We start from the raw sequence: 57,671 nt of genomic DNA on the forward strand, positions 1-57,671 counted from the left end.
TCTACGGTGTAATTTGTATAGACCTCGTGTAAACCTTCTTCTCCATGGAGTTCGTATAAGCGCAACCAGTATTGAAATTGTGCCTTTGTAATATGCATCTGTTTTGCATATTCTGTTTGAGAAATTGTTTTTGGATTAAATCTTTGGACGAACTTTAACTTTGAATCCTTCGTAAATTTTGTCATACAAAAAACTGCACCTCCAATTGTTAGACTGTGTCTAACAATTGGGGTGCAGTTCATTTTCGATAGCTTTTTTCTGTTTCGTCTTTGTAGTTGTTTTTATTATGTTCAACTCGGAACGGAGAAATACGCTGTGAGTAAAAGATTAGCGGTTCATGGTAATGATGATTACTTTTTCCGGATTTGACGTGGATGAAGAGAACGAATGCCCAGACCATTACGGCAGGTAAGAAGAGAATGAGCCATATCATATGTCCACACCTCGATACGATATATTTTCTACACTTTGAACATACTATTCTTATATGAAGGAATGATGAACGGTGTGTAAACAAAAAAATAATATTTGGTAAAAATATGTTGTTGACTATAGATGAGGTGAAGAGTGGAGCGGTAATGATTTGTTTATTGTGTAGCATTGTGAAAAAAGTAAGGAATGTTTTTTTAGAAGTGGTCTTGCCAATTTTGTGTGAAACTTGGTATTATTACTAGGTAATAAATTTTTATTGGAATAATATTTTTACAGGAGTTTCGATTTATTATAAAGAAATATAAATTGGAATGTTTAAAAAATTTATCGTAAGATGGAAATAGCAATTATTTCTATTAGTAAATGAAATGCATTTTCTAATAGAGTACATCTTATTTTTACAGTCAATCTAGTTTTAGTGACGATAATCTGTAAAAACGGGACAAACAAGAGTATGGGAGTGGATTTTACATGTTTAAAATTCAAGAAGTTCGTGAATTAATTAAATTAATTGATAGCTCTAATATTGATGAATTTGAATACAAAAAAGATGGTACGACAATCAAAATGAAAAAGCGTGGTAATGAAGTTGTTGCGGTGCAAGCACCTGTAGCAAAACAAGTCGTGCAACCAGTAGCACCTGTTGAAGTTGAAACAACAGTAGCGGCAGCACAAGTGGAAGTACCAAAACAAGAAGAGCAAAAAGTGGTTCAAAATGAAAACCTACATAAAATCACATCACCGATGGTAGGTACATTCTATTCTTCATCTTCGCCTGATACACCTGCATATGTAAGTGTAGGAGACAGAGTATCAAAAGATTCTATCGTATGCATTGTTGAGGCTATGAAGTTATTTAATGAAATCGATGCAGATGTAGATGGGGAAATTGTTGAGATTCTTGTTAATAATGGACAGCTTGTTGAGTATGGACAACCGCTATTTCTTGTAAAAGCGTAATAAGGGAGTCTTTGTGATGATAAAAAAAGTATTAATAGCCAATCGTGGGGAAATTGCTGTACGAATTATTCGTGCTTGTAAAGAAATGGATATTGAAACAGTCGCAATTTATTCAGAAGCAGATAAAGAGTCACTTCACGTACAAATTGCTGATGAGGCGTATTGTGTAGGACCAACGATTTCGAAAGAAAGCTATTTAAATTTGACGAACATTATTAGTGTTGCGAAGTTAACAGGCTGCGATGCTATTCATCCAGGATACGGATTTTTAGCAGAGAATGCAGATTTTGCAGAGCTATGCCGTGAATGTAACTTGATTTTTATCGGTCCAAGTCCAGAAGCTATTTCAAAGATGGGCACAAAAGACGTTGCTCGTGATACAATGAAAGAAGCAGGGGTTCCGATTGTACCAGGTTCACAAGGGATTATTAAAAATACCGAAGAAGCGATCGAGCTTGCTAATCAAATTGGATATCCAGTTATTATTAAAGCAACTGCAGGTGGCGGCGGAAAAGGTATTCGTGTTGCACGCCATGAAGAAGAGCTTGTAAAAGGAATTCAAATTACACAGCAAGAAGCTAGTACCGCTTTTGGGAACCCTGGTGTATACTTAGAAAAGTACGTTGAAGATTTCCGCCATGTTGAGATTCAAATAATGGCAGATACACATGGAAATGCCATTCATTTAGGAGAGCGTGATTGTACAATTCAGCGCCGCTTGCAAAAACTACTAGAAGAAAGTCCATCACCTGCACTTGATGAAAATGTTCGCAAGCAGATGGGTGATGCGGCAGTTAAAGCGGCGGTAGCGGTTGATTATACAGGTGCTGGTACGGTTGAGTTTATTTATGAATATAGAACGAAAAGCTTTTATTTCATGGAGATGAATACGAGAATTCAAGTTGAGCATCCAGTTACTGAAATGGTAACAGGGATGGATTTAATTAAAGAACAAATTCGTGTTGCTTCTGGAGAAAAGTTATCGTTACAGCAAGAAGAAGTACAATTTAATGGTTGGGCAATTGAATGCCGAATTAATGCGGAAAACCCTGCCAAAAAATTTATGCCATCCCCAGGTAAAGTAGAAATGTACTTGCCACCAGGCGGATTTGGTATTCGCGTCGATTCAGCTGTATATCCGGGATATTCAATCCCACCTTTCTATGATTCGATGGTTGCTAAATTAATTGTTCACGGAAAAACACGTGAAGAGGCAATTGCAAAAATGAAGCGTGCACTCAGTGAGTTTGTCATTGAAGGCGTACATACAACAATCCCGTTCCATTTGCAATTGCTAGATCATCCTGATTTTGTAAAAGGTGAGTTTAATACGAAGTTTTTGGAAGAGCATGAACTTGTGACGCAGTGATACATTAAAGGAGGTTTTTTTTCATGGCTGAACATATGTTAGATATGGGTCAAGATACAACTCTTGGTAAAGTAGAAATTGCACCAGAAGTAATTGAAGTAATCGCAGGTATTGCAGCTGCTGAAGTAGAAGGTGTAGCGGCAATGCGTGGTAATTTTGCTACAGATGTTGTTGAGAAGTTAGGTAAGAAAAATCATGGTAAAGGTGTAAAGGTTGAATTAGCAAACGAAGATATTATCGTTGACCTTTATGTTGTAATGTATTTTGGCGTAGCAATTCCAGTTGTTGCACAAAAGATTCAAGACAACATTCGCCAGGCACTCTTTACAATGACAGGGCTTGAGCCAAAAGAAGTGAATGTTCACATCGTTGGCGTAACATTCGAAACACAAAAAACAGAAATTGAACCAGTGTAAGAATGAAAAAGGTGCCTAGTAACATAGGCATCTTTTTTATCGTTTCATTTCTTCACAAATTAAAACCCTCTAATTATTATACTATTTCAAAAAATAAGAAATCAAAAAGAAGATGTTTCGTTTTTCCAAAAAACGTACATTGTGATAAGATATGGAACTTGAAGTTAATCTTTTTATTATTTTTCAGCCTTGTAACCCGTGTATGAAACGATAAATTGTGTTATTATCATTGTATTATAAGGTTGGAAAATCAATGAAAACTGTAAGAGTAAGTGAATTGACGGCTTATAAATTATAATAATATAACAAAGCATAAGGAAAGACTTGAAGCATAAAGGAGAGTTACAATGAAACGTAGGACGGCTAGAGAAAGAGCTATGCAAGCATTATACCAAATGGATATTACAGGTGAATTAGAACCGAAAGTAGCGGTGGAAAACACGCTAGATGAAGGTGAAGAAACAAATGATTTTCTAGAATCACTTGTAGTAGGTTTTGTAGAAAATAAAGAAGTAATTGATGAAGCGATTCGTCAAAACTTAAAAAAATGGAAGCTGGAGCGTATTAGTATTGTTGATCGCAGTATTTTACGTGTAGCTGTGTATGAAATGAAATACATGGAAGAAATTCCACACAACGTAACAATTAACGAAGCGATTGAAATTGCTAAAACATTTGGGGATGAGGAATCTCGTCGTTTTATTAACGGCGTTTTATCTAATATAAAAGATACACTGTAATTTCTTTAAGGGGGAATCTTAAAATGGTAGCAGTAATCATCAAAGGAAATGAAGTTGCGGAGAAAAAACGAGCACAATTAACAGAAGAAGTTGTGAAGTTGAAAGAGCAAGGGATTGTACCAGGATTAGCAGTTATTCTAGTTGGAGAAGATCCAGCATCTCGTTCTTATGTAAAAGGAAAAGAAAAGGGCTGTGAACAAGTAGGAATCTATTCAGAGCTAATTGAACTTCCTGAAACAATTACTGAGGAGCGTTTGCTTGCTGAAATCGATCGCTTAAATGGCGATGACCGTATTAATGGCATTTTAGTGCAATTACCTTTACCAAAACATATTGAAGAAAAAGCTATCATTGAAAGAATTTCACCAGAAAAAGATGTAGATGGATTTCACCCAATCAGCGTGGGACGTATGATGACGGGACAAGATACATTCCTTCCATGTACACCGCACGGTATCGTAGAATTAGTAAAAGAAACAAATCTTGATATCTCAGGAAAACATGTTGTAGTAATTGGAAGAAGTAATATTGTCGGCAAGCCAGTGGGGCAATTGTTCTTAAATGAAAATGCAACTGTCACATATTGTCATTCTAAAACGCAAAATATGAAAGAGTTAACGAAGTTAGCTGATATTTTAATCGTAGCTGTTGGACGACCTAAAATGGTAACAGCTGATTATATTAAAGAAGGAGCGGTTGTAATCGACGTTGGTGTGAACCGTTTAGAAACAGGTAAACTTTGTGGTGATGTTGACTTTGACAACGTGTTAGATGTTGCAGGTTACATTACACCTGTGCCAAAGGGTGTTGGTCCAATGACGATCACAATGCTTCTTCATAATACTGTTGAATCTGCTAAGCGTGCAGGTGTCGTTTGTAAATAATTTGAGTCGGCTATGAGGAGAGAGAAATGGAAAAACAATATTTAACCGTTACAGCGTTAACACGCTATATAAAAACAAAAATAGAATATGATCCGCATTTGCAGTCTGTTTGGTTAAAAGGTGAAATTTCCAACTTTAAAAATCATAGTCGTGGCCACATGTACTTTACATTGAAAGATGAAAATGCAAGAATCGCAGCGGTTATGTTTGCGGGTCATAATCGTAATATTAAATTCAGACCTGAAAATGGGATGAAGGTACTTGTGAAAGGGAAAATTTCCGTTTACGAGGCGAGTGGTTCTTATCAAATTTATATTCAAGACATGCAGCCTGACGGAGTCGGAAACCTGCATTTAGCTTACGAACAATTAAAGGTTCGTTTAGAGGAAGAAGGTTTGTTTTCTCAAGTTTATAAAAAAACAATTCCTCCTTACGCTAAAACAATAGGTGTGATTACGTCGCCAACAGGGGCAGCGATTCGTGATGTTATAACAACGATTAAACGTCGTTATCCAATTGGAAATGTTATTGTGTTTCCGGTACTTGTACAGGGGGAGTCAGCAGCTCCCTCAATTGTACAAGCGATTCGTACAGCGAATGAAATGGGAGAGATAGATGTCCTAATCGTTGGGCGAGGGGGAGGCTCTATTGAAGAGTTATGGGCTTTCAATGAAGAAATGGTAGCAAGGGCAATCTTTAAGAGTGAGATCCCTATTATTTCGGCAGTAGGCCATGAAACGGACTTTACAATTGCGGATTTTGTTGCCGATTTACGTGCGCCAACACCGACTGCAGCAGCTGAGCTGGCAGTGCCTAACATTATAGAGTTACAAGAAAAGGTATTACAAAGAACTCTAAGATTGCAAAGAGCAATGAGAGAGTTAGTACATAAAAAAGAAGAAAAACTACAAGTATTGCAAAAATCTTATGCGTTCCGTTATCCAAGACAAGTATATGAGCAAAAAGAAGAGCAATTAGATAGAGCGTTAGAACAGCTTGTTTTAGCGAAAGAGCGCTATATTGATAAAAAGGTAAATCAGTTAAAACAGCTTTCATTTTATTTAGAGAAGCACCACCCAGCTCAAAAAATTATGCAAACGAAGGTAGCGGTTGAAACATTGCAAAAGCAATTGCAACGTGAAATGCAAACATTACTTCAAACGAAAGAATTTGCCTTTGTAAGAGCTGCTCAAAAACTTGAAGCGTTAAGTCCGCTTAAAGTAATGATGAGAGGGTACGGGCTTGTATATGATGAAGAGAAGCAAGTGTTAAAAAGTGTGAAAGATGTCAGCCTTGGAGATGCTGTTTCAGTTCAATTACAAGATGGAATACTAGATTGTAGCGTATCAGGCATAGAGGAGCGTGAATTGAATAATGGAAAATAAATTAAGCTTTGAAGAGGCAATTTCGCAACTTGAGCACCTCGTTTCTAAGCTAGAGCAAGGTGACGTACCTTTAGAAGAAGCAATTTCTTATTTTAAAGAGGGTATGGAATTATCTAAGCTTTGTGATGAGAAGTTGAAGAACGTACAAGAACAAATGGCAGTTATTCTTGGGGAAGATGGAGAGCTTGAACCGTTTACTGCTTTAGGAGATGAAGCATAGTGACTATTGCTTTTGATACTTTTTTGAAAGAAAGTAAAACTTTCGTAGAAGAGAAGCTTGTAAGCTATGCAAATGAATTACAATGTCCAAATGTACTTCGTGAAGCGATGGCATATTCTTTGGAAGCGGGTGGAAAGCGTCTCCGCCCGTTACTTTTATTTGCGACATTACAAGCGTTTGGTAAAGAAAGAAATCTTGGAATAGGTGCAGCTTGTGCTCTTGAAATGATACATACATACTCGTTAGTTCATGATGATTTACCTTGTATGGATGATGATGATTTAAGAAGAGGTAAGCCCACAAATCATAAAGTATTTGGTGAAGCGATGGCAGTTTTAGCAGGCGATGGTTTGTTGACGTATGCTTTTCAAGTTATTATGGCATATGAACAAAAGGAAATCTCTGCTGAAAAAAAAGTAAGACTTGTACTTGAGCTTGCAAAAGCGGCAGGACCAGAAGGAATGGTTGGCGGACAAGTGGCAGATATGGAAGCTGAAGGGAAACAGCTTACGATTGATGAGTTGGAGTATATTCATAAGCATAAGACTGGGAAACTACTTGAATTCGCTGTACTTGCAGGATCGATACTTTCTGATGCCACAGAAGAACAAGAAGAAAAGTTACTTGCGTTTGCAAAATATATCGGCCTAGCTTTCCAAATTCGAGATGATATTTTAGATGTGGAAGGAACCGAAGAAGAGATTGGAAAACCGATTGGTAGTGATGTTTCCAACGAAAAGAGCACATATACGACGTTATTTACTGTAGATAGAGCGAAGGATATTTTAGAAGAAACAATTGCAAAAGCAAAAGGTGCTATTGGTTCCTTGCAATTACAAGATGAATATTTACTATCTATTTGCGATTTGATTGCAAAACGTAATAACTAATATAACAGCGTTTCCATTTGTTGAGTCATTCATCATTTTATGATATAAATGTAGGAAAAGGTTTTTCTTTTCTTGTTATTGGCAAAAATATATGTAGATTACATTGCCGTTATCACTTCGTGTTAGCGGCTATTTTTTTCATCGCCTAAAGAAATATGGTTTATAATAGGATTAGGGCGCAATAGACTGGTTAATTGCAGGACAAGGTGAAAAATAAAAAAAGATAATTTCTTGTTTTGTGTAAATGTTTTTTATAATATTTGACATGTTGACAGATTATGAAATGAAAGTGAGTGATCCATGTGGATCTAACGCAAATTCAAAACCCTAGTTTTTTGAAAGATATGTCTATCGGTGAACTAGAGGGATTGAGTGAGGATATTCGTAAGTTTTTAATTGAAGAGCTCTCTCAAACAGGTGGACATATTGCACCTAATTTAGGTGTAGTAGAACTCACAATTGCTCTGCATAAATTATTTGATAGTCCGAAAGATAAATTTTTATGGGACGTAGGACATCAATCCTATGTACATAAAATTTTAACAGGACGTGCAAAGGAATTCGGTACATTAAGGCAATATCAAGGTCTATGTGGTTTCCCAAAACGTTGCGAGAGTGAGCATGATGTATGGGAAACTGGCCATAGCTCAACATCATTATCTGCTGCAATGGGAATGGCTCTAGCACGTGATTTAAAGAAAACGAAAGAATATGTTATACCAATCATTGGAGATGGTGCTCTAACCGGCGGAATGGCTTTAGAGGCATTGAACCATATTGGACATGAAAAAACAGACATGATTGTTATTTTGAATGATAATGAAATGTCAATTGCACCAAACGTTGGTGCGCTTCATAATGTACTTGGACGTCTACGTACCGCAGGGAAATACCATTGGGTAAAAGATGAACTAGAGTATATATTAAAGAAAATCCCAGCAGTCGGTGGGAAAGTTGCTGCGACAGCAGAGAAAATAAAAGATAGTCTTAAATATTTACTAGTATCCGGTGTCTTTTTCGAAGAATTAGGCTTTACATATTTAGGTCCAGTTGATGGGCACGATTATGAAAAGTTATTCGAAACGTTGCAATATGCAAAGAAAACAAAAGGCCCAGTGCTTGTTCATGTTATTACGAAAAAAGGAAAAGGTTATAAACCAGCTGAGAGTGATGTTATTGGAACTTGGCATGGAACAGGACCTTATAAAATTGAATCAGGTGACTTCGTTAAACCGAAAGAAGTTGCACCAGCATGGAGTGCTGTTGTTAGTGATACAGTACTTAAGCTAGCGAGAACGGATGAGCGTATCGTTGCAATTACACCTGCAATGCCTGTTGGATCGAAACTTGAGAAATTCCAAAAAGAATTCCCGGATCGTATGATTGATGTAGGTATTGCAGAACAGCATGCTACAACAATGGCGGCGGGTATGGCAACGCAAGGAATGAAGCCATTCTTAGCGATTTATTCAACATTTTTACAAAGAGCATATGATCAAGTTGTTCATGATATATGTCGCCAAAATTTAAACGTCTTCATCGGAATCGATCGCTCTGGTTTAGTAGGAGCAGATGGTGAAACGCATCAAGGTGTATTTGACATCTCATTCTTACGTCATTTGCCGAATATGGTACTTATGATGCCGAAAGATGAAAATGAAGGGCAACATTTAGTATATACGGCGATGCAATATGAAGATGGACCAATCGCATTACGTTATGCGCGCGGTAATGGACTTGGTGTTCATATGGATGAAGAACTAAAGGCGATTCCAATCGGTACTTGGGAAACGTTAAAAGAAGGTACACAAGCGGCTATTTTAACATTTGGTACGACAATACCAATGGCAATGGAAGCAGCTGAGCGTCTTGAAAAGGCTGGAGTTTCAGTGAAAGTAGTGAACGCTCGCTTTATTAAACCGATGGATGAAGCATATTTACATGATCTCTTAGGGAAAAATATACCGATTTTAACGATTGAAGAAGCTTGCTTAATTGGTGGTTTTGGAACGGGAGTAGTTGAATTTGCATCTGAGAACGGGTACCATAGTGCGTTAATTGAACGAATGGGTATTCCAGACCGTTTCATAGAGCACGGTAGTGTAACAAAATTATTAGAAGAAATTGGTTTAACGACAGATGCTGTTGTAGACCGTATTCATACAATGATTCCATCAAAACAAAAAAGGGCGTAACAAATGAGTGCAAAAAAAGAAAGAGTAGATGTACTATTAGTAGAGCGAGGACTTATAGAAACACGTGAGAAAGCAAAACGCGCCGTTATGGCCGGACTTGTATATGCGAATGAGATGAGACTTGATAAGCCAGGAGAGAAGATCCCACAAGATACAGAGATTACGGTGAAGGGACAAGTTATGCCGTATGTAAGCCGTGGTGGTTATAAACTTGAAAAGGCATTGGAGACATTTCACCTGGATTTACAAGATAAAGTTATGATAGATATTGGTTCATCAACTGGTGGCTTTACAGATTGTGCGCTTCAAAACGGAGCGAAATTATCTTATGCATTAGATGTAGGATACAATCAACTTGCGTGGAAATTGCGTCAAGATGAGCGTGTTGTCGTAATGGAACGGACAAACTTCCGTTACGTGACACCAGCAGACTTAGAACGTGGTTTACCGCAATTTGCTAGTATCGATGTTTCATTTATATCATTAAAGCTTATACTGCCGGTTTTAAAAACAATGCTTATGCCTAATGGGGATGTAGCAGCGTTAATTAAACCACAGTTTGAAGCTGGAAGAGAGCAAGTTGGGAAAAAAGGTATCGTTCGTGATCGAAAAGTACATGAGGCTGTCGTAGAAATGATTGTCGACTTTGCTATAAAAGAAGGATACGACGTAGAAGGTTTAACATTCTCACCAATTACGGGCGGGGATGGTAATATTGAATTTTTAATTCATCTGAAATGGCATGGTGAACGTGAGAATGGCGAAAATCATTCTCCAGTTTCTGTTGAGCAAGTAGTTACAGAGGCGCATGATGTCCTAAAACAAAAAGGAAAAGGGGAATAACATATGTTGTTCCTCTTTTTGTTGTAATTGTATAATGATTGTAAAAACAATTGTGTACAAGCAACGAATTATAAGTTAACATAAATAAGTGAAGTATACCAATGTTTAAACTATGGTAAGAGATAGTGTGAGGTGCAAATGTATGAATAAAGGTCAGCGCCATATTAAAATCAGGGAAATTATTGCGAACAAAGAAATTGAAACACAAGATGAATTAGTTGATATTTTACGTAATGAGGGATTTAATGTAACGCAAGCAACAGTATCGCGCGATATTAAAGAACTGCACTTAGTGAAAGTGCCATTACATGATGGGCGCTATAAATATAGCTTGCCAGCAGATCAACGATTTAACCCGTTACAAAAATTAAAACGCAATCTAGTGGATTCATTTGTAAAATTAGACACGGCAGGACATATGCTTGTGCTAAAAACATTGCCTGGTAACGCTCATTCACTTGGAGCACTTATTGATCATTTAGAGTGGGATGAGATCATCGGAACCATCTGTGGTGATGATACTTGCTTAATTATTTGCCGTACACCTGAAGATACAGGTGTTGTCTCTGATCGTTTCTTAAATATGTTGTAAAAAAAAATCTTGTTTGCTTTCCTCTGTAAAGTGGAAAGTGAACAGGATTTTTTTATTGGTTAAAAATGTGAATTCTTAATTGTAATATAATATTTTCTTTAAATAAAATTAGAAAATAGGTGCATTGACCCGTAAAACGAATGTTTGGTACAATGGAGCGGTTAGAAAAGTAATTTATACATACAAACATATAGTTTGACTATTTGAATGAAGAACTGAGAAAAGCCCTTAATAGGGGATTAGTTTATAACGAGGTGAATGGGGCATTGTTATCGGAATTATCGATTAGAAACTTTGCTATTATTGAGGCATTAAATATTTCTTTTCAAAAAGGGTTAACGGTTTTAAGTGGTGAAACAGGGGCCGGAAAATCGATTATTATTGATGCGATTAGTTTACTTGTAGGTGGCCGTGGTTCAGCGGAATTTGTTCGATACGGAACAGAAAAAGCTGAGATAGAAGGGCTATTTTATGTAGAAGATGATAAGCATCCGTGTATTGAAAAGGCAGAAGAGTTGGATATAGAAATAGAAGACGGCATGATTATTTTGAAGCGTGATATCGCTGCAAACGGAAAAAGTGTATGTCGTGTAAATGGGAAACTGGTCACCCTTAGTATATTAAAGGAAATTGGAAAAACACTTGTTGATATTCATGGGCAGCACGAAACACAAGATTTAATGAATGAAGAGCGTCATATGTTTATGCTTGATCATTTTGATGGAGATCGCATTGTTAAACAATTGGGTATATATCAAAATGTATACGCTGACTATGAGAAATTAAAAAAACAGTTAAAATCGTTAAGTGAAAATGAACAACAAATGGCGCATCGCTTAGATTTAATTCAATTCCAGCATGAAGAAATCAGTAAGGCGGATTTAAAGATGGATGAAGAAATTGAATTAACTGAAGAACGATTGCAAATTTCTAATTTCGAAAAAATTTACAAAGCATTAGGCGATGCATATCGCTCATTAAGCGCTGACGGACAAGGGTTAGATAATGTACGAAGCGCAATGGGACAAATGGAGAGTATTACACATTTAGATGAAGTTTATCAAGAAAATCATGATTCAATTGCAAATAGCTACTACTTATTAGAAGAAGTTGCATATCAACTTAGAGAAAAGCTCGATATGATGGAATATGATCCGAAGCGTTTAGACGAAATTGAAACGCGTTTAAATGAAATTCGTATGCTAAAGAGAAAATATGGAAATACTGTAGAAGAGATTTTAGCGTATGCTGATAAAATTGAACAAGAAATTTTTACGATTGAAAATAAAGACGTTCATATTGAAACGACGAAGAAGCAATTAAAGGAATTAGAAAGTGTTATTCTGCAAGAAGCAACGTCGTTAAGTAATATGCGTCATGAGCTTGCAGAGCATCTTACAAATGCCATTCATCAGGAATTAAAAGAATTATATATGGAGAAAACAAAATTTGAAGTGAGAATCATGAAGAGAGAAGGAAATGCTGAAGAGCCTCTTGTTGAGGGTGCCCCGGTAAGACTTACGGCGGATGGCTACGATCATGTGGAATTTTATATTTCAACAAATCCAGGTGAGCCGCTAAAACCACTTTCAAAGGTCGCTTCTGGCGGAGAGTTATCTCGTATTATTTTAGCTTTAAAAAGCATTTTTTCTAAGCATCAAGGTGTTGCATCTGTTATTTTTGATGAAGTGGATACTGGTGTAAGTGGTCGGGTTGCACAGGCTATTGCGGAAAAAATTTATCGAGTATCCGTAAACTCGCAAGTACTTTGTATTACGCACTTACCTCAAGTAGCTTCAATGGCGGATTCACATTTATTTATTCGAAAACAAGTAGCGAATGATCGGACAATTACATCAGTTACCGTTTTAACTATGGAGGATAAAGTAACAGAAATAGCTCGAATGATTTCTGGTGTGGAAATTACAGATTTAACGACAGAACATGCGAAAGAATTACTTACGCAAGCGCATCATTTTAAACAGACAGCAGAGGCTATCCAGTAATGGATAGCTTTTTTTCTCAAATAATGATTTCTTAATTCTTCCGGTTATAAATAAAGCACTGCAAGGAGAGATTAAAAAGTGAAGCCAAGAGGCTGAATGTGGGGTAGGAGCGAGGAGAGTGAACAAATTGAGATTAGAAAGATTTCGCAAAATAATAGGTCTTTGTCTCCTTGTTTCTTTAGTTTTTATTGGGTGTTTTAAACCGCTTCGGACGTTTATTTCATCCCCGAAGCAACTTGTTGTTTTTGAAGGGCAACAATCAGAAATAGCTTCATTACCAGTTTTTCACGCTTCATCTACAGATCGTCATGTGTTTACAGTAAGTTCCAATGAACAAAAACAAGGACTTATGGTAAATCCTCATCAAAATGGTGAAGCAGATATGGTGTTTCAGCTTGCTGGTTTTCCAGTGAAAAAAGTAAATGTGAAAGTATTGAAAGATTTTAAAGTTATTCCAGGTGGACAATCAATTGGTGTGAAGTTAAATACAAAAGGGGTACTTGTTGTAGGCCATCATTTAATTCAAACTGAAAAAGGGAAAGTATCTCCTGGTGAAACAGCTGGTGTGCAAATTGGAGATATGATTACTGGAATTAATGGTAAAACAATTGAAAGAATGAGTGATGTAGCACCATTTATTCATAATAGTGGTGAAACAGGTGAACCGCTTAATCTTGTTTTGTTAAGAGATGGAAAACATATCCGCACTAAGTTAACACCACAAAAAGACAGTGGAGAATCGTCTTATCGTATTGGTTTATATATTCGTGATTCGGCAGCTGGAATCGGAACAATGACATTTGTTCATCCTGATTCTATGAAATATGGGGCACTTGGTCATGTCATTTCTGATAACGATACGAAAAAGCCGATTCAAGTCGAAGATGGACAAATTATGCGTTCGACAGTTACATCAATTGAAAGAGGTAGTCATGGGAATCCAGGAGAGAAATTAGCGAGGTTCTCACCAGATCGTGAAGTGATTGGTAATATTACAATAAATAGTCCATTTGGTATATTTGGGAAATTGAATACAAATATACCAAATGGCGTAATGGATAAAGCGATGCCTATTGCACTATCTTATCAAGTAAAAGAGGGACCGGCAAAAATATTAACAGTTATTGATAAAGATAAAGTGGAAGCGTTTGATATTGAAGTTGTAAGTACAGTACCGCAAAAGTTTCCAGCTACAAAAGGCATGGTAATAAAAGTAACAGACAAACGTTTATTAGCGAAAACGGGTGGTATCGTACAAGGCATGAGCGGAAGTCCAATTGTACAAAACGGGAAAGTAATTGGTGCTGTTACACATGTATTTGTAAATGATCCAACGTCAGGATATGGTGTTCATATTGAATGGATGTTACATGAGGCTGGAATTAACATTTATGAACAAGAAAGAAAAGCGAGCTAATTATTAATTAGCTCGCTTTTCTTTTGAAAAATTCGTTGAAATTTTGTAAAAGCTCCGCAAGAGGTGTTTTTTGTTGTAAAATAAAAGAAAAGGGTGGAACGTTTCGTTGTATTTCTATGATGGAATGTGTTGCGAAAGGGAATAAATGAACGATAAACATATTTTTTTGTGATTTTATCGGAAAGTAACAAACTTTAAAAGGGAATTTTCACACAATTGTCGAACAATTCATGTAGCCTAGAAGGATACACATGTCGGAGAATCGATTCGGTAAGGGAGGAAAAGCTGTGGAGAAAATTAAAGTCTGTCTTGTAGATGATAATAAAGAATTAGTATCAATGCTAGAGAGTTACGTAGCTGCTCAAGATGATATGGAAGTAATCGGTACTGCTTATAATGGTCAAGAGTGTTTAAATTTATTAAATGATAAGCAGCCGGATGTACTTGTTTTAGACATTATTATGCCACATTTAGATGGTTTAGCTGTACTAGAGAAAATGCGAAATATTGAAAGGCTAAGACAGCCTAGCGTAATTATGTTGACAGCATTTGGACAAGAAGATGTGACGACAAAAGCTGTTGACTTAGGTGCTTCATATTTCATATTAAAACCATTTGATATGGAGAATTTAACGAGTCATATTCGTCAAGTGAGCGGTAAGGCGAACGCTACCATTAAACGTCCACTTCCATCTTTCCGTTCAGCAACTACAATAGATGGAAAACCGAAAAACTTAGACGCGAGCATTACGAGTATCATTCATGAAATCGGTGTGCCTGCTCATATTAAAGGGTATATGTACTTAAGGGAAGCAATCTCTATGGTGTACAATGATATCGAATTACTTGGATCTATTACGAAAGTATTGTATCCAGATATCGCGAAGAAATATAATACAACAGCAAGCCGCGTCGAGCGTGCAATCCGTCACGCAATTGAAGTAGCATGGAGTCGTGGGAATATTGATTCTATTTCGTCCTTATTCGGTTATACAGTATCCATGTCAAAAGCAAAACCTACGAATTCCGAGTTCATCGCAATGGTTGCGGATAAGCTGAGACTTGAACATAAGGCTAGCTGAGAGTAAAGATAGTAAGGGATTTAAGTTTTAGTAAAGCTTAATCATTCTTTAAATTTATACTCGATATTAAATGTAAAACCAATGAACTTTTTATTTAATGACCAATGAATTTTAGAATTCGTTGGTCTTTTTATTTTATTGAGAACAAGAGATCATTTGATATCATGGAAGATAAATCCTGTTTTTAGTAATATTACATATAAGTGAGTTTTTTTATAAGATAATTAAATAGGTATAGATAGGGAGAAGGGGAATGAAAAATAAAATATTAACTTGGCTAGGAATAGTAGCAGCTATGGGAGTTCTTGCTGTTGCAGTTACATTTGGAATGTTAGAACTTGCCGATAATCCAGTAGATAAAGAAGTGAATGCTCAAATAGATAAAAAAGAAGATCCAACGATAGTAGGTAGAGAGGTAGATGGAGTCTTTGTTGATGTGTATGTTACTGAAAATTCTACTGAAAGCGAAGTCATTACAGTGATGCATCACATGACTCATCAAAAAGTAGTAGCAGAACGAAAATCAGAATCCATTCCAATGATTCAAAATAATGCTGAAAAATTAAAAAATATCATAAATAAGAGTGGCTTTGCGAAAAAAATGAGCTTTTAGAGATTGCTGATAGATGGGCGAAAAAAGATTTTAGTCAAATTGTAGAAGATCACAATTATTTCTCGGATGCCCAAGAAGGTAGCACTTGTAAAGCCACTAGAGCGATGGATGCGGTAGAAGAGCAACATTATATTTTAACTACATTCGGGGAGGAAAAAGCGAAAGAACTATACGATTCAGGAGATGCGCCACATGTGCAATAAAATGAACCTTTAATTAGTAGGGGCTCCCATCCCGCACCTAACGCCATCGTCAAATTGTGTGCCGGGATTCTTACTGCCTGTAAATAGTGAGATAAACTATAGATTACGAAGGAGCTTCCTTTTAGGGAGTTTTTTTATTTCCTTCGATTTAAGGGTTTTGAGGGAATATATAAATTTATGTGAAAAAATGTAGTGAAAAGAAGGATATGTACAGGAAATACGTGGGTTTGACATCATAATTTCCATAACGTATCATTGATTTGGAAAGTTAGAGATATAGGAGAATGGATGAATGACTTTAAAAAAAATAGTGAATCGAGCTTACCCAATCATTGTTATGACAGTGTTTTTATCTATATTTTCAATGATAGTAAGTAAATTTTTTATCCCCAAAACAATTTTGATGAGTGGTGAATTTCCTTATCCGACTGAGGAGTACACTCCCCAAAAAGTCGGTGCTGTTCTAGCGGCGACGTTGCTTTTATTTGCGCTCTTCTTTATGTATTATAAATGGGTTATTAATAAAATGAAAAGAACGTACACAAATATTATGATTGCTTTAGGTATCGTAATCATTTTGACGACGGAAATAATGATTACTTCTATCGCATTTAACCCTGTTGTAGGAGATTATGCCATCCTTAAACAAGGAATTGTCTCTGTGTTTAATGGAGATAATCAATTTTTAGAAATGGGACAGCTTCTATTTTATCCATATAATACACATATTGTATTATTAGGAGGATATTTTGCTAAATTGGTAGGAAGCGTAGATGTGGCGATAAAAATATTACCAATAGTATGTATAACAGGTAGTATTATTTTAAATGTATTGATTGTAAGGAAAATTACAAACTTTAAAGTTGCTCACATATCGATCGTGTTATCTGTGCTAAACATTTTTATATATTGGCAGGCGCCAGTTTTCTATACGCATACATTAGTAATATTTTTTATTTCAGCAACGATGTATACATATTTATGTTTGAAAACAGCGGAAACAAAAAGGTTGAAGATTATTTTATGGATTTTATTAGGAGTTTTTGCGGCTTGTACTTATATTATAAGACCGACAGCATTGGCGTTAGCGTTAGCGATTTTAATTGAGAATATTTTTAAATTTCGTAAGAAGTATTCTGTAAAGGTGTTAAGTAGTGTTTTATTTTGTTTAATCCTTATTGTAAGTTTTAAAAGTATAACGACAAAGCTAAATCTCAGTACCGATAATGAAATTGAAAAAATTCCATTCACTCATTGGGTGAAAATGGGGTTGAACAAAGATACGTACGGTGTGTGGAATCAGGCAGATGCAGATTATATTGATGATGAAAACATAAAGAATACGAAGGATTTAAATGAACACAATAAAGAAGTTATAGTGCAGCGTTTCAGTGAATTTGGTGTAACGGGTTATGTACACCATTTAAATGACAAAATAACTAGAGAATGGGTATCAAGTCAGTTCTCCATGTACCGTATTGGACAATGGTTTGAGCAGAAGAACGACACGATAACTAATTACGTATCGAACTATAGTACAACGAAGTATAAAATCGTTACTGTATATTCGTATGTTATCAAATTATTTGTTTATGTAGCTGTTCTGGCGGCTGTTATACTTTATAAAAAGAAAGATGAAAATGAATCGGAAGTTATACGAATTGCGATGATTAGTACGTTAGGGGTGTTTACTTTCTTATTACTATGGGAAACAGCTCCTCATTATACTTATGAAGCATTTGCATTTATGAATATTCCAGCTTCTTTAGGGTTGTATAAATTGTTTATGATTTTTAATAAAGAAAAGAAACATGCATAATTTGAGTAACTGAAATGAGTAGTAAGAAACCCCTCTTTTATTAAAAGAGGGGTTTTAATTTATTGATTATAAATGTTTGAAAAAAAGATTAAATGGAATCATAGTATATCTGTTAAAGGATTTTAGTAGGGAAGTCATCCGTGATATAATAGAAAATAATAAAAAGCCCTGCAAAACAGGACTGTATTATTCCTCGTCTTTATTTTGTTTTTCTAATTCAACTAACTTTTGAATTAGAATGTGCTGCGGCATATGCATAAGTTGTTCAAGTGGAACACCTAATGCTTTTGATAGGCGGACTGCAGTGTCTGGAGAAATTTGTAATGGTCTCATAGAAGTACCTCCTTTTTCGTATAGTATAGCATAAGATTGGGGGAGTGAGGATGACTCTTATATTTGCACATCGTGGTGCAGCGGGAACGTACCCAGAAAATACAATGATTTCATTTGAAGCAGCTGAATCTTTTAGAGCAGATGGAATTGAGCTTGATGTTCAATTAACGAAAGATGGAAAAGTTGTCGTCATTCATGATGAAACAGTGGACCGGACAACAAATGGAAAAGGTGCGGTTCGTAATTATTTATATGAGGATTTATGTAAATTAGATGCGAGCTATAAATTCGGTGATAAAGTAGGCTTTTGTAAAATACCTCTTTTAGAAGAGGTGTTAGAATGGATTGATAAAACAGAGTTGCTACTTAATATTGAACTGAAAAATAATAAAATTCCATACAGAGGTTTAGAGGAAGAAGTTATAACGCTTGTACGGAAATGTAATCTAGAAGATCGTGTTATATTTTCTTCATTTAATCACTACAGTATGAAAAGGTGTCATATGATGGCTCCTGATATTCAAACAGCGATTTTATATCGTGAAGGTTTGCATAGTCCGTGGGCGTATGCGAAAAAAATGGGCGCTACAGCAGTGCACCCTAATTATCGTTATCTTCAAGATGCTGTTGCTGAATTAACGATGGAAAGTGGTGTAGAGGTTCGGCCCTATACAATAAATGAAGAAACGCTTATGCGTAAATATTTTGATATGAATATTTCGGCGATTATTACTGATTACCCCGAAACAGCAAGAATGTTATTGCCGATAAAAAAATGAGACCGCGTGTAACGGTCTCATTTTTTATTTATAAATAGTGGGGCCTTCCTACCTTCTAAAGCGAGCTTGTACTTTATTTCGTTTACGGTCTCGGTGTAAGACGAAGCCTCCGAAGATATAAAACCCGAGCCCGAAGCAGAGAGCGCCGATTAAAAATTGTAACCATAGTATAGAGAGTGGAGGAAATAGAATCCCGAATACAGTATCTCTCATTAACTTAATGCCAAACACAGCTAATGAAATAGGGATGAGTGCTAATGATAGAGCAAGGTAACGCTGCATATAAACGCTCCTTTTCAGATTATTTTGTTTATTTCAATGATGTTATATGAAAAGGGGGTTTGTCAAGAGGGGGCTGAACGAGTAAGATAAGGGTGTGAAAAATTTTGCAGAGATACTTCGAGAGGAAGTGTAATATATGAAACAAAAAGTTTTAATTGTTGGTGCAGGTGAAGGTGGTAGTACACTGCTGAATCTGTTACAAAGTTCAAATATATTTCAAATTATAGGGATTATTGATATAAATCCGATAGCAAAGGGATTACAAATGGCTAAGGAATATGGGGTTACAATTGGAGAGAGTGTAACGCCGTTTCTTTCTATGCATATTGATGTAATGTTTGATATGACGGGTGACGATGATTTACATAAAGATTTAATAAAGAAAAAGCATAAAGATACTCTTCTTATACCAGGTGATATTGCGAAAATTGTTACGAGATTAGCACATGAGAAGGAAAGTTTAATTGGAAAATTAGAAGAACAGACGCAGCAAGGGGATTTAATTTTAAATTCTACGCATGACGGTATGATTGTGATTGATCGAGAGGGACAAGTACGCCTATTTAATAAAAGTGCAGAGCGTATTATCGGATATAAAAAAGAAGATGCGGTAGGGAAATATATTTTAGAAGTTATTCCGACTAGTAAGTTGCTTCGTATTATACGTACGAAACAAATAGAAGTAAATTATGAACTGACATTAGAGAATGAAAAGAAAATTATTACAACCCGTATTCCAATATTAAAAGAGGGAGGAGAGGTACAAGGGGCATTTGCGATTTTTAAAGATATAACAGAGGTTGTAGATCTTGCGGAAGAAGTTACAGATTTAAAGGAGATTCAAACGTTACTTGAGGCGATTATCAACTCGTCTGAGGAAGCAATTTCGGTCGTGGATGAAAAGGGAAGAGGATTAGTAATTAACCCTGCGTATACGAAATTAACAGGTTTAACAGAAGAGGACATTATTGGGAAACCGGCTACAACTGATATTGTAGAAGGTGAAAGTATGCATATGAAAGTACTTCGAACGCGTAGGGCGGTACGCGGAATACATATGAAGATTGGACAAAAGAAGCGTGATGTAATTGTAAACGTAGCGCCAGTTATAGTGGATGGGATATTGAAAGGAAGCGTTGGTGTAATTCGTGACGTATCAGAAATTCAAAAGTTAACAAATGAATTGAATAGAGCAAGGCAAATTATTCGAACGTTAGAAGCGAAATATTCATTTGATGACATTGTCGGAAATTCAGATGAAACAACGGCCGCTATTGAACAGGCGAAACTTGGAGCGAATACACCGGCAACAGTATTACTACGCGGAGAATCTGGAACGGGTAAAGAATTGTTTGCACATGCAATTCATAATGGAAGTAATCGAAAATATAATAAATTCGTCCGGGTAAACTGTGCTGCTATTTCCGAGACTTTATTAGAAAGTGAATTATTCGGTTATGAGGAAGGTGCATTTTCAGGAGCAAAAAGAGGCGGAAAACGAGGTTTTTTTGAGGAAGCGAATAACGGTAGTATCTTTTTAGATGAAATAGGAGAATTGTCTGCAAATACGCAAGCGAAACTCCTTCGCGTGTTGCAAGAAAAAGAAATTGTAAAAGTTGGTGGAACGAAAGCGATACCTATAAATGTCCGGGTAATTGCAGCGACACATGTGAATTTAGAAAAGGGCATTCTAGAAGGAGAGTTTAGAGAGGATTTATATTATCGATTAAATAAAATTCCAATTCAAATTCCGTCTCTTCGTCAGCGAAAAGGAGATATACCGGCAATTGCAGACAGATTGATTCAAAAAATTAACCAAGATTATGGTCGGAATGTAGAGGGGCTCACTGATTCGGCTATTTCATATTTACAATCATATGAATGGCCAGGAAATGTGAGGGAGCTTGAAAACATTTTAGGACGAGCTATTATCTTTATGAATTATAACGAAATATATATTGATGTCCATCATTTACCACCTTTACATACAGAGGAGCAGACTGAGGTAAAACAAAATAACTTATTACCTGAATTAGAAGAAAAGCCACTTGAACAATTAGTGACAGAGTTTGAAGGGCATATCATTCATGAATGTTTAGAGAGGTTTGATGGAAATAAAACAAAAACTGCAAGAGCATTAGGAATTTCGGTTCGAAATTTATATTACAAGCTAGAAAAGTATGAGTGTGCAAAAAATAGCATGCAATAAATTGCGTACCGTGCAATTTATTGCATGGTATACAAAAAGCGACAAAACGAGACAGAATGTTTCGTTATTTTCCAAAGTATTGATTTCACTGCATTTTGAATGCGTTTTCATTATTGGTAAGACCACTTTTGAAAGTTGGCACGGTATTTGCTTTATAAATAGACGAGGGACGACGGAAAGGGTTGATTACAAAATATGAAGTTAGAACACTTAATTGATCAAGCAGCAGGACAGCCTAAAAAAACTGTGGCTGTAGCAGTAGCTGAAGATCATGAAGTAATTGAAGCTGTAGCGAAAGCAATTAAATTACAGCTAGCTCAATTTCGTCTATATGGAAATCAAGAAAAAATAATGGGGATGCTACAAGAACATGGTTTACAAACTTCAGAACACATTGAAGTGATTGCAGCAGCGTCAAGTGCTGAGGCTGCAGAACTTTCTGTTAAAGCTGTAAGAAATGGCGAAGCAGATGTGCTTATGAAGGGAAACATCCCAACAGCAAATATTTTGAAAGCTGTATTAAATAAAGAGTGGGGACTTCGTAAAGGTAGCGCACTTTCACACGTTGCAGCATTTGAAGTTCCAAATTACGATCGTCTTATCTTTGTTACAGATGCAGCGATGAACATTGCACCTGATGTAACACAAAAAGCTGCTATTATACAGAATACTGTAGAAGTTGCCCAGGCAATAGGAATAGATTTGCCAAAGGTAGCACCAATTGCAGCAGTAGAGGTTGTGAATCCTGCGATGCAAGCGACAATTGATGCCGCGATGTTAACTCAAATGAATCGCCGCGGACAAATTAAAAATTGTGTCGTTGATGGACCACTTGCTTTAGATAATGCAGTATCACAAATTGCAGCAGAACATAAAGGCATAGTAAGTGATGTAGCAGGTAAAGCAGACATTTTACTCGTCCCAACGATTGAAGCTGGAAATGTGCTATACAAATCACTCGTATACTTTGCGGATGCAAAAGTAGGAGCTATGATTGCTGGCGCAAAAGCACCGATTGTTTTAACATCTCGTGCTGATTCAGCAGAAACAAAGGTATATTCATTAGCATTGGCAGTTACGACTGCTTCAAAATAAACCAAACAGGGTAAAACACTAGGGGGAAACGACAATGACATTAGAAATCTTCGAATACTTAGAAAAATATGATTATGAGCAAGTAGTATTTTGTCAAGATAAAGAATCTGGTTTAAAAGCAATCATCGCAATTCATGATACAACACTTGGACCAGCTCTTGGTGGAACAAGAATGTGGACATATGATTCTGAAGAAGCGGCGATTGAAGATGCATTGCGTCTTGCAAAAGGGATGACATACAAAAACGCAGCAGCTGGCTTAAACTTAGGTGGTGCGAAAACAGTAATTATCGGTGATCCACGTAAAGATAAGAGCGAAGCGATGTTCCGTGCATTAGGACGATACATTCAAGGACTAAACGGACGTTACATTACAGCTGAAGATGTTGGTACAACAGTAGATGATATGGATATTATTCACGAAGAAACTGATTTTGTAACAGGTATTTCACCATCATTCGGTTCTTCTGGTAACCCATCTCCAGTAACTGCATACGGTGTTTATCGTGGTATGAAAGCAGCTGCGAAAGAGGCTTTCGGTACTGATAATTTAGAAGGAAAAGTAATTGCTGTTCAAGGTGTTGGTAACGTAGCGTATCACCTATGCAAACATTTACATGCTGAAGGAGCAAAATTAATCGTTACAGATATTAATAAAGAAGCTGTACAACGCGCGGTAGAAGAATTCGGTGCATCAGCAGTTGAGCCAAATGAAATTTACGGTGTTGAATGTGATATTTACGCACCATGTGCATTAGGCGCAACAGTTAATGACGAAACTATTCCACAACTTAAAGCAAAAGTAATCGCAGGTTCTGCAAATAACCAATTAAAAGAAAATCGTCACGGCGACATGATTCATGAAATGGGTATTGTATACGCACCAGACTATGTTATTAATGCTGGTGGTGTAATTAACGTAGCAGACGAATTATATGGATACAATAGAGAACGTGCACTAAAACGTGTTGAGTCTATTTATGACACAATTGCAAAAGTAATCGAAATTTCAAAACGTGATGGCATTGCAACTTATGTAGCAGCAGATCGTTTAGCTGAAGAGCGCATTGCAAGCTTGAAAAACTCTCGTAGCACATACTTACGCAACGGTCACGACATTATTAGCCGTCGCTAATCATTCATATATTACTTTTACAAAAGGTGTGGTTACCTCTTATGAGGTTTCCACCTCCTTTTGAATTTATTAGTGGAGGTAGCAACAGTGTCTTTAAATCGAATTCTTGTTATTAATCCGGGTAGTACATCCACAAAAATTGGTGTTTTTGATAATGAAAGGCCCGTTTTAGAAGAAACTATTCGTCATGACGAAGAACAAATTGGAAAATATAAGAGAATTATCGATCAATATGAGTTTCGCAAAGAAACGATTTTAGAAGTTCTACATTCTCACGGTATTAACATTTCAAAGTTAAACGCAGTTTGTGGGCGTGGGGGATTACTTCGTCCAATCGAAGGCGGAACATACACAGTAAACGATTCGATGTTAGAAGATTTGAAAAATGGGTTTAGCGGTCATCATGCTTCAAACCTTGGAGGTATTTTAGCATATGAAATCGCTTCTGGATTAAATATTCCGGCATTCATAGTAGATCCTGTCGTTGTAGATGAAATGGAGCCGGTTGCTCGTATAAGTGGTATTGCTGGTATGGAACGTAAAAGTATTTTCCATGCATTAAACCAAAAAGCAGTTGCTCGTAAAGTGGCTGAAGAATTAAATCACAAATACGAGGATTTAAATTTATTAGTTACACATATGGGTGGCGGTATTACAGTTGGTGCTCATAAAAAAGGAAAAGTTATTGATGTGAATAACGGCTTAAACGGAGAAGGCCCATTTAGTCCAGAGCGTGCGGGTACAGTACCGGTAGGGCAATTAGTGGAGATGTGTTTCTCTGGTGAGTATTACCGTGACGAAATGGTTAAAAAACTTGTTGGACAAGGTGGACTTGTAAGCCTAATCGGTACAAATGATGCGATCAAAGTAGAACAAATGGTTGAAAAAGGTGATCCGGAAGCAACTCTTATTTATAAAGCAATGGCATATCAAGTTGCAAAAGAGATTGGCGGAGCTAGCGCTGTACTTCATGGGAAAATTGATGCAATCGTTTTAACTGGTGGACTTGCGTACAGTAAAATTCTTGTTGATGAAATAAAAGAACGTGTTGACTGGATTGCAGATGTTATCGTACATCCAGGGGAAGATGAATTACAAGCATTAGCAGAAGGAGCACTTCGTGTATTACGTGAAGAAGAAGCGCCGAAAGAGTATGTTGTACGAGAAAAACAAACAGTAGCTAGGGGTTGAGATAATGGCAAGAGAATATGATTTAGTCATCGTTGGCGGCGGTACTGGTGGATATGTTGCTGCTATTCGAGCATCACAACTAGGTTTAAAAACTGCACTTGTTGAAAAAGAAAATCTTGGTGGTACTTGTTTGCACAAAGGATGTATTCCTAGTAAAGCTCTTTTACGTAGTGCGGAAGTATACGCAACTGCTAAAAAAAGCGAAGAGTTCGGAGTTATTGCAAGTAATGTAGAACTAAACTTTGCGAAAGTGCAAGAGCGTAAAGAGAAGATTGTAACGCAACTTCATAAAGGTGTTCAACACTTAATGAAACAAGGTAAAATTGATGTGTTTGAAGGTATCGGCCGTATTCTTGGCCCATCTATTTTCTCTCCAATGCCAGGGACAATTTCAGTTGAACTTGCAAGTGGAGAAGAGAATGAAATGTTAATTCCAAAAAATGTACTTGTTGCAACAGGTTCTCGTCCGAATTCGTTACCAGGTTTAGAATTAGACGGAGAGTATGTAATGTCTTCCGATCATGCCCTAAAAATGGAAACGCTTCCTAGCTCAATTATTATCGTTGGTGGCGGTGTAATCGGTATTGAGTGGGCATCTATGCTTGCTGACTTCGGTGTAGAAGTTACAGTATTAGAGTATGCGAAAACGATATTACCACTAGAAGATCAGGACGTTTCAAAAGAAATGCAACGTCTATTCAAGAAAAAAGGTATTAAAGTGGTAACTGGTGCAAAAGTATTACCAGAAACATTGGTAAAAGATAACGGAGTAACAATTCAAGCTGAACATAACGGTGAGAATAAAGAATTTAAAGCAGAAAAAATGCTTGTATCTGTAGGAAGACAAGCCAATACGCAAAATATTGGTTTAGAGAATACGGATATCGTTGTGGAAAAAGGATACATTCAAACAAATGAGTTTTATCAAACGAAAGAATCTCATATTTACGCAATCGGAGATGTAATCGGCGGCTTACAACTTGCTCACGTTGCTTCTCATGAAGGAATTGTTGCAGTGGAACATATTGCTGGTAAAGAAGTTACACCAATTGATTACTCTATGGTATCAAAATGCGTATATAGCAGTCCAGAAGTTGCTTCTGTCGGTTTAACAGAACAAGAAGCGAAAGAAAAAGGCTATAAGTTAAAAGTAGGTAAGTTCTCATTCCGTGCAATCGGAAAAGCACTTGTATACGGCGAATCAGATGGTTTCGTAAAACTTGTAGTTGATGAAGAAACAAATGACATTCTTGGTGTTCATATGATTGGACCACATGTAACAGATATGATTTCTGAAGCTGGTCTTGCAAGAGTACTTGATGCAACACCGTGGGAAGTAGCACATACAATTCATCCGCATCCATCATTATCTGAGGCGATTGGTGAAGCAGCATTAGCTGTAGATGGAAAAGCGTTACACGCATAAAAATGTGGATTTAGGAGGTTATGAAAAATGGCAGAAGTAAAAGAAAAGCGCCATGAAGAGCTTGGCTTAAGTGATGAGCAAGTATTAGAAATGTTCCGTACGATGTTACTTGCACGTAAAATCGACGAACGTATGTGGTTATTAAACCGTGCGGGTAAAATTCCATTCGTAATTTCTTGTCAAGGACAAGAGGCTGCACAAGTTGGAGCAGCATTCGCTCTTGATAGAGAGAAAGATTATGCATTACCATACTACCGTGATATGGGTGTTGTACTAGCGTTCGGTATGACAGCTAAAGAGCTTATGTTGTCTGCTTTCGCGAAAGCTGGAGATCCAAACTCTGGTGGTCGTCAAATGCCTGGTCACTTCGGTCAAAAGAAAAATCGTATTGTGACAGGATCATCTCCAGTAACAACGCAAGTACCACATGCAGTTGGTATTGCATTAGCTGGAAAAATGGAAAAGAAAGATTTAGTAACGTTTGTTACATTTGGAGAAGGTTCTTCAAACCAAGGTGACTTCCATGAAGGGGCAAACTTTGCTGGTGTACACAAACTACCTGTTATTTTCATGTGTGAAAATAATAAATACGCAATCTCTATTCCAGTTGAAAAACAATTAGCATGTAAAAACGTATCAGACCGTGCAATTGGTTACGGTATGCCTGGATATACAATAGACGGAAACGATCCACTTGCAGTATATAAAGCTGTAAAAGAGGCAGCAGACCGCGGCCGTCGTGGTGAAGGCCCAACTTTAATTGAAACAGTATCATATCGTTTAACAGCACATTCTAGTGACGACGATGATCGTGTTTATCGTGATAAAGAAGAAGTAGAAGAAGCAAAGAAAAAAGATTCAATCATAACATTTGCAGCTTATTTAAAAGAAGCTGGCGTGTTAACTGAGGAATTTGAAAAACAAATGTTAGACGAAATTATGCATATCGTAAATGAAGCAACAGAATATGCAGAAAATGCTCCGTATGCAGCACCTGAAGATGCATTGAAGCACGTATACGCAGAATAGGGGGAACGTTTCATGGCTGTAATGTCTTATATTGATGCTATTACATTAGCAATGCGCGAAGAAATGGAACGCGATGAGAAAGTATTTGTTTTAGGTGAAGATGTTGGTAAAAAAGGTGGCGTATTTAAAGCGACACACGGATTATATGATCAATTTGGTGAAGATCGTGCGCTTGATGCACCGCTTGCAGAATCTGCAATTGCTGGGGTAGCAATTGGTGCGGCAATGTATGGTATGCGTCCAATCGCTGAAATGCAGTTTGCTGATTTCATCATGCCAGCAGTAAACCAAATTGTTTCTGAGGCAGCAAAAATTCGTTATCGTTCTAATAACGATTGGACTTGTCCAGTTACAATTCGTGCGCCATTTGGCGGCGGTGTTCACGGTGCATTGTATCATTCACAATCTGTGGAAGCGATGTTTGCGAACCAACCAGGTTTAAAAATTGTCATTCCTTCTACACCGTATGATGCAAAAGGTTTATTAAAAGCAGCAATTCGTGATGAAGATCCAGTATTATTCTTTGAGCATAAGCGTGCATATCGCTTAATTAAAGGTGAAGTGCCAGAGGATGATTACGTATTACCAATCGGAAAAGCAGATGTAAAACGCGAAGGTGATGATATTACTGTTATCACATACGGATTATGTGTTCACTTTGCTCTTCAAGCAGCTGAAAAGTTAGCGCAAGATGGCATCTCTGCACATGTTCTTGATTTACGTACTGTATATCCATTAGATAAAGAAGCAATCATTGAAGCAGCTTCTAAAACAGGTAAAGTTCTTCTTGTAACAGAGGACAATAAAGAAGGAAGTATTATAAGTGAAGTGGCAGCAATTATTGCTGAAAACTGTCTGTTTGATTTAGATGCGCCAATCGCACGTCTTGCAGGTCCAGACGTTCCAGCAATGCCATATGCACCAACAATGGAAAAATTCTTTATGGTAAATCCAGATAAAGTTGAAAAAGCAATGCGTGAACTTGCGGAATTTTAATCGGGGGGACTATACATGGCTGTAGAAAATATCACAATGCCTCAGCTCGGGGAGAGCGTTACAGAGGGTACAATTAGTAAATGGCTCGTTAATGTTGGCGATCATGTAAACAAGTATGATCCACTTGCAGAAGTAATGACTGATAAAGTAAATGCTGAAGTACCATCTTCTTTCACTGGTATTGTGAAAGAATTAATTGCTGGTGAAGGTGAGACGTTAGCTGTAGGTGAAGTAGTTTGTGTTATTCAAGTAGAAGGCGCAGATGAAGTAGCAGCGACAGCTGTTGAGGAAAAAACTAAAGAAGAACCAAAGTCAGAAGTAGCTACGTCTGAAAAAGCACCGAAAGCAAAACAACCAACTGATGGAAAACCACGTTTTTCACCAGCTGTTTTAAAACTTGCAGGTGAGCATAATGTTGATTTAGATTTAGTAGAAGGTACGGGAGCAAATGGCCGTATCACTCGTAAAGATATTTTAAAGCTGGTGGAATCTGGAAATATTCCGCAAGCAGGTGCGAAGAAAGAGGAAGCGGTAGCAGCAGTAGTAGAAGAGCGTCCAGAAGCACCAAAAGCAGCGCCAGTAGCACAAAAAGTAGAAACTGCAAAACCAGTTTCTGTACCAACAATGCCTGGCGATATCGAAATTCCAGTAACAGGTGTGCGTAAAGCAATTGCAGCGAACATGTTACGTAGTAAACACGAAGCGCCACATGCTTGGATGATGATTGAAGTAGATGTGACAAACCTTGTGTCATACCGTAATTCAATTAAAGGTGATTTCAAAAAGCGCGAAGGCTTTAATTTAACGTTCTTTGCTTTCTTCGTAAAAGCAGTAGCGCAAGCGTTAAAAGAGTATCCTCAAATCAATTCAATGTGGGCTGGCGATAAGATCGTTCAGAAGAAAGATATTAACCTTTCTATCGCTGTTGCAACAGAGGACGAACTATTTGTACCAGTAATTAAACACGCGGATGAGAAGACGATTAAAGGTATTGCTCGTGAAATTACAGAGCTTGCAGGAAAAGTACGTACGAAATCGTTAAAAGCGGACGAAATGCAAGGTGGAACATTTACAATTAATAACACAGGATCATTTGGTTCTGTTCAATCTATGGGTATTATTAATCATCCGCAAGCGGCTATTTTACAAGTTGAATCAATTGTAAAACGCCCAGTAATTATGGATAATGGTATGTTCGGTGCTCGCGACATGGTTAACTTATGTTTATCACTTGATCACCGTGTACTAGATGGCTTAATTTGTGGTAAGTTCTTAGGACGTGTAAAAGAAATTTTAGAAAATACGTCAGAAAATAATACATCTGTATATTAATAAAAAGCTCGCTTATGCGAGCTTTTTATCATCTTATTTCTTCATCTACATCCTACTATATGTATAATATCTTCCCCAGTAATCTTACAATGAACGATTATGTATTAGGAATTTATGAAAATACATTGCTGATATATGGTATATGGATATAAAATAAGAAAAGAATAATTTTTTTGGCAAATCTTACTGACGAAACTGTAGTATAATATATTGTATTGTATGAAAAAGAGAGTTATTCTATATAAGTGTTTTATAGATAATGTGTAATCAGTCGTCAAAACATGAAGAATGTTGACTCCTGGTTTTTTATTTTGCTGTAACAATGTTTCAGGAGGATGTCATGAAAAGAAGTACCGAGTTTCTAAAAAGTTTAGATGTAAAATTAATATTCATTTTGTTTGCATTATGTGTTACGAGTATAGCTGCTATATATAGCAGTCAGCAAACTGGCCAATATGGAGCGGCAAACTTTGCGATGAAACAGGGTTTGAACTACATAATTGGAGTTGTATTGTTACTGCTTGTGGCAAGCATCGACTTAGATCAATTACAAAAATTGTCTTGGCCACTTTATATCGTTGGATTTGGTTCACTTATTCTTTTGAGCATACTACCGGTTTCCACTTTCACACCTGAAAAATTAGGTGCAAAAAGATGGTTTGTATTTCCGTTAGTTGGACAAATTCAACCATCTGAGTTTTTCAAAATTTCATTGCTCCTCGTAGTAGCAAGTATAGCAGTGAAACATAATGCAAAGTATATGGCAAGGACATTCCAAACGGATTTAAAGTTAGTGGGTAAAATTATGCTAGTATCCCTTCCACCTATGGCCTTTGTATATAGCCAACCGGATACAGGGATGGTGTTCTTATATGCTGCTGCTATTGCATGTATTTTATTTATGTCAGGTATTCAGAAGAAATTGATAGCGTTATGTACAGTTATTCCGGTGACCGTATTATCTACGTTAATATTTATTTACGTAAGGTATGAGGATTTCTTCTTTAATAAGTTAGTTACGTTACTAAAACCTCACCAACAATCACGTATTTTAGGTTGGTTAGATCCATTTGAACATACAGATCAAGGTTATCAAACACAGCAATCGATTTTAGCTGTAGGTAGTGGCGGTATGGAAGGGAAAGGATTTGGCGAAGGGAACGTCTATATCCCTGAGAAGCATACTGACTTTATTTTTGCTACAATTGCCGAAGAAGGTGGATTTATCGTAGCCGCGTTAGTTGTATTTTTGTTCCTATTACTACTATATCGAACAATTATTATCGGTTATTCTGCTGATAATTTATTCGGTACATTATTATGTGCTGGATCAATCGGAATATTAACGGTTCAAATATTCCAAAACATCGGTATGATCGTTGGATTAATGCCTGTAAAAGGGATTGCATTACCGTTCTTATCGTATGGGGGAAGTTCCTTGTTCTCGAATATGATTATGATGGGTCTCATATTATCGGTACGGAAAACGTATAAAAAGTATATGTTTTCTGTTAAGTAAAAAAGCTGGTTCGTGTAAATACGAACCAGCTTTTTTACATATATGCTCTTAAACGTTGCAAACTAAAACAAAGTAGCAGTTTGAGACGGGTAAGGAGTGCAAAGTGATGCATATGCATATTTTTGAAGGGGCACGGCATCTTTCCAATAGTGAATGGGTTATTCGGGCTATTATAGCATACATATTTTTAATATTAGTTGCGAAAGCGATGGGGCAAAGATCCATCGCGCAACTTCGTTTTTTAGATGTCGTATTAGTATTATTGCTTGGTGGAAATATTTCTAACGCATTATCTGATGAAAAAGTAGGATTACTCGGATCAATGATTACAACGTTCATACTCGTTGTACTTCACATTATAAGCTCAGTCTTAATGTTGAAATGGGATAGATGGAGACGCTTTTTAGAGCCAGCACCTATTATTCTTATACACAATGGTTCCATTGATTTTAGCAATTTGAAAAAAGCGAGAATTACGGTGGAATATTTATTTTCGGAACTTCGTATGCGAAATGTGAGTGATATTCAAAAGATTAAATTAGCATTATGGGAAGCGAACGGTGTCGTTTCTATATTTCAGTATCCAGAATATGAAGCAGTTTCGCGGCTTGATCTGAAAGTGGCGGGAAGAAGATCTCCAGTTTCTTTTGTATTAGTAAAGGACGGGAGGATTCAGCAAGATGTTCTAGCTTTAGTAGGAAAAACAGAAGAGTGGGCGAGAGAATTTCTAGAGAAAAACGCAGAAGTTGAATCCATTATGTTAGCTACAGTAGATGAAGCACATAAAATAAATATTTTGTTAAAAAAATGAAAAATATACGCATTTTGTCGTTTCATACATATGATACAATAGTGTGGACAACGAAAAAGGAGGCGATACGATGGGATATGTAGAAGAATTACGAAAAATAGTTGGTCATCGCCCTTTAATTTTAGTTGGTGCTGTTGTACTCGTTATAAATGAAAATGGGGATGTTTTATTACAGCAAAGAACAGAGCCTTACGGAAAATGGGGATTGCCTGGCGGATTAATGGAGCTTGGCGAATCACCAGAAGAAACAGCTTGCCGTGAAGTATATGAAGAGACAGGAATAGAAGTGAAGAACTTGCGATTAATTAATGTATTTTCGGGAGCGAATTATTTTACAAAACTAGCAAATGGTGATGAATTTCAATCCGTAACGACAGCCTATTATACGGATGAATATGAAGGGGAGTTTGTTATGAATAAAGAAGAAGCGGTTCAGCTTACATTCTTCCCACTAACAGAACTACCTGACTATATTGTAGGATCGCATAAAAAAATGATTACTGAATATATGAAAATTATGGAAAAAAAGATATAATATAATGAAAGAGATACAAAAACACAGTTCTGGTCGGTAGTCCAGACACATGATTTCATGTCAGTAACCTTCCCCTCCGGGATGTCCAGTATTTCTAATTTTTTTTAAGGAGGGGCTGTCAATGGATTTGACAGTATATCACGATGGTCAATTTTTCGTAGGAATTATTACGCATAAAGAAAAAGGAAAATTGTATGGAGCAAGGTATATTTTTGGAATGGAACCTTCAGATGAAGAAGTACTTATATTTGTGAATGGTCCAATGTTAGCATATTTCCAGCATGTTGCAAAATGCGGTGTGGAAGTGGAAGAAAAACAGCGTCCAAAAAATATAAAACGTATCATACGACAAGCGGCAAAAGAAGTAAATGTAAAGCGTTTTACTAAGGCACAAGAAGCGATTAGTTTATCTTATGAATTGTATAAACAAGAAAAGAAAGTGCAGTCTAAAGAGAAGCGAGAAGCTGAAAAACAAAGAAGACGTTTAATTAAAGTACAAAAAGCAAAGCAAAAGCATCGTGGCCATTAAAAAAAGGTGTTAGAGCAAGGGCTCTAACACCTTTTCTATGCCGAAATACAAGTAAACTTACTTGTATTTCATAAACATTAACTGGTAAGATACAAATAGATAGTTTTAGAGGAGGGAAAAGATTGATTAATTTTAACTTTTTTATGAATGATGTTGTCCGCCAAGCGCGTGAAGAGATTGTCTCTGCTGGATATACAGAATTGACGACGCCGGAAGCAGTAGAAGAAGCGTTTAAAAGAAATGGAACAACACTTGTAATGATAAACTCTGTATGTGGTTGTGCAGGTGGTATTGCTCGTCCTGCTGCTGCGCATTCCGTACATTATGATAAACGTCCTAACCATCTTGTAACGGTGTTTGCAGGTCAAGATAAAGAAGCGACAGCAAAAGCTCGTGAATATTTCGAAGGATATCCACCTTCTTCTCCATCATTCGCTTTATTAAAAGATGGAAAAATTGTAACGATGGTAGAACGTCATGAAATTGAAGGTCATGAACCAATGCAAGTTATTGCAAAACTACAATCTTATTTCGAAGAGAATTGTGAAGAACTATAAATATAAGCGAAAAGGCGGTACGTCCACAATGAAGTGGATGTACCGCCTTTTTTTATTTAGTATTAAAATTTATGGGATATGCATAGTTATGTTGTTTTATGCAATGTTTTATACATAACAAACGTTGTTTGTATTGATATTTTATTTATTTTTATTTTATATATTGCATAAAAATTAAAGTGCTGATACAATACAAACATCGAATAAATATTCTATTAAACTTTTAAATATACATTATTAGGGGGAAGAAAGATGAAGAAGTTATTATCAATATCGTTTGCACTTATTTTAATTGTAAGTATGTTCAGTGCTTGTAGTAATGGGGAAGAAAAGGCTACTGGAAAAAATAAGAAAGTACTGGTTATGGGGACTTCAGCAGATTATAAACCATATGAATACGTAGAAGCTTCAAAAAGTGATGAAATTATCGGCTTTGATGTTGATGTTGCTAAATATATCGGAAAAGAACTTGGTTATGAAGTGAAAGTGAAAGATATGGATTTTGGTGGTTTATTAGCATCCCTTAGCTCAGGAAAAGTTGATTTCGTAATGGCAGGTATGACGCCAACGGCAGAGCGTAAAAATAATGTTGACTTCACAGATATATATTTTGTTGCGAAAAACATGGTCGTTTCTAAAAAGGATTCTAATATTCAATCTGTAGAGGATTTAAAAGGGAAAAAAGTAGGGGTACAAACAGGATCTATCCAAGAAGAGAAAGCAGCAGAATTTAAAAAACAAGTAGATTTCAAAGTTGAGGGACGTGACCGTATACCAGAAATCGTACAAGAAATTAAAGCTGGTCGTTTTGACGCTGCAATTATAGAAGACACAGTTGCTAAAAATTATTTAGAAAAAATGAAAGAATTACAAGGAATTGAAATTAAAGAAGCACCAGAAGAAGTAGGAGCAGCAATTGCCCTTCCGAAAAACAGTGATAAAACAGCAGAATTTAATAAAGTAATTAAAAAAATGCAAGAAAATGGAGAAATGGATAAATTAGTGAAGAAATGGTTTGGCAGCGAAAAATAAGCTGCCTTTCACTTTTCTGTGAGGGGAATGAAAAGAATGAACTTAGATTTTTCGGCGATTACGCCTTCGATACCATATATACTAAAAGGCCTAGAAGTTACTTTAAAAATTGTAGCAGTATCAGCGTTAGTTGGGTTTATTTTAGGAACGTTATTAGCGCTTTGCAAAATTGCTAGAATACGAGCATTAAATATAGCGGCAGATTTTTATACATCAATTTTCCGTGGTACACCACTTGTATTGCAATTAATGATTATTTATTTCGGTGTCCCGCAAATAATTGGTTATGAAATACCAGCATTCGTAGCAGCTGTATTAGCATTTAGCTTAAATTCAGGTGCATATATGTCAGAGGTAATTCGTGCCGGCATTCAAGCGGTTGATAAAGGACAAACAGAAGCAGCGATGGCTTTAGGAATTCCTTACGGGAAAATGATGCGAAATATCATTTTCCCTCAAGCATTAAAAAATATATTACCAGCGCTTGTGAACGAGTTTGCGACACTTACGAAAGAATCGGCTGTAGTAACAGTAATAGGAGCGACCGATTTAATGCGCCGTGCTTACATTGTAGGCGGTGAAACGTTTAAATATCTTGAACCATTACTTTTTGTTGGACTCATTTATTATATGCTAGTCATTATTCTTACATTAGTCGGGAAGGCAATTGAAGGGAGAATGAAGAAAAGTGATTAAAATTGAAAACCTTCATAAATCATTTGGAAAAAACGAAGTATTAAAAGGGATTACAACAACGATTGAAAAAGGGGAAGTAGTAGCAATTATTGGACCGTCTGGATCAGGGAAATCAACATTTTTACGTTGTATGAATGTGCTAGAAGCACCGACAAATGGTCACATTTGGATTGGAACGGAAGAAGTAACGAATCCGAAAACGAATATTATGCACGTTCGTGAAAATGTCGGAATGGTATTTCAGCATTTTCACCTATTTCCTCATATGACTGTATTAGAAAATATTACGTATGCTCCTATCAATGTAAAAGGAGTAACGAAACAAGAAGCTGACAAGAAAGCCGAGAAACTTTTAGAAAAGGTCGGTTTATTAGATAAAAAAGATACGTATCCGAATCGTCTTTCGGGAGGACAAAAGCAACGTGTAGCAATTGCGAGAGCGTTAGCGATGGAACCAGAAGTGATGTTATTTGATGAACCAACATCAGCACTAGATCCAGAGATGGTAAAAGAAGTGTTAGAAGTTATGAAATCATTAGTTACGACAGGAATGACAATGGTGATTGTTACACATGAAATGGGATTTGCAAAAGAAGTAGCAGATCGTGTTCTCTTTTTAGATGGTGGAAAGCTTGTAGAAGATAGCGCGCCAACAGAATTTTTTGTAGCACCGAAAAGTGAACGTGCGCAACAATTTTTACAAAAAATATTGTAATATGTAAAGGTTGCGTGAATAATAAGTAGAAAAGGATGACATTGTGTCATCCTTTTTTTATACTAACTGTAAATACGTTTATACATATAGGAGCAGTGCTATGTTCAAAATTGGATACCGTACAGTAAAAACAGCAATAGGGACAGGCGCAGCCGTTTTTATTGCGCAGTTATTAGGATTAGAATTTTATAGTTCAGCGGGCATTTTAGTTATATTATGTGTACAAAATACGAAACGTAAATCACTTCAAGTATCGCTACATCGTTTTTTAGCTTGTGTATTATCAATGGTATTCGCGTTTTGTATTTTTGAAACAATTGGATATACACCACTTGCAATTAGTATATTATTACTTACATTTATTCCGACTGCAGTTATGCTCAAAATTCAAGAAGGTATTGTCACGAGTTCAGTTATTGTGATGCATCTATATTCATTGAAACAAATTACATGGCTTATTGTTGGGAATGAAATTGCGATATTAACGATAGGAATTAGCGTGGCTTTATTAGTGAATATGTATATGCCAAGTAGTGAAAATAAGCTAAAAGAGTATCAGGGTACAATAGAAAGTAACTTTAAAACAATTTTGTTTGAAATGGTCGTGTATTTACGAAACAGAGAAAGTAGCTGGAGCGGGGCAGAACTTATTGAAACTGAAAATATGCTAAATGAAGCAAGGGATTTATCGTTTAAGAAACTTGAGAATGCATTTATGCGAGAAGATGGCTATTACTATCGTTATTTTAATATGCGCATGCAACAATTCGAAATTTTAGAACGGATGATGCCATTAGCAGCTTCTTTATCATGGACATATGAACAAGCTGATATGATTGCGGATGTGGTTGAAAACATTGGAAATGCTATTAGCCCTGAGAGTACTGGGGTTATTTCCTTAAGACAGCTTCAAGAAATGAGAGAATTATTTAGAGACATGCCATTGCCCGTTACACGTGAAGAATTTGAGATACGTGCGAAGCTTGTTCAACTTGTGTATGAAATGGAACAATATTTACTCATTAAAAGCCGTTTTAAGGGAAAGGATAATATAAAAGAACTTATATAGAAGGTAGGAATTATTATGCCGTATCTTCTCTCTTTCATATTATGTCTTTCTTTATCGCCTATTTGGCCTCTTGGTGATAATCCACGTGCCGGAGATCCTTTTATTATTGTAAATAAAGCGACGAATAAACTAGCTTATATTGACGATGGAAAGATCCAAAAGGTTTTTCCAGTAGCGACAGGGAAAACAAATGAATTAACTCCAGAGGGAACTTTTGATGTTGTAATGAAAGCGAAGGATCCGTATTATATTGCGAAGGATATTCCAGGTGGGTCACCGAAAAATCCACTTGGGTCAAGGTGGATTGGATTTAATGCAAGAGGAACTGATGGAAGTAAATATGGAATACATGGAACAAACCAACCTAGTTCAATTGGAAAGTATATTTCACAAGGATGTATAAGAATGAAGAAAAACGATGTGGAGTATTTATTTGATCGCATCCCAATTGGAACGAAAGTATGGATTGTGAAGTCGAAAAAATCATTTCAGCAATTGGCAAAACAAAAAGGAGCCATTGCATATGAAAAAGCCAACAAAGGTTGGCTTTTTCTATTGTAATAAGTTGTCTTGACATGTGTACATAACCATGAGTTAATGAGAGTATAGAAAGATAAAGTGAAACTTTAATCAGTGGGATGTTTTTTACCCGCGGATTATCAGCCCTCACCGATCAGGATAAAAAATTAGATAAAGGGGTTGCTCATATGTACTTGAATCCAAAAATTTCGTATATGCAATTTTTTATGGGATTTCTATTTGTTATTACATTCATATTGGCAACTTTTAATATATGTTCTTATCTTGTAGCAATTGTATGTATGGCATTACTCAATCTTACTTTTGTTATTGGAGCATTTCAGCAGAAACAATATACAAGTTTTATAACAGCACTTGTAATGTCATTCTCCTTTAGTATTGTAGCGATTGTGCTTTATATAAAATAAACCATCTCGATATCGAGATGGTTTATTTTATTATGTTATGTGTAAAAAGTAAAAAAAGGACGAACACATCGTCCTTTTTACCAAAACATACTTGCGCCAGCAAGTAATGTTGTTACAAGCATAGAAATTAGCATTACATAAATCATAACTTTTTGAGCTTTTTTATGCATCGTTAAACCTCCTTGCAAATCAGTACAATATTATTGTAACGAGAAATGATATTGTGGACAAGGGGAGAGAAGTGACAAAATTCGAGAAGTGCGTGTAAAGTATAACAGGAAATTTGTATGTATGTAGAGAATATATAATTAATGATAGAGTATAAGTTTTTTGTTATGCAAGCTGAAGAATGGAGATACGATGATGAAAATATATGAAACAAATCGTTTACATTTAAGGGAAATTGATGAGTCGTATGCTGAAAAAGTTCTTCAATATTACGACAGAAATCGTGAATTTTTAAAAGCTTGGGAAGAGTATAGACCGGATGATTTTTTTACGTTAGATTATCAGAAGAAAAAGTTACAAAAGGATAGAAAAGAGTTTGCAGAAGGTAAAATCATCAGGCTTTGGATTTTTAAAAAGGGTGATGATACGAAAATAATTGGATGTATTTCATTTAATTTAATTGTTCGCGGAATTTATCAATCTTGTGTACTCGGCTATAAATTAGATAAGGCAGAGTTAAACAAAGGTTATACGACAGAAGCGCTTAGAAAAGCGATTCAAGTTGCTTTTGAGGAATTTCAGTTACATCGTATAGAAGCACCGATTATGCCACGAAATTTAGCATCTATACAAGTAGTGACGAAGATAGGCTTTCAATATGAGGGCGTGTCTAGGAAAATGTTAATGGTTAATGGAGTATGGGAAGATCATATGCGCTGGGTATTGTTAAATGAGTAATAGAAAGCAGATGGTTATCTAGACATATAAACCGTCTGTTTTTTGTCTTGTATTTCGAAACTTTTGCGAAATTCTGTTATAATTAATAGTGTTACATACATAATGGTAGTGCAGGAGGCGCAGTCTTATGATTAATCAAGAACGTTTAGTAAATGAATTTATGGAATTAGTACAAGTAGATTCTGAAACGAAATTTGAAGCAGAAATTTGTAAAGTATTAACAAAGAAGTTTACAGATTTAGGTGTAGAAGTATTTGAAGATGACACAATGGCTGTTACTGGGCATGGTGCAGGTAATTTAATTTGTACTTTACCAGCAACAAAAGATGGTGTTGATACAATTTACTTTACTTCTCATATGGATACAGTAGTTCCTGGTAATGGAATTAAGCCTTCTATTAAAGATGGATATATCGTATCAGATGGTACTACGATTTTAGGTGCGGATGATAAAGCTGGATTAGCATCAATGTTCGAAGCAATTCGTGTTTTAAAAGAGAAAAACATCCCTCATGGTAAAATTGAATTTATTATTACAGTTGGAGAAGAATCTGGTCTTGTTGGTGCAAAAGCATTAGATCGTGAGCGCATTACAGCGAAATACGGTTACGCATTAGATAGCGATGGAAAAGTTGGTGAAATCGTTGTTGCAGCTCCAACACAAGCGAAAGTGAATGCAATTATTCGTGGGAAAACAGCTCATGCTGGTGTAGCACCAGAAAAAGGTGTATCTGCAATTACTATCGCAGCGAAAGCAATTGCGAAGATGCCACTTGGTCGTATTGATTCTGAAACAACTGCAAATATTGGACGTTTTGAAGGTGGTACACAAACAAATATCGTTTGCGATCATGTACAAATCTTTGCAGAAGCGCGTTCTTTAATCAATGAAAAAATGGAAGCACAAGTTGCGAAAATGAAAGAAGCATTTGAAACAACTGCAAAAGAAATGGGTGGTCATGCAGACGTTGAAGTAAACGTTATGTACCCAGGATTTAAATTTGCTGAGGGTGATCACGTTGTAGAAGTTGCAAAACGTGCAGCTGAAAACATTGGTCGTACACCTTCTCTTCACCAAAGTGGTGGCGGAAGTGATGCAAACGTAATTGCAGGACACGGTATTCCAACAGTTAACTTAGCGGTTGGTTATGAAGAAATTCATACAACAAACGAAAAGATTCCTGTTGAAGAATTAGCGAAAACAGCAGAATTAGTTATAGCAATTATTGAAGAAGTAGCGAAGTAATGTAATAGAAAAAGCGTGTAAATCACAATTGATTTACACGCTTTTTATTTTGATTCGATTGCTTTTACAAGGCGGATCAGCCAATACAAGAAAATCCATGGCAATATATAAGTTGTTGCTATATGTACTAGACGAGGGAAGAATCCAAATGTATTAAAGTTGAAAATAGGAAGCAGTAAATAATTAATGGCTATGATTAATATAATCACAAGGAACGTATAGTTGAGTTTATTAGTTGATTTCATCATAATCACCCCTTTTTGTAATTTGATACATTTTATGTAAATTGTATCAAATGTATGAAAGGAAAAGAACAAGTAATTATTATAACTATTATGCAAAATTTGATATAATGAAAGAACGAACGTTCTGATTAGGGAGTGAGTACTATGCGAGAAATGTATCCGAAAAATGGTCGTGTTATTTTGCATGTAGATATGAATTGTTTTTTCGCATCTGTTGAAATTGCTCATGACCCATCATTACAAGGGAAGCCGTTAGCAGTTGCTGGAAATGAAAAAGAAAGAAAAGGAATTATTATAACATGTAGTTATGAGGCAAGAGACTATGGAATACGTACAACGATGCCTCTTTGGGAAGCAAAAAGGTTATGCCCGCAATTAGTTGTAATGCGTCCTAATTTTACATTATATCGTGAAGCTTCATTTCAAATGTTTCAAATTCTTTCACGTTTTACGGAAAAAATACAACCAGTCTCTATAGATGAGGGATATTTAGATATTACAGATTGCTACGCACTCGGTTCACCTCTTGAAATAGCAAAGATGATTCAGCAGGCGCTATTAACAGAGTTACAGCTTCCGTGTAGCATCGGAATTGCTCCTAACCTTTTCCTAGCAAAAACAGCTTCTGATATGAAAAAGCCTCTCGGTATTACCGTACTTCGAAAACGAGATATTCCAGAAATGATTTGGCCACTCCCAGTTGAAGCAATGCATGGAATTGGAGAAAAAACAGCTGAAAAATTAAATGATATTCATATACAAACAATTGAGCAGTTAGCAAAAGGAAACGAACATATCATTCGCGCTAAAATTGGAAAGCATGGCGTTGATTTACAAAGGCGGGCAAAAGGTATGGATGATAGGGAAGTTGACCCGAGTCAAATGGGACAACATAAAAGTGTCGGTAATTCGATGACTTTTTCAAAGGATATGGATGAAGAGAAAGAATTACTTGATATGTTAGAACGGCTATCAAAATCAGTGAGTAAAAGATTACAAAAGCGAACGCTTGTCAGCTATAATATTCAAATTATGATTAAATATCATGATAGGCGGACAGTAACACGGAGTAAGCAATTGAAAAATGCGATTTGGGAAGAACGAGATATTTTTCAGGCAGCATCTCGTTTATGGAAGCAACATTGGGACGGTGATTCCGTTCGTTTACTAGGTGTTACAGCCACTGAAATAGAGTGGAAGACAGAATCGGTGAAACAATTAGATTTGTTTTCATTTGAAGAAGATGCGAAAGAAGAGCCGCTACTTGCTGTCATCGATCAAATTAATGATAAGTATGGAATGCCGATCTTACAACGAGGTAGTCAATTATTACGTAAGCAAGAAAAGTCTTTTCAGCAAAAATTAGAAAATAAGTTTATGTAGAAGGTGTCATGAAGCTGTAAATATCATGACACCTTTTATTTTTAACTTGCTTCTAAATCTAATGAAGTTTTCCACCCAGCTGCAGTAACGCCAGATTCTAATAGCATTCTACCTACTACTTTTTCAATTAGGACTGCTGCATTTGTACTGCAATGTAATGTAGCTTGTATACACACTTTTTGATTAGAATCTACGTCTTCGCTATACAATTCTTTTAAACTGATGCCTTCAGAACTTACCATGTGCATAAGTAAAAAACGAATATGGGATTCATGTTCCTCTGAACAAGTAAGAGAAAGTAAGTAATTCGTTTGTTCAGGTGATTCTTCTTTTGATTTCTGATTCATAAAGAGAGCGATTGGGCGAAGTAGTATATTTGCTAGTAAAACGCCGGCTGCACCTAATATAGCTGCAACGAGGAAACCAGCACCTGTAAGAGTACCAACAGCAGCTGCGCACCATAGGGTAGCTGCTGTATTAAGCCCTCTAATACTAAAACCATCGCGGATAATAACGCCGCCTCCTAAAAAACCAATCCCACTAACGACTTGAGCAGCAATACGTGAGGGGCTAGCATCGTGATCAAGCATGACGGATAATAAAACAAATATACAGGCACCAAGTGATACGAGAGCATTTGTCCGTAATCCAGCCATCCTGTGTCTCCATTGCCGTTCCATTCCGATGCAAGCACCTACAATAATTGCGATAAATAATCTTAATACAATGTCATACCATACCATCATGGTCACCTCCATACATATAAGTCCATGTTATGTTTTTGAAAATGAGTCTGGAATACCCGCTCATTCTCATTTTTATCCCGCTATTTGCGGGTTGATGAAAGCTTCACTTTATAACCAGCTATGAAACTTTTTAATATAAACTTTTTTTAGGAACTGTGTTAAGAAAGCATAGCCTAATAGTATTCCTATTAACCAAGGGAAGTAGCTAAGTGGTAATGCTTGTAATCCAACGGCTGCTCCAAGTGGCGAGAATGGAATATAAATTCCGATTGCCATAATACAAGCGGTTAATAAAAGAACCGGTATTGATGCAGTACTTTGAATGAACGGAATCTTCTGTGTTCTTATCATGTGAACAATTAAAGTTTGTGTTAGCAATCCAACGACAAACCAACCAGATTGGAATAATGATTGTTCGCTAGCTGTATTCGCACCGAAGACGTTCCACATGACTACATATGTGATGATATCAAATATGGAACTAATGGGACCGATGCAAATAATGAAGTTCCGTAAGTTTGTAGTATCCCATCTTCTTGGTTTTTCTAAAAATTCTTTATCCATTTTGTCCCATGGAATAGACAGTTGTGAAATATCATAAAGCAAGTTTTGAATTAAAAGGTGAATGGCAAGCATCGGCAAGAAGGGGATGAAAGCACTTGCTACTAAAACACTAAATACATTTCCAAAGTTAGAGCTAGCTGTCATTTTAATATATTTTAAAATATTTCCAAATGTAGTGCGTCCTTCTAAAATACCTGCTTCTAATATTGTTAAACTTTTTTCGAGTAAAATAATGTCGGAAGACTCTTTTGCAATATCGGTAGCAGTATCAACACATATGCCAACATCAGCTTCACGTAACGCTACGGCATCGTTAATGCCATCTCCCATATAACCTACAGTGTGTCCGTTTCCTTGTAATACTCGTATAATGCGAGATTTTTGCATTGGATTTAGTTTAGCAAATACAGTTGTTTCTTCGGCTAATTTTGCTAATGCTTTATCAGGTAAAGAATCGATTTCGTAACCAAGGACAGGCTCACCGATATTTAATCCAACTTCTTTGCAAACTTTTCTTGTCACGATTTCGTTATCGCCAGTTAAAATTTTTACTTGTACACCATGTTTCTGCAATGCTTGAATGGCAGTAGCTGCAGATGGTTTCGGTGGATCTAAAAAGCCAATATATCCAGCGAGAATCATATCATTTTCATCTTGTACCGCGTACTCTGTATCATTGATTGGTCTATCTTTTTTATAAGCTACAGCAATAACACGCATACCTTCACTATTTAATGTCTCATTTAGTTGTTTTACATTTGAACGCATGTCATCGGTAAGAGAAACAACTTTTCCATCTACTTCAGTGTAGTTACAAATAGATAAAATTTCTTCTACTGCTCCTTTACAAACCATTGTATGTTCACCTGAAATATCTTTCACGATGACAGACATACGCCGGCGAGCAAAATCAAATGGAATTTCATCTAGTTTTTGAAAAATGGATGGATTAAACTTCTGGTTTTCTTCTGTATGTTTCATAACGGCTTTATCTATTAAATTTTTCAATCCTGTTTGATAGAAGCTATTTAAATAGGCAAAGTGTAATACACGATTACATGTATTACCGTTAGGATCTAAATGGCGGACAAGTACAACTTTATCTTCTGTTAAAGTTCCTGTTTTATCGGTACAAAGAATGTTCATAGCACCTAAGTTTTGAATAGAATTCAGTTGTTTTACAATTACTTTTTGTTTAGACATGTTAACGGCACCTTTTGCTAAATTAGCAGTTACAATCATTGGTAACATTTCAGGTGTGAGACCAACAGCAATTGCGATAGCGAAGAAGAAAGCCTCTTGCCAATGCCCTTTTGTGAATCCGTTAATGAGAAGAACGATAGGCGCCATAATAAGCATGAATGTAATTAAGAGCCAGCTTACTTTGTTTACACCTTTATCAAAGCTTGTTTCTACTCGTTTGCCGATTACCCTTTTTGCTAAAGAGCCGAAATACGTATTGGTACTTGTGGAGATGACAACAGCTTTTGCACTACCACTTACAATATTTGTACCCATAAAACAAAGGTTTTCCATATCGAGTGGATTGTAATTTTTTTTCATGTTTTTCGGTAAGATATGTTTATTCTCTGTATGATAGCAGTTTTCATACTTTTCCACAGGCAGTGCTTCCCCAGTTAAAGAAGACTGATTCACAAATAAATCTTTAGCTGATAAAATACGCACATCAGCCGGAACGATATCACCGGCTGAAAGTGAAATAATATCGCCAGGTACAAGTTCTTCAATTGGAATTTCCATTGTATAATTTTGCTTTAAATTTGTTACTTTTTTTGTTTCGTGTACAAATCCATCTATTCTAAAGACGCTCGCCGTTGTTCGAACCATAGCTTTTAACTGATCCGCAGCTTTTTGAGAACGAAATTCTTGTAAAAAACGAATCGTTGCACTTAGCATTACCATTACAGATACGACAAGGGTTCCCTGTATGTCATTTGTGAAAAAAGAGAGTGCGCCGAGAGCTAATAAAACAAAAATAAATGGATTTTTAAATGCCAGTAGAAATTGAATGTACCACGGTGATGTTTTATTATGAGCTATTTCATTCGGGCCATATAAAGTAAGTTTACGAGCCGCTTCTTGTTTAGAGAGTCCATCTTCTGTTGTTTCTAAAAGTTGTAACGCCTTGTTTGCATCTTGTGTTGCGACTTCCACCAATAATTCATTATTTGTTTTCATACGATCTTGATCGTATGAATGTTTTGTTTCTTGTCTTTGTAAATTTAACATCGGTAGTTCCTCCTTTTTCATGAAGGAGGAAACAATCTGTTACTCGACTATTTAAAATTAGGAGGAACAGCTTCTTTCCTACCTACATGATGAAATATTAACGTAAAACATATGGGTATCTGGGCCGAATCATCAATTGCCAACTGTTCCTCACCTCCGTACAATTTAGTAGTTTCTGAATATGCTATGTTTGTTTCATAGTAAGGTGCATATATAAAAAGACCTTTACTCAAAACGAGTAAAGGTCTGAATTCGCAGTTAAAAGAGTCCACAACAAAGACTGTTAGTAAACATAGATAAAAACAGTTTTTGTGTATGACAAAAAATACATGCACCTCTCCCTCGTTGAGTTTTAGCACTGTATAGCATAGGTACTGAAACCAGCTACGTTAAGAAAGGCCTTCATTCCGACCTTTCCTGTTGACCCATTGGCGTCTCTCGACATTTTTGGGCAGCAGCGTTTCTCTATACAGGAGCCTCACCTAACAGAGACCATATTCAATTACAATTTGAATGTTAGCACTGTAAATTTATAGTGTCAATATCTTTTTTTTTGAAAAATCAAATAGGTTTATGATGGCTATATAGTAGGAAAAAAGAGGAGTTTTGTTGAAATAAGGATGGAAAATAAATACTGTAATGAACATAAATAAAAAGCACTGTAACCAGTGCTTTTTTATTTATAGATTATGAGATTGTAGCATTTTCAAAAATAACAATTTCTGAACTGTTTGTTGTTGAAACGCGTTGTGCGTAATATGTTAAAGCTGAAGAAATATATGTTGGTAATGAATCATTTGTATGTGTTGTTGTATATTCATGGATTAATTCTTTCAAAGTCGTCCATTCTAATTGTGCTGGGTGATCAGAAACGAAAGAACTTACCCAGCGATCAAATGAAGATGAAAAATCAGTTTGTAAACGAAATGCTTCTTTCATAATAAAACGCTCCCTTAAAATGTAGTATAATCATTTTAACATAAAACACGAACGATTACTAAGTTTTTTGAGTATAACGTTCGTGATATATAGTTGTCTAGATGATCGGTTATGTAAATTCGATTTGCCATTTGAAATAACATTCCGTAAGATGAAAGGTAGATTATATAAAGAGCTGGAGGAAAGAAAGTGGAATTTGTATTTTTAGGAACTGGTGCAGGTGTTCCTTCGAAAGGAAGGAACGTTTCGGCAATTGCTTTGCAATTGTTAGAAGAACGAGGACAGACTTGGTTATTTGATTGTGGCGAGGCGACGCAACATCAAATATTACATACATCAGTACGCCCACGCCGCATTGAAAAAATATTTATTACGCATTTACATGGTGATCATATTTTTGGCTTGCCTGGTTTATTAGGAAGCCGTTCATTTCAAGGAGGGACTACACCTTTAACAGTGTATGGACCAAAAGGAATTAAACAATTTATTGAAGTGGCATTATCAGTAAGTACGACACATGTAAAATACCCACTTGAAATTGTGGAGATAATAGAAGAAGGTACTGTATTTGAAGATAATGAATTTCACGTGGAAACGAAAAGATTGTCACATGGTATTGAATGTTTTGGGTATCGTATTGTAGAGAAAGATATACAAGGTGCTCTTTTAGTCGATAAATTACTGGAGATGGGTGTGAAACCTGGCCCGCTCTTTAAACGTTTAAAAGATGGAGAAGTAGTTGAATTAGAAAATGGTACGATACTAAATGGAAAAGACTTTATTGGTCCACCTCAAAAGGGAAGAATTATTACCATTTTAGGTGATACAAGATATTGTGAAGCGAGTAGAGAGCTGGCACAAGACGCTGACGTACTTGTTCATGAAGCCACTTTTGCAGCAGAGGATGAACAACAAGCATATGATTATTTTCATTCTACATCTAAGCAAGCTGCGAGTATTGCACTTCAGGCAAATGCAAAACGATTAATATTGACTCATATTAGTTCTCGTTATCAAGGAGATACATATAAGGAATTATGGAAAGAGGCAAGAGAGCTATTTTCTAATACAGAAATAGCTACGGATTTGAAATCATTTCCAGTAGATAGATAATAATGGTGTGAAAAAATGGTGACGAAAGGTTGCCATTTTTTTATTTCTAAAAAAAATTTAAAATAAAACTGTTATCATTTTATGTTTATATTGGATGAAACAGAAAGTTTTAATGATGTGAAGAAATAGGATAAAAATACATAGTATCGATTGTTTAGAGAAACTGTTATATAAGTCAGACGACATACGAGTGGTACAAATAGCAAAAACAGATCGTTATTCAGAACTTTTAAAATTTATTAAAAGTAAGCGTTTTATTAAAAACAAGCTATAATGAGGGCAGATTATAATTTATTGTAGGCTACATGCGTTTTAGCCATTTGTCGTAACAAGTGGAGTTGACTAAATCGTGAGAGGGAAACATGAGAATTATAAATAAGAAGGATATTACTATTATTTGTACTAAGTCTTTTTTCATTTTTTAGCTTTAAAGCACTAAAAGGTATGAAAGCAATGGGAGTTTCACTTGTTTATGCTATGCTTGTAAGGGGTTCTGTGTTAAACTTTGGATTGCTACAAGACTTTATTGTGGATTAGCTTATATGATTAGTAAATGAAGGTAATGCTAAGTTTCTTATTTATTATGATAATTGGTATTATTTCAGGATATATTGTTTCACTGTTATTCAAAAACTATCCAATTCGTATAGCGGAACAAATTCGTCGTACAACTGGAAAAGCAACCGATTCGGTAGCTTAATAGAATAGTAAAAAATTTTTGCATAGAGGTTTAGGGGGAGTTATGATGAAGTATCGCTCAGTATTTGATATTATTGGTCCAGTTATGATTGGTCCATCAAGTTCACATACAGCAGGCGCAGCAAGAATGGGGCAAGTTGCTCGCCAGCTGTTTCGTCATGAACCAGAAAGAGTAAGCATTTCATTATATGGATCATTTGCAAAGACGTATCGTGGGCATGGTACAGATGTAGCGTTAATAGGTGGGATATTAGGGTTTGAAACAGATGACTTACGTATTCCAGAAGCGCTAGACATAGCAAAAGAGCGCAAAATCGAAGTAGAATTTATTGAAGAAGATGCAAATGCACCTCACCCAAATACAGCGAGAATTCGTTTGTATAAAGGTGAAGAAGAAATTGAAGTTGTTGCTTGCTCAATTGGTGGCGGTAAAATTGAAGTTGTAGAATTAAACGGATTCGATCTTCAATTAACAGGCACGAGTCCAGCACTACTTATTGTAAATAACGATCGCTTCGGTGCTATTGCAGCAGTAGCTTCAATCCTTGCAAAACATGAAATTAACATTAGTACAATGAGTGTTTCTCGTAAAGAAAAAGGAAGAAGAGCGCTTATGGTTATCGAAACAGATGAATTATTAGCAGATGAAGTGATTGAAGAAATAAACGCGCAACAAAATATTTGTCAAGTAACTATTATGGAATAATTGCAGGGGGGACACACCATGTTTCGGAACGCAGCGGAACTAGTGGCGCAAGCTAAAGAACAAAATGTAAAAATCGCAGAAATTATGATTCAATGTGAAATGAAAACAAGAAGTATTTCACGTGAAGAAGTAATTGCTGGTATGGAAAAGAACTTAGTCGTGATGGAGCAAGCGGTAGAACGTGGTATTCGCGGAGTGAAATCACCAACTGGTTTAACTGGCGGAGATGCTGTAAAAGTTCAGGCGTATATGAATAGCGGAAAAGGCTTATCTGGAGATACGATTTTGGACGCGGTGAGTAAAGCTGTTGCAACAAATGAAGTAAACGCAGCGATGGGAATTATTTGTGCAACACCAACAGCAGGGTCTGCTGGAACAGTGCCAGGTGTACTGTTTGCACTGCAAGAAAAATTACAGCCGACACGCGAAGAGATGATCGAATTTTTATTTACAGCAGGAGCTTTCGGTATGGTTGTTGCGAATAATGCTTGTATTTCCGGCGCGGCAGGAGGTTGCCAAGCTGAAGTAGGTTCAGCAAGTGGAATGGCAGCAGCAGCAGCAGTTGAGATGGCTGGTGGAACACAAGATCAAGCAGCTACAGCGATGGCGATTTCATTAAAGAATATGCTTGGTTTAGTATGTGATCCTGTTGCAGGGCTTGTAGAAGTACCTTGTGTAAAACGTAATGCAGCAGGAGCTGCGAATGCGATGATTTCAGCTGATTTAGCATTAGCTGGCGTAACGAGTACAATTCCATGTGATGAAGTGATTGAGGCGATGTTTAGAATCGGACAAACGATGCCAGTAGCACTTCGTGAAACAGCTGAAGGTGGACTTGCAGCAACACCAACTGGTCGCCGTCTGCAAGAAGAGATTTTTGGGAAGACTAATAACTAAACAATATATGTTAATAAAAAAATGGAGCTCAAGTAAGATTGAGCTCCATTTTTATTTTTCTTTTGTTAGTTGTTCTAATGTTTTCCAAAGATTATGTGATCGTTGTGTAGCCTGTGTAATACAAGAAATAAGTGCTTGTTGAAATTTATGTTCTTGTAATACTTCAATGCCTGCTTCGGTCGTTCCGCCAGGAGAAGTAATTTCCTTTCGCAAAACAGAAGGGTGTTTTTCACTTGCTTTTAGCATTTCAGCAGCACCAATCATCGTCTGAAGAATAAGTGACTTTGCAACATCTTCTTTTAAACCAATTGTTTTTGCGGCTTCTTCCATCGCTTCCACTACGTAATAAATATAAGCAGGCCCACTTCCAGATAATGCAGTGACAGCATGCATATCTTCTTCCTCTACAACAGAGACGAGACCGATCGTTTCAAATAAAGCTATGGCAGTCTGAATATGTTCCGCTGTTGCATGTTTTGAAGGCGAGATAGCAGTAGCTGATTTTAAAATAGCTGCAGATGTATTTGGCATCGCACGAATAATCGGAACATCTTTTTGAAGTAGGTTTCTAATCGAGTGAGTAGAAACACCTGCTAATAAGGAAATAATAAGCAGGTTATTATGTATATCTTCTTTAAAAGGAGTAAGCGCTTCTGCAACATCCTTTGGTTTCATTGCTAGAAAAAGAATAGTTGTATCAGTAAGTAGCTCTTTTTTATTATGCGTACCTTTTACGCCATATTTTTTATGTAGCTCCTGCAATCTTGTCTCGTTAGAACGATTACTTACGGTAATTTGTTCGCCTTTCACAACATTTGCATGTAACAAGCCACCAATAATAGCTTCAGCAATAGAGCCTGCACCGAGAAAGGAAATGTTTTGAATAGACATGATGTTCCTCCTTTAAATTTGGTTAGAAATTCTTATAAATGTACATACATTCGTTTTTTTACAGGAAACACCTCTTTTTATCTGAAAATAATGACAAATATATATAGAAGTTGTAAACTGAAGAAGTATTCATTTTTGAACCGGAAAGAGACAGGGGGGCTAAGCATGACGGCGATTCACCGAATGGAGATTCCTGTGCCATTTGCAGTTGAAACTGTGAATGTGTTTTTAGTTGAGGGGGAGACATTAACATTAATTGATACAGGGACGAATACAGAAGAGGCAAGAAGTGCTTTAGAAAGGCAATTAGGTACATTAGGATATGCGATAGAAGATATTAAAACAGTAGTCATTACGCATCATCATGCGGATCATTGTGGGCTTTTAAATATATTTTCTGAGAAAACGAACATTATTGGACATCCTTGGAATGAGCCTTGGATCACGCAAAATCCAGAATTTTTAAAGTGGTATCATGAGTTTTTTAGAGAGACAGCTTTGCAATTTGGTGTTCCAGCGGCATTTTTGAAAGACGAGGCGTTATTGACGACGAAGACACTTAAATATTCTTGTAATAGATCGTTAACGCATACTGTGAGAGAGGGAGATCGTATTGATTCTTTACCTGGGTTTACAGTAATCGAAACACCAGGTCATGCTTCCACTCATATTTCATTATATAGAGAATCTGATGGAATATTAATTGGCGGGGATGCTCTCATTAGCCATATTTCTTCGAATCCCATATTAGAACCACCATATGAAGGACAAACAGAAAGGGCGCGCCCGTTATTACAATATAATCAAACATTAAAGCGTTTAAGCGAAATGAATATTTCGCGCATTTTATCAGGACATGGAGAAGATGTTCTAAATGTGAAACAACTTATTGAAACGAGATTACAAAAGCAAGAAACACGTGCGTTTAAAGTGCTTGAGTTATTAAAGGAAAAACCAATGACAGCATTTGAAGTATGTGTAAAACTATTTCCGGTATTATATAAGGAGCAATTGCCGCTTACTATTTCAGAAACTGTTGGACAATTAGACTTTTTAGCATATAATCAACAAGTGATGATTGATGAATCTTCGCAACAATTGATTTATTATGCAAAGTAGGTGACAGCAATGACGGGACGTTTACAAGATAAAGTAATCGTCATTACAGGTGCTTCTAGTGGAATTGGAGAGCAAGTTGCAATGCAAGTTGCAGAGCAGGGGGCGACTCCAGTATTAATGGCTAGAACAGAAGAGAAATTAAAAGCGTTAGCAGAGAAAATTAAAGAAACTTATAATACGCCTTGCTATTATTATGTATTAGATGTAAGTGAAGAGATGGAAGTACAATCTGTTTTTTCAAAGGTATTACAAGAAGTGGGACGTATTGATATATTAGTAAACAATGCGGGATTTGGTATTTTTAAAACATTTGAAGATGCGTCAATGGATGAAGTGAAAGATATGTTCCAAGTAAATGTATTTGGATTAGTAGCTTGTACGAAAGCGGTACTACCCTATATGGTGAAAAGGAACGAAGGACATATTATTAATATTGCTTCACTTGCTGGGAAAATTGCAACTCCAAAATCGAGTGCGTATGCAGCGACGAAACATGCAGTATTAGGATTTACGAATAGTTTACGCATGGAGTTGTCTAGTACAAATATTTTCGTAACAGCGATTAATCCAGGTCCGATAGATACAAACTTTTTTGAAATAGCGGATCAATCCGGTACATATGTGAAAAATATGGGACGGTACATGTTAAAACCAACATATGTAGCAGAGCAGATCGTAAAATCGATGCAAACGAAAAAGCGTGAAGTAAACTTACCGAAGTGGATGGGCATTGGTCCGAAATTTTATGCACTATTCCCAGGTTTATTTGAGCGTGTTGCAGGTAAATCATTAAATAAAAAATAGGAGATTTCCATATGGAAATCTCCTATTTTTTATTTTCCAGTCACATAATCGTAAACGATATCCTCAACTGCCTCGTATACATCAATTTCAGTATTTGAATGAATTATCGTTTGAATATGTTTAATAAGCATTTCCTGATCCTCATTTGACATAGGATTACATTGATATTGCTGAAAACTTTTTATAATCATTTTCTCAATTAATTTCTCATTCATGTTTTCCCCGCCTGTATGTATACATGTATTGTTTTCCCCGGCATTAACGGGCAGTAAAACTCCCACCTTAAAATTCGGCTAGAGCAAAGAAGTTAGGTGGGAGATCGACTGCCCCTAAACGCCCGATTGGTTCAACTAATAATCAGTGAGGATGAACAAAACCCCACTGATTATAGTTTCACTTTATTGTACTTGAAGTGAAATGAAAAAACTACTATACATTGTTTTTGTATAAAAATTCGGTTGTTTATATTGTTTTTCTAGTAAAATTAAGTTTTTTAAGTTTGTAAAATTTATAAATATTTAATTGACTCTATAAATATACAATATTATAATCATACTTAATTTAAAGAATTGATATGAGGAGGAGCATATGAAAGTCGCGATTATTGGAGCAACTGGGTATGGAGGTATTGAGTTAATTCGGTTATTAGAGCAACATCCATATTTTTCGATAGCATCTCTTCATTCTTTTTCGCAAGTTGGCGAGTGTATAACAAATGTATATCCGCATTTTCAAAATGTTCTTGTTCATACGTTACAAGAAATTGATGCGGAGGAAATAGTGAAAGAAGCAGAAATTGTATTTTTGGCAACCCCAGCAGGAGTATCAGCAGAGCTAACTCCAAAATTATTAGCAGTAGGTTTAAAAGTAATTGACCTATCTGGAGACTTTCGTATGAAAGATCCTTTCATATATGAACAGTGGTATAAAAGGACAGCTGCAAAAGAAGCAGTTCTTAGTAAAGCTGTATATGGGTTAAGTGAATGGAAAAGGTCCGAGATTCAAAATGCAAATTTAATTGCAAACCCAGGATGCTTTGCTACAGCTGCATTATTAGCGGTATTGCCGTTAGTTCGTAGCGACATAATTGAAGAAGATTCCATTATTATTGATGCGAAATCAGGAGTATCTGGAGCAGGCAAAACGCCAACGACAATGACTCACTTTCCTGAGTTATACGATAACCTGCGTATTTATAAAGTAAATGAGCATCAACATGTTCCTGAGATTGAGCAAATGCTCGCGGAGTGGAATAGGGAAACGAAGCCAATCACGTTTAGTACACATTTAATACCGATATCACGGGGAATTATGGTTACACTTTATGCGAAAGTAAAACGAGAAATGGAAATAGGGAAACTTCAAAAATTATATGAAGAAACGTATGAACAATCACCTTTCATTCGAATTCGTACGCAAGGAGAGTTTCCAAGTCCGAAAGAAGTGAGGGGCTCAAATTATTGTGATATGGGGATAGCTTACGATGAAAGAACCGGAAGAGTGACAGTCGTTTCTGTTATAGACAATATGATGAAAGGTGCGGCTGGGCAAGCGATTCAAAATGCAAATATAGTAGCGGGACTAGAAGAAACAACAGGTTTACAGCATATGCCGCTTTATTTATAAGGGGGACATGATGATTAAAGTAGAGTCTATTACAAAATTAGATAATGGTTCAATTGTAACGCCAAAAGGCTTTTCGGCAGTCGGTACTGCAAATGGTTTGAAAAAAGACAAAAAGGATTTAGGTGTAATCATTTGTGAAGTGCCAGCATCATGTGCTGCCGTTTATACAACGAATCAAATACAAGCAGCTCCCCTGCAAGTAACGAAAGACAGTATAACAGCTGAGGGGAAATTGCAGGCAATTATCGTCAATAGTGGAAATGCAAATGCTTGTACAGGAATGAAAGGGTTACAAGATGCTTACGAGATGCGTGCATTAGGAGCGGAACATTTTGGAGTGAAAGAAAATTACGTTGCAGTAGCTTCAACAGGTGTAATTGGTGTCCCTTTACCGATGGATATAATCCGAAAGGGAATTGCAACTCTTATCCCGACGAAGGAAGAAAGTGAAGCTCATTCTTTTTCTGAAGCAATCTTAACGACGGATCTTATAACGAAAGAAACTTGCTATGAAATGATGATTGATGGGAAGAAAGTGACGATTGCTGGTGTTGCGAAAGGTTCAGGGATGATTCATCCGAATATGGCAACGATGCTGAGTTTTATTACGACAGACGCTCATATAGAGCATGATGTATTGCAAATAGCATTATCACAAATAACGAATCATACATTTAATCAAATTACGGTGGATGGAGATACTTCTACGAATGATATGGTCATCGTTATGGCAAGTGGATTATCAGAAACGAAACCAATCAATATGGAACATGCAGATTGGGAAACTTTCGTATTTGCTTTACAGAAGGTATGTGAAGATTTAGCGAGAAAAATTGCACAAGATGGTGAAGGTGCTACGAAGTTAATAGAAGTAAATGTGCTAGGAGCTCGAACGAATGAAGAGGCAAAGAAAATTGCAAAGCAAATAGTCGGTTCGAGTCTTGTGAAAACAGCAATACATGGTGAAGACCCAAATTGGGGGCGAATTATTAGCAGTATTGGACAAAGTGAAGTCACGATTAACCCAAATACAATTGATATTACTCTTCAATCTATTACGGTGCTGAAAAATAGTGAACCTCAAATGTTTTCTGAAGAGGAAATGAAAAAGAAATTAAAAGAACATGAAATTATGATTGATGTGTATTTACATTTAGGAGAAGAGACAGGATCAGCTTGGGGCTGTGACTTAAGCTATGAATATGTGAAAATAAACGCTTGTTATCGTACATAAGGAGAGGGAAGATGAGCGATTATATTGTAGTAAAATGCGGCGGTAGTATGTTGGATCAATTAAATGATGTGTTTTTTGATTGTATAAAGAAATTGCAACAGAAGTATAAAGTAGTGATTGTCCATGGTGGTGGCCCAGAAATTGATGCGCAATTAAAAGGTTGTAACATCAAAGTAGAAAAAAGAGATGGGTTACGAGTAACACCAAAAGAAGTTATGGATATTGTTCAAATGGTGCTATGCGGAAGTACGAATAAAAAATTTGTAATGAAGTTGCAAAGGCATAATTTACTTGCGGTAGGTTGTTCAGGGTGTGACGGCAATTTACTTCAAGTTCAACCTGTCAGCGAAGAAATAGGATATGTGGGAGAAGTAAGTTATGTCGAAACAACCTTACTAAAAGGATTGATAAATTTGAATTATATTCCTGTTATTGCTCCGGTCGGGATACATGATAATGAGATTTATAACATAAATGCGGATACAGCTGCAGCTGGAATTGCGGCCGCATTATCCGCAAAAGAACTCATTTTTATTACGGATGTAGATGGGATATTACATGAAGGGAAATTAGTAAAGAAAACGGATGAATCGGAAATTACTACTTTAATAGAAAAAGGAGTTATTACAGGCGGGATGATTCCGAAAGTACAGGCGGCACTAACGTCATTAAAAATGGGAGTGCAAAAGATAAGTATTGTGAACGGTACAAAAGATTTTACTGAAGTTACGGGCGAGTGTATCGGAACGACGGTAACGAAAGGAGTAAGTATCGTATGACAAGTCATCTTTTTCAAACGTATGGGAGAAGAAATATTGAGCTTGTAAAGGGAAGTGGAACGGAAGTTATTGATGAAAATGGTAAGCAATATTTAGATTTCACATCAGGAATTGGCGTATGTAATTTAGGACATTGTCATCCTAAGGTTATGAAAGCTGTCCAAGAGCAACTTCATGATATATGGCATATATCTAACCTGTTTACAAACAGCTTACAAGAAGAAGTAGCGTCATTATTAACAGAAAATACAGCGTTAGATTCTGTTTTTTTCTGTAATAGCGGGGCAGAGGCGAATGAAGCTGCTTTGAAGCTAGCTCGTAAGCATACTGGAAAATCTCTCGTCATAACATGTCAGCAGTCTTTTCATGGTAGAACATTCGGAACGATGAGTGCGACGGGGCAAAATAAAGTGAAAGAAGGATTTGGTCCGCTCCTTCCGTCTTTTTTACATACCCCGTTTAACGATATAAAGGCATTAGAGGAAGTAATGAATGAAGAAGTAGCGGCGGTAATGGTAGAAGTTGTTCAAGGAGAGGGAGGAGTCATTCCTGCTGATTTATCTTTTTTGAAAGCAATTGAAACATTATGTAATAAGTTCGGTTCCTTATTTATTATAGACGAAGTACAAACAGGGATTGGAAGAACAGGGACATTATTTGCTTACGAACAAATGGGAATAGATCCTCATATCGTTACTGCCGCTAAGGCGCTTGGAAATGGCATTCCCGTTGGAGCGATGATTGGCCGGAAGGAACTTGGAACATCGTTTACTGCAGGATCACATGGTTCAACGTTTGGTGGGAATTATATTGCAATGGCTGCAGCGAAAGAAGTATTGCAAGTAAGTAAGAAACCATCGTTTTTAAAAGAAGTAAAGGAAAAGAGCGAATACGTATTAGAGAAGTTGCGAGAGGAATTACGACATGTTGAATGTATTCAAAATATACGTGGTAAGGGGCTTATGATTGGGATTGAGTGTAAGCATGAAGTTGCAAGTTGTATAGAACAACTAGAGAAAGAAGGACTTCTCGTATTACAAGCAGGACCTAATGTGATTAGACTATTACCACCACTTATTGTAACGAATGAAGAGTTAGAACAGGCAGTATATATGATAAAAAAAGTAGTTTGTACAAAAAACGTATCAATCATATAAGGGGGAAATTCTATGTCAACTGTACAAGTACCGAAATTAAATACGAAAGATCTTTTAACATTAGAAGAACTGACGCAAGAAGAA

The 57,671-nt window shown here is 36.4% G+C and carries 60 protein-coding genes, 1 pseudogene and 1 riboswitch (1 of these 62 running past the window's edge); of the genes and pseudogenes, 50 read left to right on the forward strand and 11 right to left on the reverse strand.

Features of this window, described 5'->3' with window-relative positions; genetic code table 11:
• A partial coding sequence (locus JDS99_RS03155; protein WP_199694563.1) for a helix-turn-helix domain-containing protein occupies positions 1-185 on the reverse strand: 185 nt, incomplete at its 3' end.
• A gap of 53 nt (positions 186-238) precedes the next feature.
• On the reverse strand, positions 239-433 hold the full coding sequence (locus JDS99_RS03160) for a hypothetical protein (protein ID WP_002107729.1): 195 nt from the start codon (positions 431-433) through the stop codon (positions 239-241).
• A 470-nt stretch (positions 434-903) separates the two neighbouring features.
• Between JDS99_RS03160 and accB the strand changes: the two genes are divergently transcribed.
• From accB to JDS99_RS03240, 16 genes and pseudogenes are all read left to right on the forward strand, one after another.
• On the forward strand, positions 904-1,392 hold the full coding sequence (gene accB, locus JDS99_RS03165; RefSeq protein ID WP_000472875.1) for an acetyl-CoA carboxylase biotin carboxyl carrier protein: 489 nt from the start codon (positions 904-906) through the stop codon (positions 1,390-1,392).
• Between the two features lie 16 nt (positions 1,393-1,408).
• Positions 1,409-2,761, forward strand: a complete 1,353-nt coding sequence (gene accC / locus JDS99_RS03170; protein WP_000592872.1) for an acetyl-CoA carboxylase biotin carboxylase subunit — start codon at positions 1,409-1,411, stop codon at positions 2,759-2,761.
• Positions 2,762-2,784: 23 nt separating this feature from the next.
• Complete coding sequence (locus tag JDS99_RS03175) at positions 2,785-3,177, forward strand: Asp23/Gls24 family envelope stress response protein (protein WP_000807630.1); 393 nt, start codon at positions 2,785-2,787, stop codon at positions 3,175-3,177.
• Positions 3,178-3,524: 347 nt separating this feature from the next.
• The gene (gene nusB / locus JDS99_RS03180) at positions 3,525-3,917 is read left to right on the forward strand and encodes a N utilization substance protein NusB (RefSeq protein WP_000830244.1); all 393 of its coding nucleotides are present in this window, start codon (positions 3,525-3,527) and stop codon (positions 3,915-3,917) included.
• Between the two features lie 23 nt (positions 3,918-3,940).
• Complete coding sequence (gene folD, locus JDS99_RS03185; protein WP_000226735.1) at positions 3,941-4,801, forward strand: bifunctional methylenetetrahydrofolate dehydrogenase/methenyltetrahydrofolate cyclohydrolase FolD; 861 nt, start codon at positions 3,941-3,943, stop codon at positions 4,799-4,801.
• A gap of 26 nt (positions 4,802-4,827) precedes the next feature.
• Entirely contained in the window at positions 4,828-6,186 is a 1,359-nt protein-coding gene (gene xseA, locus JDS99_RS03190) for an exodeoxyribonuclease VII large subunit (protein ID WP_078182749.1), read from the forward strand.
• Positions 6,176-6,406, forward strand: coding sequence for an exodeoxyribonuclease VII small subunit (xseB, locus tag JDS99_RS03195; RefSeq protein ID WP_000428423.1), 231 nt, complete (start codon positions 6,176-6,178; stop codon positions 6,404-6,406). Before xseA ends, xseB begins: the two co-directional genes overlap by 11 nt.
• Positions 6,406-7,296 (forward strand): (2E,6E)-farnesyl diphosphate synthase, encoded by an 891-nt coding sequence (gene ispA, locus JDS99_RS03200; RefSeq protein ID WP_000150365.1) that lies wholly within the window; start codon positions 6,406-6,408, stop codon positions 7,294-7,296. The genes xseB and ispA overlap by 1 nt, the downstream gene beginning before the upstream one ends.
• Positions 7,297-7,598: 302 nt before the next feature.
• Positions 7,599-9,491 carry a 1-deoxy-D-xylulose-5-phosphate synthase gene (gene dxs / locus JDS99_RS03205; RefSeq protein ID WP_046956368.1) on the forward strand — a complete coding sequence of 631 codons (1,893 nt, stop codon included), beginning with the start codon at positions 7,599-7,601 and terminating at the stop codon, positions 9,489-9,491.
• Positions 9,492-9,494: 3 nt separating this feature from the next.
• Complete coding sequence (locus JDS99_RS03210; protein WP_001274751.1) at positions 9,495-10,334, forward strand: TlyA family RNA methyltransferase; 840 nt, start codon at positions 9,495-9,497, stop codon at positions 10,332-10,334.
• 142 nt (positions 10,335-10,476) lie between these two features.
• Positions 10,477-10,926 carry an arginine repressor ArgR gene (gene argR / locus JDS99_RS03215; protein ID WP_001032581.1) on the forward strand — a complete coding sequence of 150 codons (450 nt, stop codon included), beginning with the start codon at positions 10,477-10,479 and terminating at the stop codon, positions 10,924-10,926.
• A 266-nt stretch (positions 10,927-11,192) separates the two neighbouring features.
• Positions 11,193-12,932: a DNA repair protein RecN gene (recN, locus tag JDS99_RS03220; RefSeq protein WP_000947743.1), complete on the forward strand. Its 1,740-nt coding sequence runs from the start codon at positions 11,193-11,195 to the stop codon at positions 12,930-12,932.
• A 118-nt stretch (positions 12,933-13,050) separates the two neighbouring features.
• Positions 13,051-14,349, forward strand: a complete 1,299-nt coding sequence (spoIVB, locus tag JDS99_RS03225) for a SpoIVB peptidase (RefSeq protein ID WP_199694565.1) — start codon at positions 13,051-13,053, stop codon at positions 14,347-14,349.
• A gap of 287 nt (positions 14,350-14,636) precedes the next feature.
• Positions 14,637-15,431, forward strand: coding sequence for a sporulation transcription factor Spo0A (gene spo0A, locus JDS99_RS03230; protein WP_033658812.1), 795 nt, complete (start codon positions 14,637-14,639; stop codon positions 15,429-15,431).
• A 253-nt stretch (positions 15,432-15,684) separates the two neighbouring features.
• Positions 15,685-16,247, forward strand: a pseudogene (locus JDS99_RS31850) (PRK06770 family protein).
• Positions 16,248-16,539: 292 nt separating this feature from the next.
• Positions 16,540-18,066, forward strand: coding sequence for a glycosyltransferase family protein (locus JDS99_RS03240; protein ID WP_199694567.1), 1,527 nt, complete (start codon positions 16,540-16,542; stop codon positions 18,064-18,066).
• Positions 18,067-18,252: 186 nt separating this feature from the next.
• On the opposite strand, the gene JDS99_RS03245 is transcribed toward JDS99_RS03240, so the two are convergent.
• The gene (locus JDS99_RS03245) at positions 18,253-18,399 is read right to left on the reverse strand and encodes a YycC family protein (protein WP_001247671.1); all 147 of its coding nucleotides are present in this window, start codon (positions 18,397-18,399) and stop codon (positions 18,253-18,255) included.
• A gap of 50 nt (positions 18,400-18,449) precedes the next feature.
• On the opposite strand from JDS99_RS03245, the gene JDS99_RS03250 reads away from it, so the two are divergent.
• Positions 18,450-19,178, forward strand: a complete 729-nt coding sequence (locus JDS99_RS03250) for a glycerophosphodiester phosphodiesterase (protein ID WP_048546379.1) — start codon at positions 18,450-18,452, stop codon at positions 19,176-19,178.
• A 48-nt stretch (positions 19,179-19,226) separates the two neighbouring features.
• On the opposite strand, the gene JDS99_RS03255 is transcribed toward JDS99_RS03250, so the two are convergent.
• Entirely contained in the window at positions 19,227-19,460 is a 234-nt protein-coding gene (locus JDS99_RS03255) for a DUF2627 domain-containing protein (RefSeq protein ID WP_001190198.1), read from the reverse strand.
• 136 nt (positions 19,461-19,596) lie between these two features.
• Here JDS99_RS03255 and JDS99_RS03260 point away from each other — a divergent pair, with 136 nt between their 5' ends.
• From JDS99_RS03260 to JDS99_RS03350, 19 genes are all read left to right on the forward strand, one after another.
• Complete coding sequence (locus JDS99_RS03260; RefSeq protein ID WP_048546377.1) at positions 19,597-21,669, forward strand: sigma-54 interaction domain-containing protein; 2,073 nt, start codon at positions 19,597-19,599, stop codon at positions 21,667-21,669.
• Between the two features lie 195 nt (positions 21,670-21,864).
• Entirely contained in the window at positions 21,865-22,764 is a 900-nt protein-coding gene (gene yqiS / locus JDS99_RS03265) for a phosphate butyryltransferase (RefSeq protein ID WP_000763066.1), read from the forward strand.
• A gap of 34 nt (positions 22,765-22,798) precedes the next feature.
• On the forward strand, positions 22,799-23,899 hold the full coding sequence (locus tag JDS99_RS03270) for a leucine dehydrogenase (RefSeq protein ID WP_000171359.1): 1,101 nt from the start codon (positions 22,799-22,801) through the stop codon (positions 23,897-23,899).
• Between the two features lie 87 nt (positions 23,900-23,986).
• A complete protein-coding gene (gene buk / locus JDS99_RS03275) occupies positions 23,987-25,090 on the forward strand; it encodes a butyrate kinase (RefSeq protein WP_000056197.1) in 1,104 nt (367 codons plus the stop codon).
• 4 nt (positions 25,091-25,094) lie between these two features.
• Entirely contained in the window at positions 25,095-26,516 is a 1,422-nt protein-coding gene (gene lpdA / locus JDS99_RS03280) for a dihydrolipoyl dehydrogenase (RefSeq protein ID WP_000090438.1), read from the forward strand.
• 27 nt (positions 26,517-26,543) lie between these two features.
• Positions 26,544-27,545, forward strand: a complete 1,002-nt coding sequence (gene bfmBAA, locus JDS99_RS03285) for a 3-methyl-2-oxobutanoate dehydrogenase subunit alpha (RefSeq protein ID WP_000852549.1) — start codon at positions 26,544-26,546, stop codon at positions 27,543-27,545.
• 12 nt (positions 27,546-27,557) lie between these two features.
• Positions 27,558-28,541 (forward strand): 3-methyl-2-oxobutanoate dehydrogenase subunit beta, encoded by a 984-nt coding sequence (gene bfmBAB, locus JDS99_RS03290; protein ID WP_000290073.1) that lies wholly within the window; start codon positions 27,558-27,560, stop codon positions 28,539-28,541.
• Between the two features lie 15 nt (positions 28,542-28,556).
• Positions 28,557-29,873: a dihydrolipoamide acetyltransferase family protein gene (locus tag JDS99_RS03295; RefSeq protein ID WP_199694569.1), complete on the forward strand. Its 1,317-nt coding sequence runs from the start codon at positions 28,557-28,559 to the stop codon at positions 29,871-29,873.
• Positions 29,874-30,213: 340 nt separating this feature from the next.
• A complete protein-coding gene (locus JDS99_RS03300; protein ID WP_199694570.1) occupies positions 30,214-31,392 on the forward strand; it encodes an FtsW/RodA/SpoVE family cell cycle protein in 1,179 nt (392 codons plus the stop codon).
• A gap of 106 nt (positions 31,393-31,498) precedes the next feature.
• Entirely contained in the window at positions 31,499-32,203 is a 705-nt protein-coding gene (locus JDS99_RS03305) for a DUF421 domain-containing protein (RefSeq protein ID WP_088608134.1), read from the forward strand.
• A 70-nt stretch (positions 32,204-32,273) separates the two neighbouring features.
• Entirely contained in the window at positions 32,274-32,738 is a 465-nt protein-coding gene (locus JDS99_RS03310) for an NUDIX hydrolase (RefSeq protein ID WP_088608133.1), read from the forward strand.
• Positions 32,739-32,859: 121 nt separating this feature from the next.
• A complete protein-coding gene (locus tag JDS99_RS03315) occupies positions 32,860-33,267 on the forward strand; it encodes a YjdF family protein (RefSeq protein ID WP_073516449.1) in 408 nt (135 codons plus the stop codon).
• A gap of 143 nt (positions 33,268-33,410) precedes the next feature.
• A complete protein-coding gene (locus JDS99_RS03320) occupies positions 33,411-33,824 on the forward strand; it encodes a BrxA/BrxB family bacilliredoxin (RefSeq protein WP_170968331.1) in 414 nt (137 codons plus the stop codon).
• A gap of 252 nt (positions 33,825-34,076) precedes the next feature.
• Positions 34,077-34,856, forward strand: a complete 780-nt coding sequence (locus JDS99_RS03325; RefSeq protein ID WP_000735475.1) for a transporter substrate-binding domain-containing protein — start codon at positions 34,077-34,079, stop codon at positions 34,854-34,856.
• 36 nt (positions 34,857-34,892) lie between these two features.
• Positions 34,893-35,552, forward strand: a complete 660-nt coding sequence (locus JDS99_RS03330; RefSeq protein WP_001046922.1) for an amino acid ABC transporter permease — start codon at positions 34,893-34,895, stop codon at positions 35,550-35,552.
• Positions 35,545-36,267 carry an amino acid ABC transporter ATP-binding protein gene (locus tag JDS99_RS03335; protein ID WP_087985156.1) on the forward strand — a complete coding sequence of 241 codons (723 nt, stop codon included), beginning with the start codon at positions 35,545-35,547 and terminating at the stop codon, positions 36,265-36,267. The genes JDS99_RS03330 and JDS99_RS03335 overlap by 8 nt, the downstream gene beginning before the upstream one ends.
• Positions 36,268-36,367: 100 nt before the next feature.
• Positions 36,368-37,336, forward strand: a complete 969-nt coding sequence (locus tag JDS99_RS03340; RefSeq protein ID WP_098857153.1) for an aromatic acid exporter family protein — start codon at positions 36,368-36,370, stop codon at positions 37,334-37,336.
• Positions 37,337-37,351: 15 nt separating this feature from the next.
• Positions 37,352-37,897, forward strand: coding sequence for a L,D-transpeptidase (locus JDS99_RS03345; RefSeq protein WP_106382652.1), 546 nt, complete (start codon positions 37,352-37,354; stop codon positions 37,895-37,897).
• A 146-nt stretch (positions 37,898-38,043) separates the two neighbouring features.
• A complete protein-coding gene (locus JDS99_RS03350) occupies positions 38,044-38,283 on the forward strand; it encodes a DUF3894 domain-containing protein (RefSeq protein WP_000281162.1) in 240 nt (79 codons plus the stop codon).
• 77 nt (positions 38,284-38,360) lie between these two features.
• On the opposite strand, the gene prli42 is transcribed toward JDS99_RS03350, so the two are convergent.
• A complete protein-coding gene (gene prli42, locus JDS99_RS03355) occupies positions 38,361-38,453 on the reverse strand; it encodes a stressosome-associated protein Prli42 (RefSeq protein ID WP_000549038.1) in 93 nt (30 codons plus the stop codon).
• 190 nt (positions 38,454-38,643) lie between these two features.
• Between prli42 and JDS99_RS03360 the strand changes: the two genes are divergently transcribed.
• The gene (locus JDS99_RS03360; RefSeq protein ID WP_002008488.1) at positions 38,644-39,189 is read left to right on the forward strand and encodes a GNAT family N-acetyltransferase; all 546 of its coding nucleotides are present in this window, start codon (positions 38,644-38,646) and stop codon (positions 39,187-39,189) included.
• Positions 39,190-39,316: 127 nt separating this feature from the next.
• Positions 39,317-40,435 (forward strand): tripeptidase T, encoded by a 1,119-nt coding sequence (locus tag JDS99_RS03365; protein WP_048546358.1) that lies wholly within the window; start codon positions 39,317-39,319, stop codon positions 40,433-40,435.
• 44 nt (positions 40,436-40,479) lie between these two features.
• Here JDS99_RS03365 and JDS99_RS03370 read toward each other — a convergent pair whose 3' ends face one another.
• Positions 40,480-40,680 (reverse strand): hypothetical protein, encoded by a 201-nt coding sequence (locus JDS99_RS03370; RefSeq protein ID WP_046956380.1) that lies wholly within the window; start codon positions 40,678-40,680, stop codon positions 40,480-40,482.
• A 144-nt stretch (positions 40,681-40,824) separates the two neighbouring features.
• On the opposite strand from JDS99_RS03370, the gene JDS99_RS03375 reads away from it, so the two are divergent.
• Positions 40,825-42,063 (forward strand): DNA polymerase IV, encoded by a 1,239-nt coding sequence (locus JDS99_RS03375; protein ID WP_088064378.1) that lies wholly within the window; start codon positions 40,825-40,827, stop codon positions 42,061-42,063.
• Positions 42,064-42,104: 41 nt separating this feature from the next.
• Here the strand turns inward: JDS99_RS03375 and JDS99_RS03380 are convergent, their stop codons facing one another.
• From JDS99_RS03380 to JDS99_RS03390, 3 genes are all read right to left on the reverse strand, one after another.
• Positions 42,105-42,806, reverse strand: a complete 702-nt coding sequence (locus tag JDS99_RS03380) for an MgtC/SapB family protein (RefSeq protein ID WP_199694616.1) — start codon at positions 42,804-42,806, stop codon at positions 42,105-42,107.
• Positions 42,807-42,917: 111 nt separating this feature from the next.
• Entirely contained in the window at positions 42,918-45,623 is a 2,706-nt protein-coding gene (gene mgtA, locus JDS99_RS03385; RefSeq protein WP_199694571.1) for a magnesium-translocating P-type ATPase, read from the reverse strand.
• A gap of 329 nt (positions 45,624-45,952) precedes the next feature.
• Positions 45,953-46,120, reverse strand: a riboswitch (M-box (ykoK) riboswitch).
• A 190-nt stretch (positions 46,121-46,310) separates the two neighbouring features.
• On the reverse strand, positions 46,311-46,562 hold the full coding sequence (locus tag JDS99_RS03390) for a DUF3932 family protein (RefSeq protein ID WP_000656495.1): 252 nt from the start codon (positions 46,560-46,562) through the stop codon (positions 46,311-46,313).
• A gap of 189 nt (positions 46,563-46,751) precedes the next feature.
• On the opposite strand from JDS99_RS03390, the gene rnz reads away from it, so the two are divergent.
• The 4 genes from rnz to sdaAA all read left to right on the forward strand — a co-directional run bounded on the left by rnz (position 46,752) and on the right by sdaAA (position 49,977).
• Positions 46,752-47,675 carry a ribonuclease Z gene (gene rnz / locus JDS99_RS03395; RefSeq protein ID WP_088064377.1) on the forward strand — a complete coding sequence of 308 codons (924 nt, stop codon included), beginning with the start codon at positions 46,752-46,754 and terminating at the stop codon, positions 47,673-47,675.
• Positions 47,676-48,228: 553 nt separating this feature from the next.
• The gene (locus JDS99_RS31855; RefSeq protein ID WP_179194447.1) at positions 48,229-48,375 is read left to right on the forward strand and encodes a hypothetical protein; all 147 of its coding nucleotides are present in this window, start codon (positions 48,229-48,231) and stop codon (positions 48,373-48,375) included.
• A 45-nt stretch (positions 48,376-48,420) separates the two neighbouring features.
• A complete protein-coding gene (gene sdaAB, locus JDS99_RS03405; RefSeq protein ID WP_000877441.1) occupies positions 48,421-49,080 on the forward strand; it encodes an L-serine ammonia-lyase, iron-sulfur-dependent subunit beta in 660 nt (219 codons plus the stop codon).
• An 18-nt stretch (positions 49,081-49,098) separates the two neighbouring features.
• Positions 49,099-49,977, forward strand: coding sequence for an L-serine ammonia-lyase, iron-sulfur-dependent, subunit alpha (gene sdaAA, locus JDS99_RS03410; RefSeq protein WP_000489470.1), 879 nt, complete (start codon positions 49,099-49,101; stop codon positions 49,975-49,977).
• Between the two features lie 51 nt (positions 49,978-50,028).
• Here sdaAA and proI read toward each other — a convergent pair whose 3' ends face one another.
• A complete protein-coding gene (gene proI / locus JDS99_RS03415; protein WP_132131115.1) occupies positions 50,029-50,868 on the reverse strand; it encodes a pyrroline-5-carboxylate reductase ProI in 840 nt (279 codons plus the stop codon).
• 165 nt (positions 50,869-51,033) lie between these two features.
• Between proI and JDS99_RS03420 the strand changes: the two genes are divergently transcribed.
• On the forward strand, positions 51,034-51,987 hold the full coding sequence (locus JDS99_RS03420; RefSeq protein ID WP_064474854.1) for an MBL fold metallo-hydrolase: 954 nt from the start codon (positions 51,034-51,036) through the stop codon (positions 51,985-51,987).
• Positions 51,988-51,996: 9 nt separating this feature from the next.
• Positions 51,997-52,791 carry an SDR family NAD(P)-dependent oxidoreductase gene (locus tag JDS99_RS03425; protein ID WP_199694572.1) on the forward strand — a complete coding sequence of 265 codons (795 nt, stop codon included), beginning with the start codon at positions 51,997-51,999 and terminating at the stop codon, positions 52,789-52,791.
• Between the two features lie 29 nt (positions 52,792-52,820).
• Here the strand turns inward: JDS99_RS03425 and JDS99_RS03430 are convergent, their stop codons facing one another.
• Complete coding sequence (locus JDS99_RS03430; protein WP_001003210.1) at positions 52,821-53,006, reverse strand: YqzH family protein; 186 nt, start codon at positions 53,004-53,006, stop codon at positions 52,821-52,823.
• A 373-nt stretch (positions 53,007-53,379) separates the two neighbouring features.
• On the opposite strand from JDS99_RS03430, the gene argC reads away from it, so the two are divergent.
• The 5 genes in view from argC to argF are tightly spaced (at most 12 nt apart) and all read left to right on the forward strand, a layout consistent with a single transcriptional unit that may run on beyond the window.
• Positions 53,380-54,417: an N-acetyl-gamma-glutamyl-phosphate reductase gene (gene argC, locus JDS99_RS03435; RefSeq protein WP_088064375.1), complete on the forward strand. Its 1,038-nt coding sequence runs from the start codon at positions 53,380-53,382 to the stop codon at positions 54,415-54,417.
• A 10-nt stretch (positions 54,418-54,427) separates the two neighbouring features.
• Entirely contained in the window at positions 54,428-55,651 is a 1,224-nt protein-coding gene (gene argJ, locus JDS99_RS03440) for a bifunctional glutamate N-acetyltransferase/amino-acid acetyltransferase ArgJ (RefSeq protein ID WP_199694573.1), read from the forward strand.
• Positions 55,652-55,662: 11 nt separating this feature from the next.
• Positions 55,663-56,430, forward strand: a complete 768-nt coding sequence (argB, locus tag JDS99_RS03445; protein WP_060488328.1) for an acetylglutamate kinase — start codon at positions 55,663-55,665, stop codon at positions 56,428-56,430.
• A complete protein-coding gene (locus JDS99_RS03450) occupies positions 56,427-57,587 on the forward strand; it encodes an acetylornithine transaminase (RefSeq protein ID WP_073516430.1) in 1,161 nt (386 codons plus the stop codon). The genes argB and JDS99_RS03450 overlap by 4 nt, the downstream gene beginning before the upstream one ends.
• A 12-nt stretch (positions 57,588-57,599) precedes the next feature.
• Positions 57,600-57,671: the 5' end (the start) of an ornithine carbamoyltransferase gene (gene argF, locus JDS99_RS03455; protein ID WP_087985151.1), read on the forward strand. The gene runs 879 nt beyond the window's last position; 72 of the gene's 951 nt are visible here — the first part of the coding sequence; it begins with the start codon at positions 57,600-57,602; its stop codon lies beyond the right edge, outside the window.

Origin of the sequence: Bacillus cereus group sp. N6 (genome assembly GCF_016483705.1) — a bacterium.
Classification (GTDB): Bacteria; Bacillota; Bacilli; order Bacillales; family Bacillaceae_G; genus Bacillus_A; species Bacillus_A wiedmannii.

Excerpts from the sequence above, each read along its gene's own strand:
- JDS99_RS03160 (WP_002107729.1), bottom strand. The coding sequence starts at position 433 with ATGATATGGCTCATTCTCTTCTTACCTGCCGTAATGGTCTGGGCATTC.
- accB (WP_000472875.1), top strand. The coding sequence starts at position 904 with ATGTTTAAAATTCAAGAAGTTCGTGAATTAATTAAATTAATTGATAGC.
- accC (WP_000592872.1), top strand. The coding sequence starts at position 1,409 with ATGATAAAAAAAGTATTAATAGCCAATCGTGGGGAAATTGCTGTACGA.
- JDS99_RS03175 (WP_000807630.1), top strand. The coding sequence starts at position 2,785 with ATGGCTGAACATATGTTAGATATGGGTCAAGATACAACTCTTGGTAAA.
- nusB (WP_000830244.1), top strand. The coding sequence starts at position 3,525 with ATGAAACGTAGGACGGCTAGAGAAAGAGCTATGCAAGCATTATACCAA.
- folD (WP_000226735.1), top strand. The coding sequence starts at position 3,941 with ATGGTAGCAGTAATCATCAAAGGAAATGAAGTTGCGGAGAAAAAACGA.
- xseA (WP_078182749.1), top strand. The coding sequence starts at position 4,828 with ATGGAAAAACAATATTTAACCGTTACAGCGTTAACACGCTATATAAAA.
- xseB (WP_000428423.1), top strand. The coding sequence starts at position 6,176 with ATGGAAAATAAATTAAGCTTTGAAGAGGCAATTTCGCAACTTGAGCAC.
- JDS99_RS03210 (WP_001274751.1), top strand. The coding sequence starts at position 9,495 with ATGAGTGCAAAAAAAGAAAGAGTAGATGTACTATTAGTAGAGCGAGGA.
- argR (WP_001032581.1), top strand. The coding sequence starts at position 10,477 with ATGAATAAAGGTCAGCGCCATATTAAAATCAGGGAAATTATTGCGAAC.
- JDS99_RS03240 (WP_199694567.1), top strand. The coding sequence starts at position 16,540 with ATGACTTTAAAAAAAATAGTGAATCGAGCTTACCCAATCATTGTTATG.
- JDS99_RS03245 (WP_001247671.1), bottom strand. The coding sequence starts at position 18,399 with ATGAGACCATTACAAATTTCTCCAGACACTGCAGTCCGCCTATCAAAA.
- JDS99_RS03250 (WP_048546379.1), top strand. The coding sequence starts at position 18,450 with ATGACTCTTATATTTGCACATCGTGGTGCAGCGGGAACGTACCCAGAA.
- JDS99_RS03255 (WP_001190198.1), bottom strand. The coding sequence starts at position 19,460 with ATGCAGCGTTACCTTGCTCTATCATTAGCACTCATCCCTATTTCATTA.
- JDS99_RS03260 (WP_048546377.1), top strand. The coding sequence starts at position 19,597 with ATGAAACAAAAAGTTTTAATTGTTGGTGCAGGTGAAGGTGGTAGTACA.
- yqiS (WP_000763066.1), top strand. The coding sequence starts at position 21,865 with ATGAAGTTAGAACACTTAATTGATCAAGCAGCAGGACAGCCTAAAAAA.
- JDS99_RS03270 (WP_000171359.1), top strand. The coding sequence starts at position 22,799 with ATGACATTAGAAATCTTCGAATACTTAGAAAAATATGATTATGAGCAA.
- lpdA (WP_000090438.1), top strand. The coding sequence starts at position 25,095 with ATGGCAAGAGAATATGATTTAGTCATCGTTGGCGGCGGTACTGGTGGA.
- bfmBAA (WP_000852549.1), top strand. The coding sequence starts at position 26,544 with ATGGCAGAAGTAAAAGAAAAGCGCCATGAAGAGCTTGGCTTAAGTGAT.
- bfmBAB (WP_000290073.1), top strand. The coding sequence starts at position 27,558 with ATGGCTGTAATGTCTTATATTGATGCTATTACATTAGCAATGCGCGAA.
- JDS99_RS03295 (WP_199694569.1), top strand. The coding sequence starts at position 28,557 with ATGGCTGTAGAAAATATCACAATGCCTCAGCTCGGGGAGAGCGTTACA.
- JDS99_RS03300 (WP_199694570.1), top strand. The coding sequence starts at position 30,214 with ATGAAAAGAAGTACCGAGTTTCTAAAAAGTTTAGATGTAAAATTAATA.
- JDS99_RS03305 (WP_088608134.1), top strand. The coding sequence starts at position 31,499 with ATGCATATGCATATTTTTGAAGGGGCACGGCATCTTTCCAATAGTGAA.
- JDS99_RS03310 (WP_088608133.1), top strand. The coding sequence starts at position 32,274 with ATGGGATATGTAGAAGAATTACGAAAAATAGTTGGTCATCGCCCTTTA.
- JDS99_RS03315 (WP_073516449.1), top strand. The coding sequence starts at position 32,860 with ATGGATTTGACAGTATATCACGATGGTCAATTTTTCGTAGGAATTATT.
- JDS99_RS03320 (WP_170968331.1), top strand. The coding sequence starts at position 33,411 with ATGAATGATGTTGTCCGCCAAGCGCGTGAAGAGATTGTCTCTGCTGGA.
- JDS99_RS03325 (WP_000735475.1), top strand. The coding sequence starts at position 34,077 with ATGAAGAAGTTATTATCAATATCGTTTGCACTTATTTTAATTGTAAGT.
- JDS99_RS03330 (WP_001046922.1), top strand. The coding sequence starts at position 34,893 with ATGAACTTAGATTTTTCGGCGATTACGCCTTCGATACCATATATACTA.
- JDS99_RS03340 (WP_098857153.1), top strand. The coding sequence starts at position 36,368 with ATGTTCAAAATTGGATACCGTACAGTAAAAACAGCAATAGGGACAGGC.
- JDS99_RS03345 (WP_106382652.1), top strand. The coding sequence starts at position 37,352 with ATGCCGTATCTTCTCTCTTTCATATTATGTCTTTCTTTATCGCCTATT.
- JDS99_RS03350 (WP_000281162.1), top strand. The coding sequence starts at position 38,044 with ATGTACTTGAATCCAAAAATTTCGTATATGCAATTTTTTATGGGATTT.
- prli42 (WP_000549038.1), bottom strand. The coding sequence starts at position 38,453 with ATGCATAAAAAAGCTCAAAAAGTTATGATTTATGTAATGCTAATTTCT.
- JDS99_RS03360 (WP_002008488.1), top strand. The coding sequence starts at position 38,644 with ATGATGAAAATATATGAAACAAATCGTTTACATTTAAGGGAAATTGAT.
- JDS99_RS03365 (WP_048546358.1), top strand. The coding sequence starts at position 39,317 with ATGATTAATCAAGAACGTTTAGTAAATGAATTTATGGAATTAGTACAA.
- JDS99_RS03370 (WP_046956380.1), bottom strand. The coding sequence starts at position 40,680 with ATGAAATCAACTAATAAACTCAACTATACGTTCCTTGTGATTATATTA.
- JDS99_RS03375 (WP_088064378.1), top strand. The coding sequence starts at position 40,825 with ATGCGAGAAATGTATCCGAAAAATGGTCGTGTTATTTTGCATGTAGAT.
- JDS99_RS03380 (WP_199694616.1), bottom strand. The coding sequence starts at position 42,806 with ATGGTATGGTATGACATTGTATTAAGATTATTTATCGCAATTATTGTA.
- mgtA (WP_199694571.1), bottom strand. The coding sequence starts at position 45,623 with ATGTTAAATTTACAAAGACAAGAAACAAAACATTCATACGATCAAGAT.
- JDS99_RS03390 (WP_000656495.1), bottom strand. The coding sequence starts at position 46,562 with ATGAAAGAAGCATTTCGTTTACAAACTGATTTTTCATCTTCATTTGAT.
- JDS99_RS31855 (WP_179194447.1), top strand. The coding sequence starts at position 48,229 with ATGAAGGTAATGCTAAGTTTCTTATTTATTATGATAATTGGTATTATT.
- sdaAB (WP_000877441.1), top strand. The coding sequence starts at position 48,421 with ATGAAGTATCGCTCAGTATTTGATATTATTGGTCCAGTTATGATTGGT.
- sdaAA (WP_000489470.1), top strand. The coding sequence starts at position 49,099 with ATGTTTCGGAACGCAGCGGAACTAGTGGCGCAAGCTAAAGAACAAAAT.
- proI (WP_132131115.1), bottom strand. The coding sequence starts at position 50,868 with ATGTCTATTCAAAACATTTCCTTTCTCGGTGCAGGCTCTATTGCTGAA.
- JDS99_RS03420 (WP_064474854.1), top strand. The coding sequence starts at position 51,034 with ATGACGGCGATTCACCGAATGGAGATTCCTGTGCCATTTGCAGTTGAA.
- JDS99_RS03425 (WP_199694572.1), top strand. The coding sequence starts at position 51,997 with ATGACGGGACGTTTACAAGATAAAGTAATCGTCATTACAGGTGCTTCT.
- JDS99_RS03430 (WP_001003210.1), bottom strand. The coding sequence starts at position 53,006 with ATGAATGAGAAATTAATTGAGAAAATGATTATAAAAAGTTTTCAGCAA.
- argC (WP_088064375.1), top strand. The coding sequence starts at position 53,380 with ATGAAAGTCGCGATTATTGGAGCAACTGGGTATGGAGGTATTGAGTTA.
- argJ (WP_199694573.1), top strand. The coding sequence starts at position 54,428 with ATGATTAAAGTAGAGTCTATTACAAAATTAGATAATGGTTCAATTGTA.
- argB (WP_060488328.1), top strand. The coding sequence starts at position 55,663 with ATGAGCGATTATATTGTAGTAAAATGCGGCGGTAGTATGTTGGATCAA.
- JDS99_RS03450 (WP_073516430.1), top strand. The coding sequence starts at position 56,427 with ATGACAAGTCATCTTTTTCAAACGTATGGGAGAAGAAATATTGAGCTT.